35 protein-coding genes (2 of these 35 running past the window's edge) are annotated in these 57,671 nt (G+C 51.1%); 20 read left to right on the top strand and 15 right to left on the bottom strand.

Annotation, left to right across the window (positions count from 1 at the left end; translation table 11 throughout):
- The 5 genes from Pla144_RS11890 to Pla144_RS11910 all read left to right on the top strand — a co-directional run.
- A protein-coding gene (locus Pla144_RS11890) for a dihydrodipicolinate synthase family protein (RefSeq protein ID WP_197530612.1) crosses the window boundary here: on the top strand, positions 1-907 show its 3' portion. Its footprint begins 26 nt before the window's first position; 907 of the gene's 933 nt are visible here — the last part of the coding sequence; the start codon falls outside the window, past its left edge; it ends in the stop codon at positions 905-907.
- A complete protein-coding gene (locus Pla144_RS11895) occupies positions 904-4,086 on the top strand; it encodes a PSD1 and planctomycete cytochrome C domain-containing protein (RefSeq protein ID WP_146450888.1) in 3,183 nt (1,060 codons plus the stop codon). The genes Pla144_RS11890 and Pla144_RS11895 overlap by 4 nt, the downstream gene beginning before the upstream one ends.
- Before the next feature lie 78 nt (positions 4,087-4,164).
- A complete protein-coding gene (locus Pla144_RS11900; RefSeq protein WP_146450889.1) occupies positions 4,165-5,598 on the top strand; it encodes a DUF1501 domain-containing protein in 1,434 nt (477 codons plus the stop codon).
- Between the two features lie 71 nt (positions 5,599-5,669).
- Complete coding sequence (locus Pla144_RS11905; protein ID WP_146450890.1) at positions 5,670-6,713, top strand: substrate-binding domain-containing protein; 1,044 nt, start codon at positions 5,670-5,672, stop codon at positions 6,711-6,713.
- 66 nt (positions 6,714-6,779) lie between these two features.
- On the top strand, positions 6,780-9,509 hold the full coding sequence (locus Pla144_RS11910; protein WP_146450891.1) for a family 78 glycoside hydrolase catalytic domain: 2,730 nt from the start codon (positions 6,780-6,782) through the stop codon (positions 9,507-9,509).
- Positions 9,510-9,516: 7 nt separating this feature from the next.
- On the opposite strand, the gene Pla144_RS11915 is transcribed toward Pla144_RS11910, so the two are convergent.
- From Pla144_RS11915 to Pla144_RS11930, 4 genes are read right to left on the bottom strand one after another with little or no spacing between them, the layout of a single operon-like run.
- Positions 9,517-10,128 carry a 3-keto-disaccharide hydrolase gene (locus tag Pla144_RS11915; protein ID WP_146450892.1) on the bottom strand — a complete coding sequence of 204 codons (612 nt, stop codon included), beginning with the start codon at positions 10,126-10,128 and terminating at the stop codon, positions 9,517-9,519.
- A gap of 56 nt (positions 10,129-10,184) precedes the next feature.
- Positions 10,185-12,992 (bottom strand): family 78 glycoside hydrolase catalytic domain, encoded by a 2,808-nt coding sequence (locus tag Pla144_RS11920; protein ID WP_197530613.1) that lies wholly within the window; start codon positions 12,990-12,992, stop codon positions 10,185-10,187.
- 20 nt (positions 12,993-13,012) lie between these two features.
- Entirely contained in the window at positions 13,013-13,204 is a 192-nt protein-coding gene (locus Pla144_RS11925) for a hypothetical protein (protein WP_146450894.1), read from the bottom strand.
- Positions 13,201-14,700, bottom strand: a complete 1,500-nt coding sequence (locus tag Pla144_RS11930; protein WP_146450895.1) for a purine-cytosine permease family protein — start codon at positions 14,698-14,700, stop codon at positions 13,201-13,203. Before Pla144_RS11930 ends, Pla144_RS11925 begins: the two co-directional genes overlap by 4 nt.
- 124 nt (positions 14,701-14,824) lie before the next feature.
- Between Pla144_RS11930 and Pla144_RS11935 the strand changes: the two genes are divergently transcribed.
- A complete protein-coding gene (locus Pla144_RS11935; protein ID WP_146450896.1) occupies positions 14,825-16,552 on the top strand; it encodes a DUF5060 domain-containing protein in 1,728 nt (575 codons plus the stop codon).
- Between the two features lie 29 nt (positions 16,553-16,581).
- Here Pla144_RS11935 and Pla144_RS11940 read toward each other — a convergent pair whose 3' ends face one another.
- Genes Pla144_RS11940 through Pla144_RS11965 form a run of 6 tightly spaced genes read right to left on the bottom strand, consistent with a single transcriptional unit; the run spans position 16,582 to position 26,190 of the window.
- Positions 16,582-18,060 carry an FGGY-family carbohydrate kinase gene (locus Pla144_RS11940; RefSeq protein WP_146450897.1) on the bottom strand — a complete coding sequence of 493 codons (1,479 nt, stop codon included), beginning with the start codon at positions 18,058-18,060 and terminating at the stop codon, positions 16,582-16,584.
- Positions 18,057-19,073: a transketolase family protein gene (locus Pla144_RS11945; protein WP_146450898.1), complete on the bottom strand. Its 1,017-nt coding sequence runs from the start codon at positions 19,071-19,073 to the stop codon at positions 18,057-18,059. Before Pla144_RS11945 ends, Pla144_RS11940 begins: the two co-directional genes overlap by 4 nt.
- Before the next feature lie 10 nt (positions 19,074-19,083).
- The gene (locus tag Pla144_RS11950; RefSeq protein ID WP_146450899.1) at positions 19,084-19,920 is read right to left on the bottom strand and encodes a transketolase; all 837 of its coding nucleotides are present in this window, start codon (positions 19,918-19,920) and stop codon (positions 19,084-19,086) included.
- 39 nt (positions 19,921-19,959) lie between these two features.
- The gene (locus tag Pla144_RS11955; RefSeq protein ID WP_146450900.1) at positions 19,960-21,387 is read right to left on the bottom strand and encodes an L-fucose/L-arabinose isomerase family protein; all 1,428 of its coding nucleotides are present in this window, start codon (positions 21,385-21,387) and stop codon (positions 19,960-19,962) included.
- A gap of 28 nt (positions 21,388-21,415) precedes the next feature.
- Positions 21,416-23,914, bottom strand: coding sequence for an alpha-L-fucosidase (locus tag Pla144_RS11960; RefSeq protein WP_197530614.1), 2,499 nt, complete (start codon positions 23,912-23,914; stop codon positions 21,416-21,418).
- Positions 23,914-26,190 carry a pectate lyase family protein gene (locus Pla144_RS11965; RefSeq protein ID WP_146450901.1) on the bottom strand — a complete coding sequence of 759 codons (2,277 nt, stop codon included), beginning with the start codon at positions 26,188-26,190 and terminating at the stop codon, positions 23,914-23,916. Before Pla144_RS11965 ends, Pla144_RS11960 begins: the two co-directional genes overlap by 1 nt.
- Positions 26,191-26,681: 491 nt before the next feature.
- Here Pla144_RS11965 and Pla144_RS11970 point away from each other — a divergent pair, with 491 nt between their 5' ends.
- The 4 genes from Pla144_RS11970 (at position 26,682) to Pla144_RS11985 (ending at position 32,039) form a co-directional block, all read left to right on the top strand.
- Entirely contained in the window at positions 26,682-29,306 is a 2,625-nt protein-coding gene (locus Pla144_RS11970; RefSeq protein WP_146450902.1) for a hypothetical protein, read from the top strand.
- A gap of 145 nt (positions 29,307-29,451) precedes the next feature.
- Complete coding sequence (locus Pla144_RS11975) at positions 29,452-30,225, top strand: polyphosphate polymerase domain-containing protein (protein WP_146450903.1); 774 nt, start codon at positions 29,452-29,454, stop codon at positions 30,223-30,225.
- A 7-nt stretch (positions 30,226-30,232) separates the two neighbouring features.
- A complete protein-coding gene (locus tag Pla144_RS11980; RefSeq protein WP_197530615.1) occupies positions 30,233-30,931 on the top strand; it encodes a DUF4956 domain-containing protein in 699 nt (232 codons plus the stop codon).
- A gap of 112 nt (positions 30,932-31,043) precedes the next feature.
- Positions 31,044-32,039, top strand: a complete 996-nt coding sequence (locus Pla144_RS11985) for a DUF1559 domain-containing protein (protein ID WP_197530616.1) — start codon at positions 31,044-31,046, stop codon at positions 32,037-32,039.
- 142 nt (positions 32,040-32,181) lie between these two features.
- Here the strand turns inward: Pla144_RS11985 and Pla144_RS11990 are convergent, their stop codons facing one another.
- From Pla144_RS11990 to Pla144_RS12000, 3 genes are read right to left on the bottom strand one after another with little or no spacing between them, the layout of a single operon-like run.
- A complete protein-coding gene (locus tag Pla144_RS11990; RefSeq protein ID WP_197530658.1) occupies positions 32,182-33,261 on the bottom strand; it encodes a DUF1559 family PulG-like putative transporter in 1,080 nt (359 codons plus the stop codon).
- Positions 33,258-33,998: a hypothetical protein gene (locus Pla144_RS11995; protein ID WP_146450906.1), complete on the bottom strand. Its 741-nt coding sequence runs from the start codon at positions 33,996-33,998 to the stop codon at positions 33,258-33,260. The genes Pla144_RS11990 and Pla144_RS11995 overlap by 4 nt, the downstream gene beginning before the upstream one ends.
- Positions 33,940-34,671 carry an alkaline phosphatase family protein gene (locus Pla144_RS12000; protein WP_231936320.1) on the bottom strand — a complete coding sequence of 244 codons (732 nt, stop codon included), beginning with the start codon at positions 34,669-34,671 and terminating at the stop codon, positions 33,940-33,942. The genes Pla144_RS11995 and Pla144_RS12000 overlap by 59 nt, the downstream gene beginning before the upstream one ends.
- 481 nt (positions 34,672-35,152) lie before the next feature.
- On the opposite strand from Pla144_RS12000, the gene Pla144_RS12005 reads away from it, so the two are divergent.
- The 4 genes from Pla144_RS12005 (at position 35,153) to Pla144_RS12020 (ending at position 45,267) form a co-directional block, all read left to right on the top strand.
- Positions 35,153-39,412 (top strand): lamin tail domain-containing protein, encoded by a 4,260-nt coding sequence (locus Pla144_RS12005; RefSeq protein ID WP_197530618.1) that lies wholly within the window; start codon positions 35,153-35,155, stop codon positions 39,410-39,412.
- A gap of 251 nt (positions 39,413-39,663) precedes the next feature.
- Positions 39,664-41,997, top strand: a complete 2,334-nt coding sequence (locus Pla144_RS12010; protein WP_146450909.1) for a hypothetical protein — start codon at positions 39,664-39,666, stop codon at positions 41,995-41,997.
- A gap of 34 nt (positions 41,998-42,031) precedes the next feature.
- Entirely contained in the window at positions 42,032-43,216 is a 1,185-nt protein-coding gene (locus Pla144_RS12015) for a pectinesterase family protein (protein ID WP_146450910.1), read from the top strand.
- Positions 43,217-43,662: 446 nt separating this feature from the next.
- Positions 43,663-45,267, top strand: coding sequence for a glycoside hydrolase family 28 protein (locus Pla144_RS12020; protein WP_146450911.1), 1,605 nt, complete (start codon positions 43,663-43,665; stop codon positions 45,265-45,267).
- A 114-nt stretch (positions 45,268-45,381) separates the two neighbouring features.
- On the opposite strand, the gene Pla144_RS12025 is transcribed toward Pla144_RS12020, so the two are convergent.
- Both Pla144_RS12025 and Pla144_RS12030 read right to left on the bottom strand, forming a co-directional pair.
- Positions 45,382-46,011 (bottom strand): hypothetical protein, encoded by a 630-nt coding sequence (locus Pla144_RS12025; protein WP_146450912.1) that lies wholly within the window; start codon positions 46,009-46,011, stop codon positions 45,382-45,384.
- 97 nt (positions 46,012-46,108) lie between these two features.
- Positions 46,109-47,179 carry a DUF1559 domain-containing protein gene (locus Pla144_RS12030; RefSeq protein WP_261342324.1) on the bottom strand — a complete coding sequence of 357 codons (1,071 nt, stop codon included), beginning with the start codon at positions 47,177-47,179 and terminating at the stop codon, positions 46,109-46,111.
- 202 nt (positions 47,180-47,381) lie between these two features.
- On the opposite strand from Pla144_RS12030, the gene Pla144_RS12035 reads away from it, so the two are divergent.
- The 6 genes from Pla144_RS12035 to Pla144_RS12060 all read left to right on the top strand — a co-directional run.
- Positions 47,382-48,545: an AraC family transcriptional regulator gene (locus tag Pla144_RS12035; RefSeq protein WP_146450914.1), complete on the top strand. Its 1,164-nt coding sequence runs from the start codon at positions 47,382-47,384 to the stop codon at positions 48,543-48,545.
- Positions 48,546-49,207: 662 nt separating this feature from the next.
- Entirely contained in the window at positions 49,208-50,032 is an 825-nt protein-coding gene (locus Pla144_RS12040; RefSeq protein WP_146450915.1) for a PEP-CTERM sorting domain-containing protein, read from the top strand.
- A gap of 310 nt (positions 50,033-50,342) precedes the next feature.
- Positions 50,343-53,297: a beta strand repeat-containing protein gene (locus tag Pla144_RS12045; RefSeq protein WP_197530619.1), complete on the top strand. Its 2,955-nt coding sequence runs from the start codon at positions 50,343-50,345 to the stop codon at positions 53,295-53,297.
- Between the two features lie 17 nt (positions 53,298-53,314).
- A complete protein-coding gene (locus Pla144_RS12050; protein ID WP_146450917.1) occupies positions 53,315-53,809 on the top strand; it encodes a hypothetical protein in 495 nt (164 codons plus the stop codon).
- Entirely contained in the window at positions 53,806-54,726 is a 921-nt protein-coding gene (locus tag Pla144_RS12055) for a DUF1559 domain-containing protein (RefSeq protein WP_146450918.1), read from the top strand. Before Pla144_RS12050 ends, Pla144_RS12055 begins: the two co-directional genes overlap by 4 nt.
- A gap of 1,148 nt (positions 54,727-55,874) precedes the next feature.
- A protein-coding gene (locus Pla144_RS12060) for a cytochrome P460 family protein (protein ID WP_146450919.1) crosses the window boundary here: on the top strand, positions 55,875-57,671 show its 5' portion. Its footprint extends 1,113 nt past the window's final position; the window shows 1,797 of its 2,910 coding nt (coding positions 1-1,797); it begins with the start codon at positions 55,875-55,877; its stop codon lies beyond the right edge, outside the window.

The following is a 57,671-nucleotide window of genomic DNA, read 5'->3' on the forward strand; positions in this document are numbered from 1 at the left end:
TCCTCTGGTTACACCGCTCACTGACCAGTACAAAATCGATGTACCAGGACTTGAAAGACTGATCGAGCACGTCATTTCCGGTGGTGTGCATGGGCTGTTTGTCTTGGGAACAACCGGTGAGGGACCATCGCTAAAGTATGATGTGCGGCGAGAGATGATCCGTCAAACTTGTCGAATCGTCGCCGGGCGAATTCCTGTGTTTGTAGGCATCTCTGATACGGCGATAAGGGAATCGATCGCGCTGGCCCAATTCGCTGCGGATACTGGCTGCGATTTTGTAGTCGCTGTCCCTCCCTACTATTTCCCACTTGGGCAGTGCGAGCTGCTTGCGTATTTCAAACAATTGTTGTCTGAAATGCCTTTGCCGACGTTGCTCTATAACATGCCTGCTGTGACGGGGATGACGATTGGCACTGAAACGGTTCGCCAATTGCTGGATCAGGACAATTTCGTAGGTCTAAAGGATAGTTCGGGAGATCTGGAATACTTCCAAGATATCTTGTCCGTTACTTCAACTCGTCAAGATTTTTCAGTATTGGTCGGTCCGGAGCACCTACTGGCCACGACCCTTCCCATGGGTAGCGATGGTGGTGTGTCGGGAGGAGCAAACATTTGGCCCGGACTCTTTGTTGAGCTATATGAATCTGTTATCGCAGACAAAAACTTTGATGCTGCTCCCTTGGCAAAGACTATAGCGAGATTCGGTGAAATCTATAAGGTTGGCCCGCAATCTGTGACCGCAACAGTAGCACGTCTCAAGGGGGCTCTCTCCATCCTCGGCATATGCAACAACAAAACAGCCCCACCTATCGCTGGTATCGGCTCGAACGAGCAGAAGCAAATCGAAAGCATTTTGCAACAACTTGGAAGAGTACCTAGCCATCCGCAAATCCCCCAAATAGCATGAGAAACTGTCGCCGACAACGCGAGTTGATTTGCCATGCCTTGCCAGCAGCTCAGGCATACACTCATTCTCTATGCTCACGGTTTGTCCCAGCAATATCGTCGCTGATACTTTGTCTTTTTGCGAATACTTGGCTTATTGTGGGCGAATCTGCGGCTGCAAAGATCAACTTCAGCCGTGACATACGACCGATCCTTGCTGACAAATGCTTTCATTGCCATGGCCCGGATCCATCAAATCGAGAGGCGGATTTGCGACTAGATCTGTGGGAAGCTGCAGAAGAAAGCGCGGCCAGCAGTGTCATTGTCGCGGGAGATCCTGAAGCAAGTGAACTGATCAATCGGATCATCTCTGGAGACACCTCTGAGCAGATGCCTCCAGTCGAATCGGGGAAGTCGTTGCCAGACGAACAAAAGGCCCTCTTGAAGAAATGGGTTGAAGAGGGCGCCATTTACGAAAAACATTGGGCATTTGAAGCACCTACTCGTCCACAATTGCCATCAGTCCGCAACGAAGCCTGGGTAACCAATCCTATTGATTTTTTTGTGCTGGCGCGTCTTGAGTCGGAGGGCATCCAGCCCTCGCCCCAAGCCAAACCACATACACTTCTGCGCCGCTTATCACTCGATTTAATCGGTTTGCCACCAACGATCGAAGAAATTGAATACTTTCAGAAGTTGCCCGAACAGAGTGCATATAAGCGAACTATTAAGCAATTACTTGCTTCTCCACATTTTGGAGAAAAGCATGCGCGCGAGTGGCTCGATGCGGCGCGCTATGCGGACTCTGACGGATATGAAAAGGATCTGCCCCGAGAAGTGTGGATGTATCGAGACTGGGTGATCAATGCTTTTAACAATGACATGCCCTACGATCAGTTTATTGTTGAACAAATTGCCGGGGATTTACTTCCCGAATCAACTCAAAGCGAGCGAATTGCAACGGGTTTTATGCGTAACTCAATGACGAATCGAGAGGGGGGAATCGATCCTGAGCAATTTCGGATGGAAGCTATGTTCGATCGGATGGATGCTATTGGCAAGTCCGTCCTGGGGCTTACCGTGCAGTGCGCTCAGTGCCACACTCACAAGTACGATCCCCTTACGCATACCGATTACTATCGGATGTTTGCGTTGCTCAATAACTGTGACGAGGCCGAGATCTCTGTCTACACTGCTACCCAGCAAAAACAGCGTCAACATCTCTACCGCGAGATTGAAGAGATCGAATCGGACCTCAAGAGAGAAACTCCAAACTGGCAAGAGCTGATGTCAGAGTGGGAGAGTTCGCTAGTAGACCAAGAGTCCGGTTGGCAAATCGTCCGTCCTGAGGTTGATACTAGTGGTGGTCAGAAGCATTACCTCCTGGAGGATGGCTCAATCCTGGCGCAAGGGTATGCACCTCCGACATTAACTTCCAATTTCAAGGCGGAAGTCGAAGCAACATCTATCACTGCTGTACGACTCGAATTGCTCAACGACCCCAACTTGCCGCGAGGTGGACCTGGACGTTCTTCACTTGGCCTTTGCGTTTTGTCGGAGATTAAAGCAGTAGCTGCCCCCCTAAGCAATCCGCAGAAAAAGACTGAGCTTAAGTTTATTCATGCCACATCAGACGTTAACCCTAAGAAGGAAAAACAGGAAAGAACTTCGGATTATGAATCCAAACCTGACCGCTTCACTGGGCCCGTTGGATATGCTATCGACAGTGATGATACAACTGCCTGGGGAATCGACATCGGCCCCGGGCGCAGTAATGTTCCTCGCGAAGCAGTCTTTGCACTAGACAAACCCTTCGATAGCGAAGAAGCCTTTATCATCACGTTTTCCTTAGTCCAGTCTCACGGAGGCCGGCGGATTGATTCCCCCAACACCAATAACCTTGGTCGATTCCGGATCTCCATCAATTCCAATAGCACTCCAACCGCCAATCCAATTCCGAAATCCGTCCGCGAAATACTATCCATCCCCGCCGATCAAAGGACTCCCGATCAGCTGGACCAGGTCTTTAGATATTGGCGCACGACAGTACCTGCATGGAAAGACGCCAACCAGAGAATTGAAACTTTGTGGAAGAAGCATCCGCCAGGCAATTCCCAACTTGTACTTCACGAGCGGGAGCAACCCCGGACTACATGTCGACTCGACCGTGGAAGTTTTCTCAACCCCGCAGAGGAAGTTCAGCCAGGAGTACCCGGATTCTTACATTCGCTGGAAGTTGAATCGCCCAACCGCCTTGACTTTGCTCGATGGCTTACCGACCGACGCTCACCAACGACTGCACGCGCGATCGTAAATCGAATTTGGCAATCATATTTTGGAACGGGCTTGGTGGAAACTTCTGATGATTTTGGTCTGCAGGGAACTCCTCCAACTCATCCCGAACTACTGGACTGGCTGGCGGTGGAACTAATGGACAACAATTGGAGTCAAAAGCATATTCATCGTCTGATTGTTAACTCTTCAACCTACCGCCAACAATCAAAAATTACTCCAATCTTACTGGAGCGTGACCCGGAAAATAGACTTCTCACTCGCGGCCCGCGCCAGCGACTCAACGCAGAAATTGTGCGCGATGTTTCTTTGACCGCATCTGGATTGTTGGACCTCAGCCTGGGTGGCCCCAGCATTTATCCACCTGCTCCTGAGTTCTTGTTTGTACCTCCTGCCAGTTACGAACCCAAGTCATGGCCTTACGCTGCGGGAACAGATCAATACCGTCGATCTCTCTATATATTTAGGTTTCGGTCAGTACCTCATCCGGTCCTTGAGACATTCGATGCACCTAGTGGCAATGTCTCCTGTGTTCGCCGTTCCCGATCTAACACTCCTTTGCAAGCTCTGACTACACTCAATGAACCTCTCTTCTTCGATTGCGCACGCGCCTTAGCAGAAAAGACACTTGATTTGCAGGACCTGTCAGATAGAGAACGGCTTACCTATGCATTCCGCCGTTGCTTGACCCGTTCACCTCGAGAAGAAGAATTGTCAGTACTGCTAGATTTTCTCAATCTACAACAAAGTGATTTGTCGCAATCCAGAACTGGCGAAAATCAACTCGTTGTCACACACGAAGAGCAACCGAAGACACCTCGCTCCTCGGAAATCCAAGCAAAACAAGCGGCTTGGACTGCCGTCTCTCGAGTACTTTTGAATCTCGACGAAACAGTTACTAAGGAATAAATCAGTAAACTAGTTTCCCCATTGGTTTCCTTTTTGCTATGTTGGGGAGTAGTTGCACAACCAACTGGTGCTGAAACCATGAATTGTCAATCCTACTTATCTCAACACATACAACCCAAAACATTGGCTCGCCGATGGTTTCTGAAGGAGTGCGGTGTTGGTTTGGGAGCTATCGCTCTTAGTCAACTTGCCGGCATTCCAGGGGCTCATGCCAGCGCCGACCCGATTGCACCTAAGCAGCCACAATTCACACCCAGAGCCAAGAATGTCATTTTTCTATTCATGGCAGGTGCACCAAGTCATTTGGAATTATTCGACTACAAGCCAGATCTTGTAAAGTTCAACGGGACGCTCCCTCCGCCAGAATTGCTGGAAGGTTATCGAGCCGCATTCATCAAACCTAATTCCAAACTGATGGGACCGAAATTTAAATTTGGCAAGCATGGAGAATGCGGCGCCGAAATTTCGGAGTTGTTGCCCCACTTGGCTGGAGTCGCCGATGACATCACTATCATTCGATCAATGACCACCGACGCTTTCAATCATGCGCCAGCTCAATTGCAGATGAGTACGGGATCCCAACAATTCGGAAAGCCGAGCTTGGGGGCCTGGACGCTCTACGGGTTAGGGAGCGAATGTAATAATCTTCCCGGCTTTGTGGTATTTAACACCGGCAAGAAGGGCCCAAGTGCCGGTAGTGCGAATTGGGGCAGTGGATATCTTCCGCCTGTTTACCAGGGAGCTCCTTTCCGGACTGTGGGTGACCCGGTGCTCTACCTCTCAAACCCTCCCGGAGTTGACCGCGAACTTCAGCGCGAGTCGTTGGATGCCATCAACGCTCTCAATCAGCAACATTTCGCTGAGTTTGGCGATCCGCAAATCGAAGCGAGAATACGATCCTTCGAAATGGCTTATCAAATGCAGGCTACGGCTCCCGATGCAAATGATATTTCTCAAGAACCGCAACACGTCCTGGATCTCTATGGGGCAGAACCTGGAGTGCGATCTTTTGCAAATTCTTGTTTGTTGGCTCGAAGATTGGTAGAAAGGGGTGTACGCTTTGTCGAGATCTTTCACGAGTCGTGGGACCAACATGGCGATTTGGTAAAAGACATAAAACAAAACTGCCAGGATACCGATCAAGCCTCTGCGGCACTTATTGCCGATCTTAAGCAACGTGGGCTATTAGAAGATACTTTGGTAGTTTGGGGGGGCGAATTTGGCCGCACTCCGATGGTCGAAGGTGACCATAATGATGGCCGAGATCACCACCCTAATGCGTTTACGATGTGGTTGGCTGGAGGAGGAACGACAGCTGGGTTAACCTATGGTGAGACCGATAGTCTAGGATTCAATGTCGTTAGCGAACAGGTACATGTTCGTGACCTCCATGCCACGATACTTCAACTTCTTGGTTTTGATCATTCACGGCTCACCTACAAGATCCAAGGTCTCGACCAACGACTTACAGGAGTGGAAGAGGCTCGTGTGATTGAGGAAATTATCGCGTAGATGGTTCGAGTGAATGCTCAAAATCATTTTTAATTCAATCTTTTTCTTGTCTAAATGTAGAGGTGATCACGATGTCTCGTTCAAATCTTTTCTTTCTTGCCGTCGCTGTCGGTGCCATTGCCATGGCATTTTGGTATCGCCAACAGGTTTTTCAAGAGAAACCTGTACCCACCACTCCCAAATTGGCTTTTGTAACCGGTGGATCAGGCCCTTATTGGCAGCTTACCGCCGAAGGCGCGCGAGCCGCGGCAAAATCGCTGGATTGTGAACTGGATGTTGAATTGCCTCAGGATGACGAAAGCTTGGATCAGCAAATGACCATCTTGACGCGTCTTAATTTGGACAAACTTGACGGTGTTGCATTGAGCCCGCTAGATGCTGAAGGCCAAACCAACATGATCAACCGCATTCAGCAACAGACTAACGTTGTTACCTTTGACTCCGATGCTCCTCATTCGATGCGCCGTGGCCATGTAGGGACCAGCAACTATGGGGCGGGAGGAATCTGCGCTCGCCTTGTAGCCGAAGCCTTACCGGATGGTGGCGACGTGCTTGTGTTGATGGCCAATCTGACTAAAGAAAACATGATCGACCGAAAAAGCGGATTTGAAGAAACTCTCAACAAGCCACCTGCAGAAGGGGCAGAAGAGAAATCGACCCCACAATATAACATTGTTGGTTTCCTAATTGACACAGGAGACGCGACTATAAGTAAGCAGAATATTAAAGTCACTCTCAAATCTCATCCAGAGCTGGCATGCATCGTCGGTATGAACTCACAGCATGCAGCGATAATTATGGATGTCCTCAAAGAAGTGGATAAACTTGGTAAAATAAAGGTGGTCACGTTCGACGCAGAACCCGCAGCTCTAGAAGGTATTGAGGCAGGAAATATTTATGCAACCATCGCCCAAGATCCCTATAAGTATGGATTTGAAGCAACTCGTATGCTTTCAACGTTGAGCCGTAGTGGAGCTGATGAGCTTCCCATCGTCGGTGGAGGAACGGTAAACATCAACGCTGAGCCGATCCGTCAAAATGAGTTAAAGGAGTTCAAAGATAGACTTCTGGCTAGAACTACAAAGCCTGAGAAGCCAAAGGATGTTAAGAACTAGAGATTTCTAAGTTTAGTTTATCTCCCAGAGACTTTTCCGCAGTCTATTCAATCGCTCGGGCTGAGTATGCGCTCTTTATGCCTGCTGGTGGCATCGTTGGTATTCGTTCCTGTAGTCCCCCTTCAGGGTGCCACTGCATCCATTAGCTTTGAGGTTGTCGATTTAAAATGCGACTATGCGTGCGATCCACTCGGCATCGATAACGTTGAACCCCGTCTGTTTTGGCAAGTGCGCAGCACTTCCCGTGGTCAACACCAAACGGCTTACAAAATACTTATCGCCACTTCGCCAGAGCTACTGGACGAAGGCAAGGGAGATCTATGGGATACCGGGAAACAAGTCTCAGATAAAACGACTTTCATTCCTTACCAAGGCCAGCCTCTGAAGTCGTCGCAGCAGGTCTTTTGGAAGGTTCGCGCATGGGATGCCGAGGATCAACCGTCACAATGGAGTCGCACGGCCACCTGGACCATGGGCATCTTACGTGACGAAGATTGGCAAGCAAAATGGATCGTTGCTCCATGGATGTCGGAGGCCTTATTAATCCGCAAGGATTTCAGCGTTCGACGTGGCTTGCGTCGTGCCATAGTTCACATTTGCGGATTGGGGCACTTTGAGCTATCGCTCAATGGCAAAAAATCGACGGAAAATCTCCTTTCGCCAGGATGGAGTAAATACAACAAGACGTGTCTTTACGAAACGCACAACGTCACGGAGTTACTCCAAGAGGGTCCGAACGCTGTAGGTCTTGCTCTTGGCAAAGGAATGTATCACACCGAACGGCGAAATCGATTTAGCAAATTCCAAGGTAGTTTCGGTCCAATGCGAGCATTTGGCCAGATCGAATTGGAGTACGAAGATGGTTCACGTGAGGTAGTTCCAACTGACGAATCATGGCGCGTTTCACGCGGCCCCGTGACATACAATGATGTCTATGGAGGCGAGGACTATGATGCTCGTCTCCTGGAAAACAGATGGAACCGCGCCGGATTTGACGATGTACAGTGGACCTTGGCGGTCGAACTTGTACGCCCTAGCGGAAAACTTCGTGGATTCTCTGCTAGTGCACCCCCAATTCGAGAGATAGAAGCAATTGAGCCTATTTCTGTTAATGTCTTAAATGAAACAACAGATGTAGTCGATCTAGGGCAGAACGCATCCTACATGCCTCGTATCTCCGTAACTGGTCCTGAAGGGAGCACCATTCGGTTGACGCATGCCGAGGTACTCCACGAAGATGGAACCATCAACCGCAACACATGCGGAGGCAATCGTGGTCCTGCTTACTGGCAGTACACCAAAGCGACAGATGAACCGGAAAATTGGTTTCCCCAGTTTTTTTATGCCGGCTGCCGCTATCTCCAGGTGGATAAGATGCCAGCCCAGGAAGGCGGTGAATTGCCACAATTGGAACATTGCGAGGGGATCGTTGTTCACTCATCAGCCCAACCAGTCGGAGATTTCTCTTGCTCGAATGAACTACTAAATCGGATTCGCACACTAGTTCGTTGGGCGCAGAGATCGAATATGGTTTCCGTACTTACGGATTGTCCCCACCGTGAGAAATTAGGTTGGCTTGAGCAATATCATCTCAACGGACCTTCGATCCGCTATGAATTTGACGTACCGCAAATCTTTTCCAAAGGCATGCGCGACATGGCGGACTCGCAACTCGACGACGGCCTGGTTCCAAACATTGCTCCCGAGTATGTCGAGTTTCCCGGGACCTTTCGCGCAGCAGCTGAGTGGGGATCAGCAGTAATTTTGGTTCCCTGGCAACAGTACTTATTCACCGGCGATATGAAGCTGCTTGAAACCTACTATGAATCCATGCAGCGGTACATGGATTATCTCGATTCGCACGCTGCCAATCATATCGTCAGCGAAGGGCTTGGAGACTGGTATGATCTCGGACCGGCCGACCGGCCTGGTTTTGCTCAACTCACTCAACCCCCGATCACTGCCACAGCTTTCTATTATTTGGATGCAAAACTGATGTCAAAGATTGCCGGGTTATTGGGTAAAGACGGCGATTCTCAAAAATATGCTGACCTTGCCGGCGAAATACGTAAGGCCTGGGTCAACGAGTTTCGCAACGCAGATGGTACCTACGGGAAGAATTCCCAGTGTGTCAATGCGATCGGCTTAGAAATGGACCTTGTCGAAACTAATCATCGAAAGCAGGTGCTGGAAGCCTTAGTCAAAGGTGTTCGCGACAACAATAATGCAACCACGTCAGGAGATGTGGGCCATCGTTTTGTTTTACAAGCACTCGCTCATGGGGGTTTCTCCGACTTGATCTACGAGATGATCAACCAGGACGATCGACCCGGCTATGGCTATCAACTCAAAAAAGGGGCAACCAGCCTGACCGAAGCATGGGATGCGAATCACCATTCGTCTCATAACCACTTCATGTTAGGTCACATTACTGAGTGGTTTTATGGCCAATTGGTTGGCATTCAATTCGACCCGACCAGTCCAGGTTTCAAAAAAAATATCATCGCTCCTAATCCTGTAGGTGATCTTGAGTGGGCTGAAGCTACATACGAAACTCTGCACGGACCCATCAAGGTGCATTGGGAACGGGAGAAGGGAGGCTTGAGGCTCCAGGTTGGTATTCCGACGAACACCACTGCCACGGTCTACTTACCTGCAAGCGCAGATTCTACCATTTTTGAAGGTGGCAAAAAGGCAGAGGAAAGCGAGGGTGTGCAGAGCATCCGCCGAGAGAATAAGCAGGCCATCATCGAGATAGAATCCGGCGACTATGAATTCCTTACCTCTAAAGGATGAGTTCGCTCTAATCCAACTCAGCTATTCGAATATTGCGAAAGCTTATCGACATCTCATTTCCCGGATGCAACTGCAAGCCGATTGGGCCTTCTTCGACCGCAGTCTCCGAGTCATAGTTCAATACATGTTGATTGTTGAGCCAAACAGCATAATTCTTCCCCTTGGCCACAATTGTTAAAGTATTCCAGTCGTCTGGCTGGAGTAGCTTCTCAATCCCTTGGGCTTCTACCGAATACCCTTTGCCGTCAATGTATGGCGAAGCAGTCAAATCTCGTTTCAATGAACCGGAAATACCGATTTGAATCTGCTCCTTCGAATCTCGCAGAAACACTCCAGAGTCGACAACTCCGTCGCCAAATCTAAATTCACATTCGAAAATAAAATTAGCGTACTCGCGCTCAGTCCATAAGTTGGAACCGACTCGCTCGGGGTCACTCGTTGCGGTTAGAGAACCCTCCTCAACTTTCCACCAGACGTTATTCTCAGGCACCTGCCAACCGGTCAGATTCGTGCCGTTGAATGCTGAAGGTAGTTCCTGCCCGTTGGCAGAACTACCCAGTGTGGCACCAATCGCACACAATAAGATATACGTTTTGAGTGCTATTCGAGAGTTGTACATACAATTTATTCCTTTTCTGGGAGTGAATTTGAATCAAATAGTCCTCTTGCTTTGAGTTAAGAGGTACTGTTCATTTGTTGGCTTATCCGGCCGAGGAAACGATATGTTCCAGAGTCTGCTAATATAACCGTGTATTCTCCGATGCGATCAGTTATCTGCATGTACTGGCATTTCTCGAGGGTCTCGCCTTCCAGCATGATGCTTTCTGCTTCGCAAGGCAAATAGATTTTGGCTTTTGTATTCGCTGGTACGGTTACATGTAGGTTGAATGTCGTTTCAGTTCGTTCCCAACGGCTTCGGATGGTTCCATGAATGGAGTTGTAGCTCGCTCCAGCATGCTCCAGAGCACCTCCAATATAAGGCTTAATCACAAAATGTTTGAACCCTGCGATATCCGGATCTAATTCGATCCCTGCCACATGACGGTAAAGCCATTCGCAAACGGAACCGAGGGAGTAATGATTGAAGGAATTCATCTGGGGGTCAAAGAACCCTTCTTCTGCTGTCCAGCCATTCCAGCGTTCCCAGATGGTAGTGGCACCATGAAGCACGGGATAAAGCCAGGAAGGGTAATCCTCTTTGGCGAGCAATCGATAGGCCACGTCGGAATGACCAGTTGTAGTTAATACAGGATTCAAGTGACCGATTCCAATAAAGCCGGTACTCAAATGCCAGTCGAGCTGCTCAATGTTTTCGACCAGATGCTCCGCTGCACTTTCTCGCACCTTTTCCGGAAGCAGGTCGAATGCCAACGCCAATAGATAAGCGGTTTGCGTTTCTACTGAAAGTCGCCCATCCCCTTTGAGCCATTTTCCTTGAAACGCCTCGCGCACACGCTGTTGTATCGCATCGAATCGCTCGGCTTCCCGCTCCTTGCCCAGCATCCTTGCCATTTGTGCCATTTTCGCGGCATCATAGGCCCAAAAGGCGGTCGCGAGCAACGTCTTCATCTCGGACTGCGTGCGAAAGCTCGTATCTGATGGAATACACAACCAATCGCCATAATTGTTGCCAAGGTTGTTACTGCGAATTCCATCTGAGTTTTTGATTTCCAGCCAATCGAGCCAACGCACCATCGCATTCCAATGGCGTTCGACGATTCGACAGTCTCCATATACGCGCCAGAGTGTCCAGGGGATTATAATCCCAGCATCAGCCCAACCTGCTCCGCCCCCCAACCCATCAAGCCCGACGAAATTTTCTCCTTCGCGCAGTCGAGGTGCCACATCGGGAAAGATGCCATCAACATCCTGAGAATCCGTGACATCAACCATCCATTTGGTAAAGAACGCAGCGACATCCATATTGTAGGTAGCCGTGCGGAGAAAGACCTGCGCATCTCCCATCCAACCCAACCGTTCGTCGCGCTGGGGGCAATCGGTTGGAACGCTGAGGAAGTTTCCCTTCTGGCCCCACAGGGCATTTTTCCACAGCCGATTTACCAAGGGGTGAGAGCACTCGAACACGCCTGCGGGCTCCGTAGAGGACATGACAACGCAGCCACGAACACTATCAAGCGGAAGCGGCGTCTTGAGTCCTGAGATTTCTACGTACTGAAATCCATGAAATGTAAATCGCGGCTGCCAGTTCTCTTCTCCGCTACCTTTGAGAACATAGACATCGGTTGCCGTGGCTCGCCGCAGATTTTCAGTATAGAGCGACCCATCAGGGTTCAACCGCTCGCCAAAGCGAAGTTGAACACGTGTACCTAATGGGCCGGTGACTGAGATCTCAATCCAGCCTGCGATATTCTGGCCGAGATCGTAGACGAACGTATCTGCCGCGACCTGATTGACTGAAACTGGGGTGATTCTCTCGACAACTCGCACCGGCTCGCTGCGCTGGGCAACTAGGGGCAATGGCTCTGGTGTATCCGCCTGCACATTGTTAGAAAAACCAAAATGGGGGATGTGTATTGTAGGAGGCTCAACTTCCAAGACTGGCAACCATTCGGCATCGTCGAACTCGGCCCGATCCCAACCGTCATGCTCCCGACGAGCGTCATAGGTTTCCCCCATCATAAAATCACTGAAGAGAATAGGCCCCGTATTGCACAGCCAAGTCCTGTCGCTGCCGCATACCAGAATCTGGCCATCCTCTAATTCGATCTCAAGTTGCAATAGCAAGCTGTTTTCTAAGGTTCCGTATTGCCCTCGGGTCTCTTGCCACCCGATGTAGCCGCTCCACCAACCATCACCCAGCATCGCACCCAGAGCGTTTGCTCCCTGAGCAAGATGATCTGTGACATCAAATGTTCGATAGTGCAATCGCTTGTTGTAGTCGGTCCACTCTGGCACGAAGCGGTCCTGCGTGACTCGACTACCGTTAAGCGTAAAGTCAAGTAACCCTCGTGCCGTGGTGTAGAGAGTTGCGCGAAGAATTGGCCCCCGCAAATTGAATTCCTTGCGGAAAAGTGCCGGTGTGCCTGGCTGCGTTTCGGTTCCTTGGATTGCCTCTGGATCACGCTGGATAATGGCGGAGTCGTGGGTGATCCAGCGGGCTTGCCAGTCACTCAGCTTCAAGAGTCCCATGGTCCACAAAGCCGGCTTGCTGGTCGTAGTATCACCTCTTTCATCCCAGAGCGTGACTTGCCAATGGCAGGTCATGCGAGAACAGAGGTTCGCTCCTTCGTATTCAATTTGGCAAGTTTGATCGTTCTCGACGCGCCCACTATCCCACAAGTCAGCCTGTCCCGCTTCAAGCCCTTGGATGGTACTTGCAACTTGTATCCACCAGGCAATCTGTCGCGCGCCGCGTCGGCCACTTTGCATCACCCAACTCAGCCGTGGGTGAAGCTCGTCTATTCCTAAGGGATTTGTCAAATACTCGCAGCGAAGGTGCTCGACTCTCGTGGCTTCATCCATGGCAATACTCTTGATAGATATCATCCACCCAGATTGTCTGGCTTGATCCAAAGAATGGCCGTACTGAACCAGAGCAACATACCAAGGAGAAGCAGTTGGAAATATGTATCCTTAGACATCATTCCCTGGAACACCAACAGCGCCGGAACAAAAGAGATGGCCAAGCCAAAGTAGGAAATGAGTTGCAAAATTCGTTTGGCAGTACTGGTCATTGCTGCGTCTCCGTTGAAAAAGCTGTTGACGAAAATCGCTGCTGCAAAATACTACAAACCGTGTAGAGAGTTACTGCGATCACCCAGGCAGGCAACACCTGTGAGAACAAGTCCGCTTGATATTTCGCCAGCATCACAGGCAGACGGTCGTTAATCCAGCGAAAGCTTTCATAGTTGTCTTTTGCATAGAGTGCAAAGCAGATAGCAAAGGATCCGAACCAGCCCACCATCGCAGGCCAACTTACCAGGAGCCCCTCGCGTTCGGCAAAGTTGCGCACCAACCCCAAGCGCGGAAATAACCAGAAATCGATGAAGATGAATGCCCCCAACGGCATAAAGAACAGACCGTAGTAGGCCACGATACGGTCGAGGTAGTGGAGCACAGCAGGGATACAGGCGGTAATGATCATCACAACACCTGCGATCAACGTAACGATCCAGCGACGCCAGTTGGGTGTTGCAACCTGAAACGCGAGTCCCGCGCGATAGAGTGTGGGGTTGGCCGTGGTCCAACCTGCCAACACCACACAGACGATTCCGGCATAACCGGCACCAAGCATGGCGATATTGGCTGGTGTCGGGTTTGGTGCTCTTATTCCAGCGGCTATCTCTGAGTGGACAAACGCAGCACAGAGAATCCCTGAACAAATCCATGCCATGTAGTGCCCCAAAAACATACCGAATGCCGAGCAGAAACCCATTTGCCATTTCTTGGCATAACGAAAGATTGTCACATCTCCCATCCCCATGTGCTGACAGATATTGCAAAGCCAAGCCAGACCAACGCATGACCAGAAACCATATTGCATCTGTCCCTCCTGAGCGACGCCGGTCCAAATCTTTTGGTTGGCAACCTCCCAGAATTGACTCAAGTTGGTCACTCCGAGCGAGGGGAGGGATGCGATCGCACCTGCCAAAAAAACAAACGGCATCCAGGGTGCGACGACTTTGGCAAAATGGGTCAGACGCTCGAATCCCAAGACAGCCAACACGGCGATGACCGTTCCGACACCAACTGCGACCATGATCCATGGCAAGCTTGGAATGGTTTCCCCAGCAGCAAAATTTGGGCTGGGGATGCCCGCCGTCAAAGCGACCGCAGTGGTCGACACGTTGACCATTGAGCCAGCCAGCAGGCAAAGTATCAGCGCAAAAAGGCCCGAATAGAGAACCGTCAGATAAGGCCCTGCGATTTTTCGAATTTGCCAATAGACCGTGAGGCGCTCTTTAACGGCGATGGGTGCACACATCATGGCCCAACTCAACACCGCCAGTACATTTCCAAGAGCAAGCCCCACGAACACATCGAAAGCGGTGACACCATGAAGAACCAACAGCGTACCCAGCACAAACTCCGTTCCAGCGATGTGTTCGCTGGCAAACATCGCGATGAAGGTTCCCCACCCATAGAGATTGCCTTCCTTGACAGGTTCGCGGTCGAATTCATACAACGCGTCGAGTCGCTCGATCAGCGTAGGCGTATTAGTAGACTCCATCTACACACTCTCAATTAACGAACCGAACTTCCGGAAGTTCGCAACTATGAATACGAGTCACGGATTATTGATTGATACTTGCCATCGATTGGCTTATTGTTAGGGAAACCCCAGCGAGCAATCAATGTCTTATCCCAGAAAAGCCTGTTACCGATTCTTGATTCTGGCCACCCTAGTGCACCTCAGTTTTAGTGCATTGAGTACTCTTGCTGCAACACATGAGGTTGGACTTTATCGAATATTTGAAACTTGGATTGAAAATAACAACCCCTACGAGAATAAATTCAACGAAGCGGAACTTCGGTGCAAGTACACATCCCCTTCTACTCGAGATGTAGAGTTTTCTGGCTTCTTCGACGGCGACGGTAAGGGCGGCGGCGATGCAAAAACTGGCAACGTTTGGAAACTGCGGTTCCTGCCCGATGAGTTGGGCGAATGGAAATACAGCTGGTCCTGGAGTGATGAAACCCCGGGCGGGTCAGGCAGTTTCACATGTGTTTCTGCTGGAGCGGGCAAAGGCATTTTGCGGGCTTACAAAGAAAACCCTCAATGGTTTGCTTACAACGGCACCGAGCCTGTTTGGATCAAATCCTATTACGAAACGGGTCATGGTTCGATCGCTCAGCCTTTCGATTGGATCACTGAGAACGTCTACCAACCCATGGTAGACCGGGGCTACAACCATTTGCAAGTGAACTGGCTACTTTCGCTTTGTTGCTTCGGCCAATACTACCTTGACGGCCCGGAGCCCACCTCTCAGGACTTAGCGATCTATGAAGAGGGACGCGCATCGAGCACCATGCGGCTCGATGTGTGGCAAATGATGGAACGTCATCTTGGCTGGCTCAACGATCGCAACGTCGGCGTTCATATGTTCCTGGGTTTTGAAGGTCGCAAGAACGAAGGTCCGGCTTGGGACAAGCTGAGTGACGAAGAGCAGGATTTCTATGTTCGCTATGTTGTCGCCCGCGTCGCACCCTTCGCAAACGTCGCCGGCTGGAATTTTGTATGGGAAGATCCTGGTCACCGAGAAAGTCACGAGCTGGGACTTGCACGTCTCCTGGAGAAGTACGATGTGTTCAACCACTTGCGAACCTACCAGGATGAGCATCCCCGCGACAATGAATACCAGCGACCAGAGTATACGTTCGCTGCGATAGAAAATCATTTCATAGCAGCACCAGAGAAACCGCTAGATCAACTCTATCGCAAGACTCCCTGGACTCACCATCAGGCCTGTCTACTGGCATATGTGCCCGGCAAGCCGGTCTACATGTCCGAGGGCAATGCACTCTGGCGACGCTACTGGCACGAACGCACAGGAGCTACGCAAGATGACTTGCGTCAGGCGGCCTGGGGCTGCGCCACCGCAGGTGCATCCTTCTGCTGGAACGGCCATGCCAAAGAATACGAACTGGCAGTCCGCGGGCCCGAGGGGCTCCCATTCTACGGCGATGACAATCCCTTTACCGTGTCGGCCGAGTATATCGACATTCTCAGCAAAGCTATGACGGAGGAAGTCAAGTTCCATCGCATGACACCTCAGGATCATTTATTGACTCATCATGATCCATTCCGAGTCTGGTGCTTGGCGGAAGCGAGTAAGCAGTATGTCGTCTTTTCGTGTGCCGGTGAACCGTTTTGGTTGCATGTGGCCGAGGGTGACTACGCGAACAATGCGTGGATTGATGCTAAGACTGGAGAGCAGCGCCCGTTCCAGAAGTTGGCAGTAACCAAAAGTGAAGTCTCCACAGATTCCACGGATGAACGCCGTGTAGGAACTGGGGCGATAAAAGTCACTCCGCCAAATCGTGAGACTGACTGGGTCTTGATCTTACGCAGTAAAGAGTAGCTCCGGAGCAAGACGTGGGTAGCACCAGATTATAGCACCCTACGGACAGCCATCTGCCATTCGCAGTGAAGCGCGTCCGCCCTTACTTGTGACATCTGGGGAACATATTGCTCGTTCTCACGAGGTAGACCTGCTAGATCAAAAAGGGTTGAAACCTTACCTAGTCCCAGCAAACCCGCCATTGCGGCCCCCAACGCGGAGGACTCAGGTACGCTCGAAACATTCCAAGCTAGCTGAGTCATGTCGGCTGTAAACTGCATGAGAAACTTGTTCCGGGTAGGTCCTCCGTCAGCCTGCATCAGTTTGGGTTTTTTTCCAGACTCAGCACTGATCATGTCCAATACATCCCGGATCTGATAGCTTATGGACTCCAGCGCAGCTCGCGCAATATGTGCTTTCGTCGTATGCCCACTCATGCCCAGGATTGCGGCGCGTGCTTCTGCATTCCAATGAGGCGCACTCAGCCCCGCGAAGGCAGGAACCAGGTAGACTCCGCCGTTGTCCTCCACTTGATTGGCTAGCGTCTCGCTCTCTGCGGCATCCGCTATTAGTCCCAGCTGATCTTTGAGCCACGCAATCGTGGCAGATGAATAGTTGATGAGTCCTTCCAGGGCATAGGTGGGCCGTTTGTTGATGACCCAGGCCAACGCCAACACGGCACCTTGAATTGAGAGTTCCGAACGATTGCCCACATTAACCATCACCGACGTACCAGTTCCAAAAGTGGCTTTCCCCGTACCTGACTCGTAACACTGCTGGGCGAAGAGTGATGCTTGCGAGTCCCCCATCACGCCGCAAATTGGCACCTTTGAGTTGAGTACGCCATCCACATCTGTTTCGCCAAAGTGTGCATCACACTCACGCACCTCTGGCAGCGACCTCATTGGCACACCAAACATATCGCACAACATTTGGTCCCATTGCAGCTTGTGGACGTCAAAAAGCAACGTGCGGCTGGCATTGGTGTGATCGGTGGCAAACTCGCTACCTTGAGTCAGTCGATGGATGAGAAAAGCATCGATCGTGCCAATCACTGCCTCTCCAGAGTGCAGCTTGGCAGCAATCTCCGGTTTCTCGCGCATCAGCCAGGCAATCTTCGACGCTGGAAAATAGGTATCCAGTTTAAGACCGGTTCGCTCTCTAACGAACAGGTCATTTCCCTGCTGACTCAATTCTTCACAGATTCGCGCTCCCCGGCGGCATTGCCATACAATGGCATTATGCAGAGGTTTACCCGTTTGACGATCGAAAACAACAAACGTCTCCCGCTGATTAGCGATACTGAGGCCGATCAGGTCGTCAAGGATTGGACGTTTACGCTGCGCAAGTTGGTCAACGACTGCTCGGAGGTTCTTCCAGATTTCCTCGGGATCGTGTTCCACCCAACCGGCTTGGGGGTAGATCTGACGATGTTCGCAAGAGGCCTTGTCGATGAGGTGGCCTGACTCGTCGAACAGGATGGCCTTGGTCGCAGAAGTACTCTGGTCAATGGCGAGGATCAGACTCATGCAAGCGAACCTGAGTTTTCTAACAATTCGAGGGCAGTCTTCGCAAGTCCTTCCATCGAAACTCCATAGTGACGGAAAATATCGGCCTGGCTACCGGTTACCGTGTCTTCATCGGGAAATCCGACAATCCGCAGCGGCACCGCCACTCCTGCCTGCATCAAGACTCCTGCACAGGCCTCACCCAGGCCGCCATGAACTGAGTGTTCTTCAACGGTGACAACGGCCCGACACTCGCGACCTGCTTCGAGAATAGCATTTGCATCCAGAGGCTTGATGGTGTGCATGCTGACCACCTGAGATTGGATGCCTTCCTGGGACAACTTTTCTGCAGCGAGCAGGCAGTGAATCACTGTTTCGCCGGTGCCGATGAAAGCCACATCAGTTCCTTCGCGCAACTTGATTGCTTTTCCGACTTCAAACTTAGTCGCTGGAGTATGCAGATTAAACATCACCGCTTTACCAAAGCGGACATAGACTGGATGAGAAGCGGAAGCAGCCGCGCGAATTGCTTCGCGGGTTTCAAAATTGTCAGCCGGGACAAGGATCGTGATATTCGCGATTGCCCGCAATGCGGCCAAGTCGTGCAGGGAGTGGTGTGTGCTTCCCAAGGCACCATAACTCACCCCTGCGCTGATCCCAATCAAAGTGGCCGGGACATCGGAATAACAAACGTCGTTCTTGATTTGCTCCAGTGCACGAGCGGTTAAGAAACAGGCGGGAGAAACGCCAAAAGATTTCTTCTCTCCTGCGGCAAGTCCGGCCGTGATGCCAACCAGATTCTGCTCAGCTATGCCAACTTCAACGATTTGTTGCGGAAGCGCCTTGCCAAAGGGCCCCAGTTTTCCGGAACCCCGCGAATCGCTTGTCACGGCCAGAATCTGACGATCTTGTTCGGCAAGCTCCTGGAGCGTCGACGCGAATTCTTCAAGATTCGCGCGACCTTTCTTCAGGCCAAGTCGCGAAATAACATCTTGGGCAGCGGGGGAAAATAGGGAAGGAGCGGGGGCACTCATTACAACTCGCTTAATTCAATTGGCCTAAAAGGGTCGATTCCGCCTGAGTCAATTCGGCCTGGGCTATCTCGTATTGCTCTGGAGAGGGAACGCCGTGATGCCAACTGACCACATTTTCCATGAAGCTCACCCCCCTGCCCTTCACCGTGTTGGCAATCACCATGGTCGGTTTCCCGGCGGCGGGTTTGGCACTAAGAACCTCTGTGAGTGCTGCGAGATCGTGACCATCCACACTGACTACATACCAACCGAAACTGGCGAACTTTTCGTCGACCGGTTCATTACTACATACGTCATGGGTATGGCCAGTTATTTGCAGTGTATTGTGATCAAGAATCGCGGTGAGATTATCGAGCTCGTAATGAGCGGCACTCATCGCGGCTTCCCAGTTGGAACCCTCGGCTAGTTCCCCATCTCCCAGCAGAGTGAAAATTCGATGGCGTGCCCCGTCTAGTTTAGCTGCAAGTGCCAAGCCCACGCAAATCGGTAGTCCGTGCCCGAGGGCACCAGTATTCATCTCGATCCCAGGAACCTTGCGAGTCGGATGTCCGACGAAAGGCGATTGGTAGCGACAGAGCGTTTCTAGCTCCGCTTCCGGATAGAATCCTTGATCGGCCAGCACAACGTACAGGGCCTCGACCGAATGCCCCTTACTCTGGATATAGCGATCTCGGTCGGGCTGGTCAAAGTTATCCGGCGAGACATTCATTATCCGGTTGTAGAGCACATTGAGAATATCCACGCATGAGAGGCTTCCTCCTGTATGCCCTGCTCCAGCCTCAGTAATATAGCGCAAGAGCTTTTGGCGATATTGAATCGACTTGAGTTGTAATGCGTGGTCGGTCATTTTTTGCGGATATAAGTGCGTAAGTGAGTGAGCATTCAGTTAACAACCGGTGTTCTTGCCGTGCTCGTAAGTTTCCCAGCCAAGATAATTCTCGAAGGCCTCTTTCAGGACGCCTCCCGAATGCGAACCGGTCATCACCACATGGTGTTCGAATCCTTCTCGGCAAACATGTTGCAGTAGTTCTTGCAATCGGGGCACATGAGCTACGGCACGAGTGCCAAAAGTATCCAAGGGATCGTCCGTGAGTTCCCCTTCGCCAACATAGGCCCGAATTCGACCTTCGCAGTCAGCCGTGGATAGCCTCCCATACGTAAGCGGTCCCGCCGGGGTACGACCCTCCAATGCGCCGTAGGTGTTTTCGACTCCCAATGTGCTCCCCAAGATGGGCGCATTGGCGATTGTGATATCGGGCAGAAAACTCTTCGCCCAGTTGCCGCAGTGGAAGAGTGTGCATTTGTCTTCATCGTCGCCATAGTTGTTATTCCAATCGACAATCGCTGCAGGAGAATTCGCAGCGAGTTGCATGGCGTACATCGTAAGCACACCCAACACGTCAACTTCACAGGCACTGGGAAGAAAACTCTCGCTCATCATGCTCATCAAGGTGCAGACGTTGCAGCCAAGGTTCTGCTGCACTGAGGTCCAACACTGAATCGCAGTGGCGTCGATCGCGTTGGCTTCCATCCACCGTTCCAGAACCACTCCCAACTTCGCCATCTGGAGCAATTTTTCGGCGGGAACGCCTGGAGCAGGTGCATACGCCTTGATCGCGTCCAATTTCAAGCCGACAACATCTTCGTTGTCGTTGATTTGAGCCACCTGTGCGATAAACTCCGAGAGATCAACCGTTGTCACGCTAATGCCATGTCGCTCCAGGATCTTCTCGCTATAGCGGACCGTATTGAAAGCTCCCGGTCGAGCTCCTACGGCCCCGAGACGCACACCGCGCATCCCATTGACAACCCGACAGGCACCCACAAAGCGGGCAAGGTCCTTTTTGAAGTCTTCTGAACTTGGGTGCGTTACATGTTTTGTAGTTAGCGAAAACTTAATTCCCGATTGAACAAGATTATTGCACACCGAAATCTTCCCGCAAAATGCGTCTCGTCGCCGCTCGACTCCCAGCTGTCCCAGGTCATCGGGGTAAGCCTGCACCAGCACGGGTACGTTCAGCTTCGTCAGCTTGAGCACATCCGCGACTCCTTTTTCATCGCCGAAGTTGGGCAAGCAAACCAGCACTCCCTGGATATCGTCGCGATGACGGCGGAACAAATCGGCACACAGCCGAGCCTCGGCATGGGTTTCCACGCCACCGAGTTTGGTTTCTTCTGGCGACACCCAGATCAGGCGTATATTGTATTTCTCAAAAAGAGCAGTCAGATCGGCTCGCGCTTCGGTGATCAATTGATCAGGAAAGAAATCACGGTTGCCGATGATTACTCCGAGCGTGGTAGCAGTTTTTTGCATGAGAAAGACCTCGTAGAGCTCGTGAGGATCACTCTTCCGATCCAACGGGCTGATTTAACTTCAGTCCAGTGATTTTTAGGGCAACGGCATACTCTGATATCTGATCGTCGGGAAGTTCTACGGTCAAACCCCTTTTGTTCTGAGTCCACTGCGGCATCGCATCGGAACCCAAAAGCGTAACTGACTCGATCTTTCCAGCCGTTGTGGGAAGTGATTTTACGAGCAGCGAATTATTCCCTGGCCGAGCAAGAGCAATGGCATACAGAGTATCATTCTTGGTAGTGAAGCGAATATCCTCGCCACTGAAAGGTTGTCGCTTAGTATCCGCAAAAGAACCTCCCACCGCCAGCGTAGGCCCCTCACCAAATTTTTTCCAGGGTCGAGTTCCATAAATCGCCTCCCCATTCACTTGGAGCCAGTCACCGATCTTGCGAAGCATCTCCTGCTCAGGCTCAGGAATGGTGCCGTCGGCTTTCGGGCCAATGTTGAGCAGCAACGCACCATTTTTGCTGACAACATCAATCAGATCGTCGATGATGCTATCGACCTCTTTGTACTCATGGTTCGAGACGTAACCCCAAGAATTCTTGGAGACGGACGTATCTGTTTGCCAAAAGTCGGGGCGAATATCCGGGGCCAGGCCACGCTCAATGTCAAATACACCTGTTCCTTCCGGAAACGAGTGACCCTCCCATTCCTTGAAATCAATCGCCACTTGTTTGTTCCACTCCGCTCCGCGGTTGTAGTAATATGCGGCAAACCGTTGCAGATATGGCTGAAACACGGGTTGGCAAATCCACCAGTCAAAGTAAATCACTTCGGGCTGATATTTGTCGACAATTTCACAGGTACGTAACAGCCAATCATCGAGAAACTGTTTGTCCGGCATCTCGGCATGTGTCTCAGCAACACGCTTATTGTTCGCAGGCCCATAAAGGCTGCTGTTTCTGGCGTCCAAGACGTCGGAATCAATCAACATCCCTTGGTCAAAAAACCACCAATGCTCGGCACGGTGAGAGGACGCACCAAACACGATGTCCTGCTCACGTATAGCGCGGGCTAGCTCGCTGAGAATGTCCCGCTGTGGGCCTTTCTTCGCGACAGACCACTCTGTGAACTCACAATCATACATCGGAAACCCATCGTGATGCTCGGCTACGGGGATCACATACTTTACACCTGCCTCGCGAAATAGCTCGGCCCACGCTTGAGGATCGAATTGTTCGGCTTTGAATAGCGGAATAAAGTCTTTGTAGCCAAACTTAGCATGCGGACCATTCTTTTCGAGATGGTGCGCGTACTCGGGGGTCCCCTTCGAGTACATGTTGCGGGGATACCACTCGCTGCCAAATGCCGGGACTGAATATGGCCCCCAGTGGATGAAGATGCCAAACTTCCCGTCACGGAGCCAATCGGGGGTCTTAAAATCCTTTAAAGAATCCCATTTTGGCTGGAAAGGACCTTTCTGGGCAACTTCGTCGATGGCCGCGAGTCGCTTATCCGTTTCCACTTGCGGAAGCGCTGGTTCCACAGGTAGTCGCACATCATGAATCTGCTCGCTCCCTACTCGGATCAAGTATGACAACTCATCTCGTGAGATTTTGATAGCTGTACCATGTTTATGTCCTTCTGGAAATGCAACTTCTGAGTCGATGTTTGTGAATGATTTAAAATCGAGAGTTTTAACGGCCCCGTAGCTGTAATCCTGATAGGCATCGTAATAGATGACCCATTCATCACCGATTTTGAGAACCGTAGGTCCCTCGGTGAATTGTCGAGTGAAAGGTGGAGAAATATCTTCCCAAGGTCCGTGCGGGCTTTTCCCAAAAGCAACTCGCAAATTGCGTTCGGGGCGAGTGTTGTCCTTCAAAACCAACACGTAATCACTATCGTGTTTCACGATTTTACAGTCGATGACGCTGAAATCAGGATCAAGGAACAACTTGGTGGGAGAAAAAGACTTAAAGTCTTTGGTTGTGGTGTAGTACATCCTGTGGTTGTTGTCATGGTCTTCCTGGTAGTCAGGGAAACGCCCAGGAATTGTCGATGCCCAGCAGATGATGAACTGTTTATGAGATTCGTCGTAAAATAGTTCAGGGGCCCAAACGTTAACGGTGGTGGGTTCATGCTTCATGACGGGCACGAATTGCTGTGGTGCCCAATGGACAAGGTCGGCAGAACTTGAGTGCCCGAAACCCTGATCACCTTTCCAGCCGGTAGTCCAAACAAGATGGAAAGTACCATCAGGGCCACACAGGAGGCTGGGATCGCGCATTAATTTGCTGTCGCCGACGAGCGGTTTCAAGAACTTGCCGGGGACATTGGTCCACTTTAGTCCGTCAAAGCTATAGGCGAAGCGCAAACCATCCTCACCATTCCCACGAAACGTGGAAAAAAGGTAAACGTCTTCCTGTTGGTCTGCTTCTGGCTCTTCGGTTGCAATAACCGCCGATGTTGTACAAAGCAGTAGGCAGGCAATCGCCAGCAGCGATATCCGTGTCAACCTAAGAGAATAAGAAAAGATCATTATTCGCTATGGCCGTTGGTAGCCATCCACTGGAGGTATTCTTCGATATTGGTGTAACCATCGTCATTCGCGTCACCATTTGAATCCGTTAAATCGTTGGGTGGCGAGTTAGGATTGAGTCCCTGGCGCTCTTCCCACCAGTTCGGCATCCCATCACCATCGGTGTCCCAATCAGCAGAGCGATGTGTCTCAGGATAGTCTTCCCAGCCTCCAACGTCTTCTTGAGAATCTGGCAAACCCGGATACCCTGTGACACTCCCCTCGTATGTCGTCGTCCCAGAGCGAGTCTCTTCGATCACCCGTTTGTCGTGATCGTCTAGAACAGGGCGATTACAACCTACATCAGACAAGACGTCTTCAAATGTTTCTTCTGCGGAATTCGTTGACACGTACGACTCGAAGAAAGGCTCTTTGACAATCCAGTTCTCTTGCGGCTCGCCATGTCTTTCGAACACACCTGCCAACTCTTGGCTGGCATCGAATCGACCTTCCATCACGTTACCATCGACATAATACATCTGCGGTCCAAAGCTGGGTACGGCCTCACGCTCAGCCATAAGGACGTGGAAAACCTTAGTCGATGCGCCAGGCTTGTAGTAGTTGTTGACGAAGTTGACCTCGCGTGCCCCGCCATCGGTCGTTCGGTGGCTCCAGTTGTAAACAACATTGTTGCGGATATCGAGACGCCCGGCATGCCTAGTTGCCTTGTCGAGCCCTCCCGCCAGGCTCCAGTTGCGTCCAGCACAGTGTGCCAACAGATTGTGATGAAAACTGCCGATGTCGCCGCCGATGCTGGCCGCGTAGCCGTGCTGCGTCCCTTTTTTGTACTTCTTGTGACCTGCAACATTCAGAGCTTCAGAAATCAGGGTACGCTGCAACGTAATGTCCTTGGCTCCTCGGGAACTGAATGCCTCGTCTTGCGTCCAGCTAATCGAACAATGGTCGACGATGCTGTTGTCGCAGCTTGCCATTCCCATGCCGTCCAAAGTAACGCCCGCCGTATCGCCAGGGCGAACCCTTAAGAATCGCAGGATGCAATCATTTGCCCCCAACAGCCCCAGGTTGTAATTCGAGATGCAAATCCCTTTGCCAGGAGCGCTTTGACCTGCCAGAGTTAGATACGGGTCTCGAATGATAAGCCGGTCTTGAAGAATAATGCGGCCACCGACGTCAAGAACTACGGTCCGAGGTCCTTTTGCTTCGACTGCCGCACGCAGGCTGCCCGGCCCGCTATCGTCAAGATTATTGACCTTGATCACACGGCCACCACGACCGCCAATCGCGAAGCGACCGTAGCCCTCCGCTCCAGGAAACGCGAGGTGGCGAACCCGGAAATTCCAAACATCGCCGCGAGTCACTTTGCCAGCACTATCAACCGAATCTACTCGCCAGCAGTAGACTAGCTGACTGGCTTTGGGGTCGACTGTCAAGTCGTAGCCGTTGTCACTTGTGCTACCGAGCAAAAACTCAGAATTTTCCACTGCGTTTGCAATTTTCTCTGCTGCTCGGTCGGCATCTTTATCGGAAGCCACATATACCAAGTGCTTTTTGGATGATGCCGCCGGTTTCCAAGTTAGGTGAAGCTGACCGTTATCGCCGTCAGCGTGCCAATCACCATTTTCGGGTGTAGGTACTCGCGCCTTGCGCTTAGGATCTGAACCGTCAATCTCGATTCCGTTGAGAATCACACAGTTTTTGCTCCCAGATTCGACGGAGATTCTAATCACTACGGGTTGACCTGGTTTGGTTTCGAATTCCAGATAGGCGCTCTCCGCATCTTCGTTGACTGGGACACGCAACGTTGGCTTTATGCCTTGTATCACCTTTTCACCATCTATAGAGATGGAGTAAGAACCAACAGCGCCGTCAGTCACAGCGTTATGATAGGTGACGAGAGAATGGCGACCCGGATTCAAACCATCGAGTTCTAGCACGATGGTTGCAGGCTCCCCTTCTTCACTCTGGACGGCAACTCCATCGGTCGCCATCGACGCCCCGGTCGCCAAAGCAGCTTTGTACCATTGGCCTTCGATCACTTCCCCCGCGCCCGCGGGGTGCAACATGACTTGAACTTCTCCGAAGATTTTCGCTGCCACAGTTCCATTGGGAACCTGCCATTCTTCCCACCCTAGAGTCGCAGTGTCGCTGCGACCCGTGTCCATGCCTAAATCAATTCGCGAAGGGGTAACCGCGTAGGCTCTCTCACAAATGGTTGTTTCGATCAGGACTAGAACCATGATCGACCCTACCCCGCAGATTGCTTGTATGAGTTTCATTGAGACACCATTGCTCGGAATCGGGAGCTTGTAGATAAGCCGTTTCAAGAGTGGATGGCAGTCAGCTTGAATTCAAACCAATACCATAACTTAGACAGACTTATATAAAATAACGCCGATTTACCTTGCATTCAGCGAGCGTTTCTTGCAAAAAATGTCCGGCACTTTGCATTCTAGCGTTTCGAGAGATCCGGTACTTTTTCAACGGCAATCCCCTTTTGACAATTATTGCAATAGATCTACGTGGAAAGCAGATTGTGCAATTTCTAATGGAATAAGACTATCCAAGAAGGCATTGCCAAACCCTACTCGGAATACGGCACTTCGAGTTGCGTGATTTTGGTGATCTATTGCAGTTCAGTCCGCTTCAACGCAAACCACTTGATGTCTATCATTAAGTTAAGGTGCAAATCTACCTAGCCGCATTCTGAACACCTTTTTTTTGGCAAACATCTCCCATTGAATTCTTATCTTGAGAGCCTCTATATCCAATGAGATTGACTCTATCACCCGTGAATAGTCCCTTGTGTCCGGGCACGATACCTGCGCTGATTCAATTCGTCTTATCCATCCTGTTTTCGGCTCAGTATCCCTTGGCGATGGCGCAGCTACCGGCTTTCCCCGGAGCTGACGGAGCAGCAGCAAATGCCGTCGGTGGTCGAGGCGGTATCGTGTATCACGTCACAAAGCTGAATTCTGCACTCGACGATTCGGCAAAAAACGATTTCGGCACGATTCGTTACGGATTGAATAATAGTAACTTTCCTGCTGGACCCCGAACAATCGTCTTCGATGTGGGCGGTGTATTTGACCTCGGACGTGGGCCACTCTCGGCCTATCCAGAGTGGGATGCCAACGGCAATGGCTGGGATGCGCAATCGAGACTCACCATCGGAGGCTCTAACGTTACGCTCGCCGGGCAGACTGCTCCTGGTGCAGGCGTCATTTTTATGGGAGGAGGCCTCAAGCCTCAAGGGAATAATAACATCATTCGTAATATAACTGTTGCATCTGGCTATGGCATGCGGAATTGGTGGAAACCAGGCAACCCATTTCCGCAACAGCCCCCCCCGCAACCGAGCAGTCTCGGCCCTGGGATTTTCCCCGATGCCACGGTTTACGATGCGATGGACATCTCGGGGACGAATCTGATGATCGATCACGTAAGCACCCTCTACGCTACCGACGAGACGATCTCAATGAATGAAAATTCGTTCGACATCACGGTCCAATACAGCAATATTTCTCAAGGCCAGAATTACCCTCAGTGGGATGCCGAAGGTGCAGGCAGGTTCACGGGCCACGCACTTGGATCACTTTTGACGGCCGGCCCGGGTGCCGCAATCAGTTTCCATCACAACCTCTACGCACACCAGAAATCACGAGTACCTCAGACCGGGGGTAACGCTGCCTACTATGATTTTCGCAACAACGTTTTCTACAACTGGATGGGAACTGCTGGTGCCATAAACAGCCCAACACTCGCCAACCTAGTCGGCAACTTTTACCTTGCGGGCCACGGTGGCGATGATCCCATCGGAGGCCAAAACACAGGGATCACGACGGTGAACGGTGGTACGAGTGTCGTGAGTGGTAATAGTAGGATATATCGCCAAGGCAACCTACTCGACACGAACCGAGACGATGATCCCGATGACGGGACGACAGTCTCAGGCGGTGCCTCCAATCCCCTTTGGTCCGGTGGCGTATCTACTTATGTTGGAACAACCGACACTGCGCGCGATGCCTTTGATCGTGTGCTTGACTATGTGGGAGCAAATTGGTGGACTCGCGATGACGTGATCGATACACCAGATGAGCGGATCATCAATGAGGCCCGCACAGGTACTGGCAAGATCATGGCTTGGGCCGACGACCCTTGGAACAACGATCCTAATGAGGGAGTGGAGTGGCGAGCGTTGAAGAACTCTCCCCAAGTCAATCGGGCTGTCAATTGGGACACCGAAGCCAGCATTGGCTTCGGTGTAGGAGACGGGATGCCAACCTACTGGGAGTTGGAACACGGACTCGACCCGAATGCACGCGATGATACGGGCGATTTCGACAACGATGGATATACAAATCTTGAAGAATACCTCAACGACATCGCAGCCTGGCCAGCACCTAATGCGATCGTCTTCAACAATGCGAACACAGACGGTCGATATGCCCACATCCTCAATTGGGATGCCAATCCTGATCCTGGATCAGTTCATCCTTGGCAGCCATCAAGTTATGACATGGCGATCATTGACAATGGTACCGTGACAGTTGATTCAGTTGGACAACACGCGGGTAATCTTCTCCTGGCTACCCATTCTGGAGACAACGCTACGCTTAACATTACGAGCGGCTGGATCAAAGTGGAAGATGCACCTCATGGAATGAGCGATGGCATGACGGTGATCGGCGACGACAATGCAGCTACCGCCAGGCTCAATCTCTCCGGCGGCAAGCTTACCACCAAGGTATTGCTGAAAGGAGACGGTGGCACCTTCGACTTCACCGGCGGTACCCTGAGCGCAGAAACAGTTGGCTTTGATCTGGTTAACGATGGCGGCGTGATTTCACCTGGTGCGAGTGCTGGATTCACCCATGTTATGGGGGACCTGACAATCAACAGTGGCTCCTTGCAAATCGAAATCGGAGGGACGAGCTCTGGAGCATATGACCAGCTCGTAATCGACGGCATGACGACGCTTGGCGGCGCGCTGGATGTCTCGCTCATCAATGGGTTTTCATTGGGACCTGACTCAATCTTCGATATCCTGGACATCACGGGCTCTCGCACCGGTGAATTCGCTGGTCTCGGCGAAGGCTCGCTCGTTGGCAACTTCGGGCAGAACTTATTTATCACTTACAACGCCGGCGATGGCAACGACGTAGCACTTTACACCCTGGCAGTGATTGAAGACGATTTTGACCAGGATGGTGACGTCGACGGAGCCGATTTCCTCGTCTGGCAACGGAACCCCAGCGTGGGCGACCTCGCCGACTGGCAAGCCAATTATGGCATGCCGGCTTCGACTAGCGCTTTAGCAGTACCTGAGCCGTCTTCGCTGGTGTTAATTTCACTCTTAGCCTCGTGTGTTGCTCTGACCCTCAATCGAAGTTAGCGCGTTACACGTCTAAACAAACGGATAGTTTATGGTCTGTAACATGTAATTCAATTGGCATGGAAGCCATTGGTGCTTCAAGAATAGTAACAACCGGGAGTCAGGAGTGACTCCACATAGATCCACTTAAAGAATCCCGAAGAAGATGAACGGAGAGACGTTGCCCTCGTCAACACCTGACTCCAGCCCAGACGTCCTGTTAGCCTTGGATCCGATCAGCCTCGGCGAGATGGATTCTCATGCGCTGATGAATCGGATTGATACGAAGTATGTCCTGAGCGCCGGGCATCTACAAACATTGCTGGAATCTGTGGGGACTTACTACCGTGTGCTGAGTGTCGACTCGGTTCGCCTTTCAACTTACAACACTTTGTACTTTGATACGCCAGACTACGAGTGCTATCTGCAGCATCACAATGGTAAGCTGAACCGTCGCAAGATCAGAATTCGCCAGTACCAATCTTCAGGTGCGTGTTTTCTAGAGGTGAAAGCCAAAAACAACAAGGGTCGCACCAAGAAACAGCGGATTCCAATTGCAGGTTTTGAGGACTCACTTTCATCTTCATCGAAAGACTTTATCGAAATGGTTACCGGTTCCCGTTTCGACTTGACTCCCCAACTGCAAAGTTCGTTTTCCCGCATCACTTTGGTCAATCGCCAACAACCGGAACGCGTTACACTCGATCTCGGCCTGGAGTTCAGGCATCGCGACGAGCGGCGAGATATGCCGAATATTATTATCGCAGAAGTTAAACAGGAATTCGACGATCTCCGCTCGCCCATGCGAGAATACTTTCGCAGATTACACATTCGACCAATGCGACTCAGTAAATACTGCCTGGGCACGGTGCTCCTCAAGCCACATTTGAAATACAATCTCTTTAAATCTAAATTGACTGCAATTTGCAAGATTGCCTGAAATCTACATGAATACAGACATCACGTTGTTGACTGAAAGCGAAATGGGTATGGAACTCTTTGAGGTCCCGATCTTTGACGACGATGTATTCAAATTGCTCTTTCGGTATTTGGTTAATTTTGTAGTAGTGATGATTATCGTGCGATTCATTTACTACAAGAATACCAATAGCAAAGACTACCTGTTCACCTTCTTCATGATCAACACGTTGGTCTTCTTCATATGCTTTACACTTAAGAAATTTGATCTAGGTTTGGGAATGGCTTTAGGGTTGTTCGCCATCTTTGGGATTTTGAGGTATCGCACCAGTACTATCCCGATCAAAGAAATGACTTACCTCTTCATGGTCATCGGGGTGGGCGTGATTAATTCGCTTGCGAACAAGAAGATGAGTTATGCCGAGTTAGCTATCACAAATCTTTGCATCATTGGTCTGTCCGCCGCGCTAGAGAACATCTCTCTTTTCAAGCGAGAAGTACGGGAGACGATTCTTTACGAAAAAGTGGATTTGATTCGACCTGAGAAGCACGCCGATTTGGTGGCCGATCTTCAAGAGAGAACGGGATTAAAGTTGAGCCGCCTAGAACTGGGAGAGATCAACTTCTTGCGAGATACGGTTTCTATCGACCTATTCTACTACCCCCATGAACAAGCCCCGCCGCGGGAAGACTGCATCGAAGTTACAATGAGGACTCAAAGAGAATAACAAAAAGAGTTTGTGACGAGCTACGAAATTGCTGGCATGAATCAAAATCTAGATCAAGAATGTTTATATGCAGACGCGAATAAGAACTAGTAGGGTGCACGTGCAGAGTTCCTTGTCAGACCGCGAGGAACGATCTCTAGCCAGCCTGCAAGATAGAAAGGGGCACAACAGCCTCCTACAGCCCCAACAAGGTTTTACTTTAGTGGAGTTGCTCACTGTCATCGCAATTATCGGAGTCCTCATTGCTCTATTGATCCCAGCCGTTCAGGCGGCCCGGGAGTCTTCGCGGCGGACTCGTTGCACAAATAACTTGAAGCAACTCGGTATCGGTCTTGCCGCTTTCGAGTCGACAAATGCCAGATTTCCAGCGGGGCAGCGTTGGTCGGCACCTCGATCGGAGCCTGGGAGTTATGCTATTGCCTGGTCGGCGGTGCTACTGCCACAAATCGAGCAACGTGCGATCGCCGACTTAATCGACTTTCGATTCCCCCTAACCGATCCACGTAATTTTCCAGCTACTAGCCAGATCATAAGTCTCTACTTGTGTCCGAGCACGTCTCTTGTTGAGTCGCATCGTTCGGAGTCCGGTCACCTGTTTAATCTGGGTGCCATTCAGGGAGAGGGATTGGCTTGTCTCGACTATCTAGGCATCTCCGGTCCCGACAAGAATGCCAAGAATCCGTCGAATAATTTGAAATATGGACGGCAGCGTGGCATCCTGATCGGAACCAAAGGTTTTCCCGACAGCGACAAACTCACCGATCCTCCTCCCATTCGAACCAAGGACGTGACCGATGGTCTGTCATACACCACTTGGCTTACAGAATGTACTGGGCGTGGCGCTGACGAGAAAAAGGGGAATGTCGATGCGATCCACGGAGCCTGGGCCTCTGGTAACAACGTCACTCACATAGACAGCGGCATCAACGACGAAAAGCTCCCGCAGGCCTGGCACAATGAAAGAATCCGCTCCGATCATCCTGGAGGCGCCCAATTCGCCATGTGTGACGGTTCAGTTCACTTCCTATCCGACACGATCAGTAAAAAATTGATTCGCGCGCTTTGTTCCCGCAATGGTGAAGAAGTGTTTTCAGAATCTCCTTTCTAGGAGTCCCAGGAAATGACGGACTCAAAATCTTTTGCGCGTATAAGTGAATTATGCAACGGTCGCGAGGTTGCGAAATTTCCTGATTATCAGTCAGGCAATGTGACTCGACTGAACGCACTCGTGCCACCTACCTTGATCGCTGTCATAGCTCGCCGTCATTAATTGCGCCAAAGCTTGACCAGACCAAGGGATCGACGTCAAAGTTCCAAGTATCTACCGATCCATCGCATTTCGCAAGGTTCACCCCCGCCGTATGAGCGCTGCAAAATCGCTCCTTGAAAAGGGCTCCCTTTTTATCCTGCTGCCCGTTCTTAAGATCGTACTCAGTGTCACGTTTCGGCAGAGAAATGTTGTTACAGACGCGGACGCTGTCAAAATCGTAGCCGGTGTACATCGAGCCATCGTCTCCCGGATTGTCAGCGGCCATCTTGTTCGCTGCGTTATCGGCAGCGGCGTCCACAGTCACAAGATCGTAATACAATTCGTAAAGCCATTTTTCGCCGGTTAGAAAAGTGCTGAAGGTACCGTCGGTAATCTGACGCATTTGGACGCCATTGTGGTCGCCGACGATCCCATTCCAGTATTTATCCATCCAGGCTTGTTTGTTCATCCAATTGCAGTTGGGATACTTCTCGTAACAATCCGAAGTAACAAACTCAAAATCTGGAGAAGGCCACGAAACACGATTTATATGGATATTATTTCCCCCGTTGGCAGCGTAGTCAGTCTTGGCAGCCAACTGGAGTGCTTTGAAATTCCAGGCTACCAAATCCATGGCGGGATAAAACCGGGCCGGCCGCCGACTTGGGCAGTGAAACATTGGTGTCACCGACTTGCCTATCTCAGATAGCGAGGATCTCAAGTCGTCCCCTGTCTGGCCCAGGCCGATACTAGCAACCGGCTGCTGCTCCAGATATGGGAGTGACTGGTAGATCCATCCTCCCGGCTGCCTAGGACCGGTGCCAACATTGGGATCACCGATCCAAGCGGAACTCCAGCCTCCAGCAGGGAAACTCTTGTGTGCAGTTTCATAATGTAGCATTGCCATGCTAATTTGGCGAAGGTTGTTCTTGCAACGCATAATGCGTGCCGACTCGCGAGCCGCCTGGATCGCCGGTAGCAAGAGTGCGACCAAAATACCAATGATTGCAATCACGACCAGCAGTTCCACTAGTGTAAAATCTCGCTGCTGCTTCGTCGCTATTGTTCTTAGTCGTGTCATGGACAGAGATCTTTCCACTGCCAACTGTGCACCACGCATCGAATAAGACCTGTTATCATATTAAAATAGATGCTCCTGAGAAGTAAACAGTTGCTCAATCCGGCTGACCGCGCATGCACGAATTGTGGTAGCATGCAAATAAAACCTAAAGAAGCTAAAAATACGCAATCCGGCTCTGGGACTGCGGTCAGCGTGATCACTAAACTCGAACCATACTCACGCTGCCAGATTAGAAATTCTTTTCCATCGACGCTGCCATCCAGAGTTGCATCACCATTGGCAAGTGTGGCTCCGGTAGTCGTACCATATCCTGCTTTCCAAATAGTCAGATCATTCATGTCGACCATTTGGTTGGCGTCAAAGTCCGCGGAAAAAGCTGAGGCAACTAGCAAGTCTTGGCTTGCATTGATTGTCGAACCATCGACTGGTCCTAGCCCTAAAAGTTGGAGTGCCAAATTACCGGTGTCGCCATTCCGTATAGGCTGACCAATGGCGGTATAGCTAGGGCGCCCTGTGCCAGGATTCAGTCGAGAATTAGGATTCAATACATAGAGGTCAGCACTTGGCGCTACGCCTGAGCCCCATACGAGTACAGGAATAGTGTAATTTGCACGAGTTGTTGCAGTCCCGTGCCCAGTTCCCGTCCCACCATGGTCAGCAGTAAGAATGATGATCGTATCATGACTTACGTATAGGATTGACTTCGACCAGATCAAAAACATCACCCAGATAGCCATCGATTAGCTCCACCGAACTATTCCAGGATTCTGATTCCCATCCCCCACTGTGCCCGATACTATCTGGCAGAGCGTAATGCAGGAACGAATAGTTGTATTCATTCGCTGCCATATCGCTCAAATAATTGGTGTGCATTAAGCTCACCAAATTACTGTCCACTATTCCGAATTCCTCTGTTATCAGGTGGGTGCCGATTTTATCACGACCATTATCAGGACCCGTGATGTCTAGAGCACCAGTAGCCGTACTGTAACTTTGAACGTAAAGGGAAAACTTGTCTTTCGAGGCATATAGGGCAGTCGATAGTCCGTTGTCATGTACTACGTCAAAGATACTAGAGACATACGGAAGATTCGGGTTGCCTGAGTCGTGCAAAGTTGACGAATCCGAAAAAGTCCCATCGCTAGTGTAACCATGGTGTGTTGTGTTAGTAGCCCCGACGGGCTGCTCGACTGGCCGACCGGTAAGCATAGAAGTGTGGTTTGGCAAAGTATTGGTGTAGGTATAGTCGGTGCGCGCATTGAACGTAGTAGCCCCTTCATCAACAAACCGTTTGAATTTGGGGTGGTCTAAAGGCGAAGTATTGATGTTCGCTTCGAGCAGATCTACACGCAATCCATCGACACTAATGTGTATGACATGGATTACTGCGGAAGCAGAGCGCGACAACATAATCATGGAGAGACATAATAGCAATCCAATCAAAGCTCTTCGAATCGTCGACTGAATTCCAAGCACGGCATGCCTCATGGATCGCAAAGATCCATTAAAACTAGGTAACACGAGTTAGTACGATTGAGTAGAAAATAAAAACGTTAAGGCCATTATGCCAACAAAAAAGATTCAACGCACGTTTACTTTGTGTTGGGTGCCCGTATCTGCCTAGCTTGGTGTAAGCGGTCGTTTATTTATTCGGTCTCTAAAGCAGCGATCTGGGCAACATCTTGCACGCGCGAGGCTAATTAACGCAAGTCAGCTCCGAAGTTTCTTTTTAGTAGAAAGAGTGATTGGCATTTCCTTGCCGCCAATGAATTCATTGATTATAAGAAACTACTCACGGAACACATCTTTTCTGTTGCCGTCCAAGTTTGACGGCTCACTGCCCTTTCGCTGCTTCCAACGGTCAATCTACATCCTGAGAGTGCTAAATCATATGAAGTACAATCGCAAAAACCGGCGAACTAGAGACAAGTCAGCAAACGCTTGGTTATCTGGCATCTCAGGACGATCAAGGTCAAAACACTCTTCACGCCAGAGCGCCTCTTCGACGACGTTGGGTTTCGAGCAATTGGAAGAACGGCTTGCGCTAACGGTGGTGATCGACGAATTCTTGACTGAGAATAACGATGGCCATCGAGATACAGCCGGCCATCGCCACGACTGGATCGAACTGAAGAATACGGGGGTCGTTGCAGAGAACATCGCTGGATGGTATCTCACGGATAACGCACTCAATCTTACAAAGTTTCAGATCCCCGCAGCCGGGTCGCTGACGACCCTCGATCCGGGCGAGATCCTTTTGGTTTATGCTTCAGGTTCCAATGGTGAAGTCGGCCTGGTAGGGAGCGAATTGCACACAAACTTCCAGCTCTCGCAAGAACCAGGCTATCTGGCGTTAGTGCGTGCCAACGGTGCAACCATCGAGGACCAATACAACCTTTACCCTTTACAATTCCCCGACATTTCATACGGGCTGGGCGTTGGAGTGGGTTCGGCTACGACTCAAACACTGCTCAGTGCCGGGACAGCTGCGACGGGAGACGGTTCGCCTGCCCAGTTCCGACCGTTTACGGGGCCTAACGCGAGTGTCGACGACCACTGGACCGAGATCAACTATGTGGCGGTCGGCGACGGTTGGTCGAACACCACCGATGGCCTTGGTTTTGGCTACGGTAGTCCGTGGCAAGACAGTACCGTTTCCCTTTCGGAAGAGGTCAGCGCCTACGTCCGCATGCCGTTTACGGTAGCTAACAAGGCCGAACTCACCTCGATGAGTCTGGACCTGAGAGTAGACAACGGCTACATCCTGTTTCTCAATGGCAGGGAAGTGCAGCGGGAACGACTGGCAACCGATTTTAAGATTGGTAACGACTGGGAATTGAATTCCCGTCAGAATCTTAGCAATTCCACGATTACAGGCTCGCCAGCGGAAGTCGATCTCACTCCCTGGCTCGACACGATCGAGGAAGGCAACAACGTGTTGGCCATCTATGCGGCCAATCACACCAGCGACGCTAGCGACTTCCTAGTACACGCCGAACTTACTGCTAAGCGCGCGACTGGCGCCGTCGCGGTCACATCTATGGTCACGCCAACTCCTCGGACGGAAAACGGCGCAGGCTATCTAGGCATCATCGAAGACACGCACTTTTCCCACGACCGGGGCTTTTACGACGCTTCTTTCCCATTAACGATCTCCACGGTCGAGCCTGGAACGACCATCCGTTACACCACTGATGGTTCCATGCCCACCCTTGCCAACGGTACAACGTATACTGTGCCAATCACAATCGATCCGGGCAATCTCAGCTATGCAGACGCGGGTGTTGTGACGGTAAGAGCTGCAGCTTTTAAAACGGGATTCTATTCTTCCAACGTGGATACTCAAACTTATATCTTCCTCGACGATGTACTCGGGCAGAATGCTCCGCCTGCGGGGAGTTCTTCTTGGGGCTACGCTGGTCCCGATTGGGAAATGAATCAAAGTATTGTTGACGCCGTAGGGGCGGAGAATCTGAAGAACGATCTCAAGTCAATACCGACCATGTCGTTGGTGATGGATTGGGAGGAGTTGTTCGGAGATGGAACTTCCGGTGATGGCGATGGGATCTACACTCAGGCAACAAGTTGGCGTGACAAAAGCGACGAACGCGCCGCGTCTCTCGAGTATTTTACCGACGGTCTGACTGAAGAATTCCAGATCGATGCTGCGGTAGAAATCCAAGGGCACTCAAGTGCCATTCGCTGGAGAAGCGACAAACTGTCGTTCGAGGTCAAATTTATGCAGCCTTACGATACCAAACTCCAATCCGATACGTTGTTCGGCAATTCTGCCATCGACGGAGAGAATGCCGCCAATTCGTTCGACTCCCTCGTTCTCGATGCCCAGTACAATTATTCGTTTGCTGTGAACAACACGAGCTACCAAGCTCCATACGCCACTCTCATCCATGACCAAGTCGTTGCCGACCTCTCTAATCTTTCTGGCGGCCAAGCCCCTCATGGCCGATGGGTCCACCTCTACATCAATGGGATGTATTGGGGAGTCTACAACGCCCACGAAAAACCCACGGATTCTTTTGCAGAAGAATACAATGGCGGCAACAAAGACGATTTCCTAGTCGTCAAAGGCTTTGATGGGGTAAACCAGACCCATGGGGGAACGCACCCAAAGTTTATTCAAGCCGACGGTGGAATCACTGCGGAAAATGCCTATCAGAATCTGCTCAACGAAGTGGACGACGGCATGTCGAACTCTACTCAGTATCAGCAAGTAGCAGACATCCTCGACATCGATTCTTTCATTGACTACATGATAGTCACCTACTACTCCGGCAATTACGACTGGGGCAAGAATAACTGGTATGCCTCGTTCAATAGCGTGGATCCTGAGGGCCAATGGCGTTTCCACTCATGGGATCAAGAGCACGCGTTTCCAAACGATCAGAATGGACCATCAGCGAACGCCAACTACACCCAGGACTATGATCACACGCTCGCGGTTGCCAATGATTTTGGCAATCACCAAGATGCTCCTACCGGCATTCATCACTTCTTAATGGCAAGTGAGGAGTACCGCCTGCGGTTCTCCGACCGAGTCGAAGAACTCATGCAAAATGATGGTGTGTTGACTCCAACCAACGCACAGAGCGTGTGGCAGGCTCGAATCGACGAAGTCTCCGGTGCCATGAATGCCGAAACGGCACGCTGGGGCGACAACCGAGTTTCCAGTGTTAATGAGAACACCTGGTTGACCAACGTGAATTATACGACCGATCATTTCTTCTTCGCCAATGGCCCCTACCAAAGTCGCACCGATACGGTTATCGATATTTTCAACAACACCAGCGGGTCAGGCGTGGGTAAGACCGATTGGCTCGTGAATCTGGATGCTCCAGATTTCAATCAATTCGGTGGCACAATCTCCACGTCGTTCAATCTCTCGATGACCAACCCCAATGGCAGCGGCACCATCTACTACACCTTGGATGGAACTGATCCTCGCATCGCGGGTGGTGCCATTAGTTCTTCCGCTATCGTCTACACCGGTTCTATCAGCTTGACTGAGTCGACTCGTGTAAGAGCGCGGGTGCTCGACACGGCCCAAGTAGGTACAGCGAACGACTGGAGTGCCGAGGTCGACAAGACCTTTAACAAAGAAGAACCCTTATCGCTACGGATTGTTGAGTTAATGTACAATCCAGCTGTATCGGGGGAATTGGAATATATCGAGTTGCTGAACATCGGCACGTCGACCATCAATCTTAACGGCGTCCAACTCGCCGATTTTTCTACCGGTGGTTACACATTTGCCGGTGGCACACTGGCTGCCGGCGAGCGAATCGTGGTTGCGCAGAATGTGGCCGCCTTCCAGAGCCAATATCCATTGGTGACCAACGTTGAGGCGAATCCCTATTCTGGTAGCTTGAGCAATAGTGGCGAGACGGTAACGCTTAAAGATGCCTTTGGCGTTGTGATCCAATCCTTTGCTTACAGCGACAACAGCATGGCAGGTTGGCCGACCACGCCCGATGGTGGTGGTCCTTCCTTGGAATACATCGGATCGCTTGCAGGTACTGAAGATCCGCTTGCTGGATCTCCCGCCGATCCGTTCGACAATCCTGCCAACTGGAAAGCCAGCGCCCAGAACGGCGGTTCGCCGGGGGTGAGCGGTACCGTAGTAGAAGATGCCGACTTTAATAACGACACTTTCGTTTCCGGGTCAGATTTCTTGATTTGGCAACGCAACTTCGGGAAAACCTCTGGAATAAGCAACTCCACCGGCGACGCCAATGGAGACAGTCAAGTCAACGGGGCAGACCTTGCGATCTGGCAACTCCAATATGGCTCGACGATCCCCGTCGCATTAGCCTCAACTAGTAGCCTGGCAATTGCAAGCGAGCCAACTTCACCTCAATCAGAGTCTACCGGCTCACAGCTGATGGGCTTGGCTGGATTGATATATTCTCCAGGAATCAGGGACGCGGATGCCAACGAGGCTATTTTTGCGGATGAGCCTATAGAACTTCTGTTTCTGAATTCGGCTGTCGAATCGCCTGAACAGTTTATTTGGACTGAGCAGTCCGCTCAAGACGAAGCCCTATCTACATTCGGAAATCAAGGTCTCGAAGACGATCTTAAAGCAGAAGACATCCTCGTTCTACTTGCAGAAGGCGCGGTCGTACTGGCGTAATATTCTTGTTTCTAGAACAAGTATCGCTATTGCATCGGCTCCAAGGTTTGCACCTGACATCCAAGTGAGATGCGCCTACGGATCTTGCGAAAATTGAGTTAACTATTGCAACATATGTTCGTGGCTTGCCTTCAACTCTGCAGGTAAAATAGTCGAGGAGAGGGTTTTTTTGGGACTTGCCATCTCTGTCCAAATCACTCTTTTTGGCACCTGCCTCTTCCACGAGCCTATTTATCAGACTGGATCCTGGTATGAAAACAGTAAGTATCTTTTCATTGATCGCTCTCTGTTTTTCTATGGGCCATGTGTTTGCCCAGATTCCAGCGTTCTCTGGCGCGCAGGGCCCGGGTGCCAACGCTACCGGTGGCCGCGGTGGAGATGTCTATCATGTGACCACGCTTGATGCTGACAAGAATGGCGCAGTCGACGGTTCCTTGCAATACGGGATCAATAATGCACCGGCCAATGGCCGCACGATTGTGTTTGACGTCGGTGGCACAATCTATCTGGAGGGCCTCACGGCCAACGACAGGCTCCGCTACGGAAAGGCCAATATCACCATCGCAGGACAGACTGCACCTGGACCCGGCATCACCATTGCGGGTACCGGCACGAAGTGGACCGGAGACAACATCATCCTACGCAACATCACCATCAGGCCAAATACCAATGCCAATGGCACCACCCACGACGCGTTCGATCTCCAGTTGAAGAATTCGATCATGGATCATGTTACTGCAACCTGGTACACCGACGAAGGTATCTCTTCGACCGATGCCGGTGAGATGACCACAATCCAGTACGCCCAGATTAACGAAGGGCTGAACTCCGCAGGCCATTCTTACGGGTCTATTATCGCGACTGAAGTGGACGACACGCACCTCTCCTACAACCACAACCTCTATGCGCACAATGCATCGCGCATGCCGCGAATTGGTAGCGAAGTGAGTTCCCAGCATCCGCTGACGATAGGCGCCAACCTCGATTTTACCAACAATGTCATTTACAACTGGAGCAACAGCAAGGCTGGCTATTCGGGGACGGACCAGCCCAGCAACACGAATTTCATCAACAACTATTACATCAGGGGAAACAATGCCGGCAGCACGATTTTCTCTGGTGGAGACGCGAGTACACCTCTGTTTACGACCAATATTTATCAGAGTGGCAATAAATACGACAGCGACCGCGACACGGTACGCGATGGCGTGACGGTTGGATCAAGTGCATTTGCAGGGAGTTGGAAATCACATTCCAAGTTCGCGATTGATGGTGTCGCTGAACCGGACTCGGCGGATGTGGCGCTGCAAAGAGTACTCGATTACAGCGGAGCAAACTGGCAAAACCGAAATCCTATCGATGAGCGAATTGTCAACTCGGTCCGAAATCAAACAGGCTCGGTCATCAATGACCTAAGTGGTGCAACGCAAGCCGCTGAGTGGAACACGATTCTCGCTCAGCGCACTGCGGTCTCGCGCCCTGCAGGCTTTGATACCGATGGCGATGGCATGCCCGATGAGTGGGAAGTGGCCCATGATTTGGATCCTGGCATGGACGATCACAACGGCGACTTCGACAGCGACGGATACCTCAACCTCGAGGAATACTTGAACGACATCGCCGCTTGGCCGGCTCCGCGGGCGATCACCTTTTCCGCGGGCACGAACAACCGCTATGCCCAGATCACGAACTGGGACATCCAGTGGCAACCCTCGCGTTTCGACACCGCCGTCATCAATCAAGGAACTGTGACGGTCGATGCCGTGGGGCAGCACGCGGGGAATTTGCTTCTGGCCACCAACCCGGGTGACAATGCCACCCTTGACATCACTGCTGGCTGGATCAAAGTCGAAGATGCACCACACGGCCTGAGCGATGGCATCACCATGATCGGAGACAACCCGACCGCTGTCGCGGAGGTTAATCTCTCAGGCGGCAGGCTGTCCACCAAAGCGCTGCTGAAGGGCGCCGGAGGCACGTTCAATTTCACCGGCGGCACGCTCAGTGCCGAAATAGTCGGCTTCGATTTGGAGAACAACGGCGGCACGATTGCCCCGGGCGAGAGTCCCGGCAATACACATGTCATGGGCGATCTCACCATCAACAGCGGCAGCCTGCAGATCGAACTCGGTGGCACCGGCGCAGGAGAGTTTGATCAACTCACTATCGATGGGATGGCCACTCTCGGAGGGAGTCTCGATGTCTTGCTACTTGACGACTTCCAGCCCAGCTTGGGGCAGTTTTTTCAATTCGTCACCGCCTCTGGTGGCATTTTCTATGAGTTCGATTCCGTCCAGCTGCCAACACTTACTGGTGGCAATGCCCTTCGACTGGTGTACGGAGAAACAATCGTCGGCCTGGAGGTTGTGGCAGGACTTGCCGGCGACTTCGATAACGATGGCGATGTCGATGGTTCCGATTTCCTCTTCTGGCAACGCACACCCAGCGTGGGCAACCTCGCGGATTGGCAGGCGAATTACGGCATTGGCTCGCTCGCTGCAAGCTTGGCTGTGCCCGAACCGGGTTCATTCACGCTGTTCCTGTTGCTGTGTGCTGGTATCGCACTGAATCCTGTCCGTCCATGAATGAGCTTCTTTCCTCCATGCTTTTTGGTTTGCCATGAGTTCCCCTGCGACAACCCCTGCTAGTTTGATTCTCTTGCTTTGTGCCAGTAGCCAACTACTGGCCGATGTGCATCTGATCGTGGGCACACCCGAACAAGGAGGACAGTTCACATCGGTTCAGACGGCAATCAGCACAATTCCCGCTTCGAATGCTGAGCGATACGTCATCGATATTATGCCCGGCATCTATACCGAGCGCGTGTTTGTCGTGCCCGACAGGGTGACCTTACGCGGCATGGGCGCCTCGCCCAACGACACGAAGCTCACTTACTTCGAAACTGCCAACACACCGCCAAATGAGTCCACTGTTCACGCGAGTACCGTGGTCCGGGGCAAGGACTTTGTTGCCGAGAATCTTACCTTCGAAAACTCTGCCGGGCAAAACGCGGGGCAGGCCCTGGCGATCTACGCGCGGGGTGATCGCTCGATCTTCAACAATTGCCGCTTCCTCGGGTGGCAGGATACACTCCGCTCCGAATCGGGAAGGCATTATTTTTTCGATTCCTACGCCGAAGGAAGCGTCGACTTTATCTACGGCAAGGGACAAGCCTATTTCGAGAACTCTACACTGTTTGCGAAAGCGCCCGGCTATCTCACCGCCCAAGGGCGCGAGCAGGCCAACGAAACCAACGGCTACGTGTTCAAGAATTCCACGATCATGGGCTCAGCTCCCAATGGGAGCGTTTATCTGGGGCGCCCTTGGCAGGCCTACTCCCGAGCGATCTTTATCGATACGAAAATGAGTTCGATCATCAACTCCGCCGGTTGGCAAACCTGGTCGGGGAATAACCATCTCACCTCCTACTTTGCTGAATACAACAGTATGGACCTGGCGGGGAACCCGCTGGATGTGAGTGCCCGGGCTAACTGGTCTCACCAGCTAACTGACCTGGAGGCCGCTGCATTCAGCAAGGAAGTCTGGCTTGCCGGGAGCGATGGTTGGAATCCTATTGCCGAGATCCTCCCCGATCCCTCCGCCGACTTCGACGGGGACGGCGACCGCGATGGTCGAGATTTCCTAGTGTGGCAACGAGATCCGGGCATTGGCAACCTCGCCGACTGGCAAGCCAATTACGGCGTGCCTGCCTTGACCAATGCGTTTGCCGTGCCGGAGCCGGCTTCATGTGTCTTGATTATTGCCTTGCTCAGTTCGAGCAGCTCGCTCTGGCGTTGCAGGTGATTGATTATCCTTTAGAATTCTTCAAATGGATAAGTGCGAACTTCTTCAATGCGTTCCCTCCAAGCCATACTTGCAAGCCTCCACTTGCTGTTCTTGTGCAGTCCGTCTTTGTTCGCGGATGTACACCTCGTCGTCGGCAATCCTGAGCAAAGAGGCCAGTTCGCGTCCTTTCAGGCCGCAGTCGACTCTTTCCCGAATGGGAACACGACGCGGTACGTTATCGACATCAAGCCGGGCGCCAATCCCAGAGCCTCCAGCCGAGTTTCTATTCTGTGTGGGGTCACTATTGATGCGAAGCCTACGTGTTAGACCCTTTTATCTTAGCAATTGATGACATTGTAAATCGGTCGATCCTCCTGCTGAAATCTAGGGTGAATGCATACTTTCTTCAAAGCAGCGCCCAATCCAGGACGCGTGAAGCGACAAGTTGAAAAGGGAATATTCTGATGAGCTGGATAGTCTTCATTGTATGGCCCATGATCGCTAGTGAGATTTTCCTGGTCGGCTCTCAGGAAATGCCAATGCCGACGCCCGCAACCGTGGGACCTGGCGCCATGCCAGGTGAAATCGCCAGGCTCAATCCTCCGTTTGAGATGCCCCAACTCACCCGCCATGACTTTCACCCGCGATCACTTGACATCAGTCAACAAGGTGCCGAGCCCGGCCGGAAAGGACTTGTTACAAAGGTCATTCAAGATTGCATCGATCAAGTTGCTGCGGCCGGTGGTGGCACCGTGAATGTTCCTGCAGGCCAATGGCTCAGCGGCAGGATCATCCTGAAAACTGGCGTCAATTTACATCTGGCCGAAGGTGCAGAACTCCACTTTTCAAGTCGCATTGAAGACTATTTGCCCGTAGTTTTCTCCCGCTATGAAGGTCTCGAAATCATGGGACTCGGCGGTTTGATCTACGCCCACCAACAGACAAACATCGCAGTTACGGGACAAGGAATTCTCGTTGGTCCCGCAGCGGGACCAGTAAGGGAAGCGCTCCCAGGGCTCTCTGATAAAATGGTAAACCAAGACCTTCCCGTCGAAGAACGAATTCTTGATGGCCGCGAAGGTCGACATTACTTTCGACCCTATTTTATCACTCTCATCGATTGCCAAAATGTGCTTATTGAAGGAGTAACTCTGCGAAATGGACCGATGTGGAATATTGTGCCTATTTACTGCGATCACGTGATCATTCGCGGTGTGACCGTGGATAGTCGCGGGGTTGTGAATGGCGATGGCGTGAACATCGAATCGAGCGGCAACGTGTTGGTCGAATATTGCAGTGTCTCGACGGGGGACGATTGTTTTGCCCTGAAGGCAGGTCGAAATCTAGACGGCCTACGTACTGGTCGCGCGGTTGAGAACGTCGTCATGCGTCACAACCACGCCTTAGGAGGGTTTGGCGGGATAACTTGTGGGAGCGAAACCGCAGGGGAAATTCGAAACATCCATGTGCATGACTGTCTCTTCGAAAATGTTCTCCATGCCGTTTATCTCAAGACGCGACGCCCTCGTGGTGGAGGTGGAGAACACTTCCTGGCTGAGCGAATTGTGTTCTCAGCGACCAAACATGCGATCTTCTTCGACATGCTGGGGGCACCTATGTATGTAGGGGAACTTGCCAATCGGCTCCCTGAACGTCCCTTAACGGAATTGACTCCTTTTTACCGCGATATTACTTTGCGCCAGTTCCGTGGTCGCTGTGAAGGTGACGCTATTAAAATAAAGGGCATCCCGGAGAGTCCAGCCTCTCACGTAACACTGGATCAATGCAACATCCAGAGCAACGGGTTAATTAATCTTGCCGACGTTGCCAAAGTCAAGATAAGGAACTCGCAATTTCAAGCAAAAGAGCCTGAGATCCTGCTGCTTGACGCGGACCAAGTGAGCTTCGAACGGGTAGAATTCAAGACACCTAAATCACGCCTACTCGTGCAGGCCAGCGGTACAGGGACGAAGGATATTACCTTCGACGATTGTGAACCCCGCTTTGAGCTAATCAAGATCGAGACCAGCAATGGCACAGAAAATGACGAAGTACGAAAGTTGCGCTGAAGAGCCATTTGTCATTGCAGTTTGCCGTCGTCTCGCCTGCCAAAGGACCGGTCCTCTATTTCGCCAGAGATACTTGTCGTCTGAGAAACCTAGCGATTGGCAGCTTTACGAAGCTCAACGCCGCCGCTTGCTTTTTCCAAGTTCGATTTCGATAAGATAATTCTCTTCGATCGGCCGGTCAGTACAGAATTCGACTCCAAGTTGAGATTGTTCATTGTATTCCTTGGGTATCCTCTCTTTCCCACCGACTTCTAAAGAAACTTTCACTCGATAATATCCCATGTTCATCCCGGGAAGCTCACGAGAGATTTTCGGGGAGCACCTCCCAACATCGTCTGTTCTAGTTTGTTTTGTTTCCAACCAATCAGTCAGGAAAGGCTCTGGCTCAAAAGTAACTATGGCATTTGGTACGATTCGTCCATTAAATCGCACCTCCAGTTCCGGACATACGAGTCTCTCTATCGACTCATTCCAGGTTTGGATTCTTGTCGATAGTTCTTCAGCAGATAGGGCCCCGTTTGAATCAGTATCAGCGCGTGATTTACCTTCAGCCAATCCAGGCGCGAGCTTGAGTTCTTCGTCTGTAAGCAGATTATCTGAATTCTTGTCGAACAATTCAAAGGCTTTAGCTGAAGAAGCCTCGGGGTCGATGTCGGGTTTCTTGATCGCTCCTGTGTCTCCACATGAAAGCAAAGGAGCAACCAGTAGGAGAATCAATAGATATCTATTGCACAAAGCTGACAAGGGTTAATCCAATGCGTGAGGAGTCTTGACACATTGCAACAAACATAAAGCCTAACTAACTGTTTAGGTAACACAGTATTTCGACAACAAAAAGAAGTTATTCGATTCTACCATCGTCTCGAGCCGACAAATTGCCCCAAGTCTGTGCATCAATATCATAGACAATTCCATGCACGGATCCATCAACGTAGGCAACATTCAAGGCACTAGGGTGAGCACTCCCCATCGGCTTCCAGTGACTCCCTATGTTGTCTGAATCTCGGAGTGGTAATTCACCCGATGTATCTCCGGTAACGGGGTCCCTGCTGCCACTAGGAAAACGCACCGTATCCCAGTCATAGCCTTCCCAACAAGAATTGTTGTCGCCAGGATTGTCACTTCCCTTTTTACTTGGATCTAAAAGAGTCGTAGTATTGTAGAATTTAGGAGCTTGCCATTTCTCACCGGCCATAATCGTATTCGCTGTACCATCGGTAACTTGCCTTAACTTTGCACCGGTCCGAAGGGTTACAATTCCCCTAAAAGTATTGTCGATTGTTGCCTGAGAGGTCCAATCGCCAGTTACCGAACCGCAGTCAGGATAGCCTTCATAGCAGTCGTTAAAATCTGCGTTTGCGAGAGGACCGGGTTGTGTTTCCACGCTCGCTGGCCCCCCGTTGGCAGCATAGTCGGTCTTTGCATCCACATCCGGCAAGTCCGAATTGACGGATGGTTCGATTGCAGGCAATGCGACGGCTGCCCTTCGGCTCGGACAATAGAACAGGGGAACAACGACCGCCCGTTGCTGGGCCAATGCAGCCTTAAGTGCGCTTCCTTTGAGTCCTGCCCCAAGCAGGGTAACGTTGCCTTGTTCTAGTAGTGGAGCGACCTGGTAGAGCCATCCCCCAGGCTGGCCAGGTCCCACGCCGCGATCGGGCACCCCCATCCATTTGAACCCCCAACCACCGGATGGAAACTCCTTATGGGTGCTCTCATAGTTCAACATGCCGATGGCAATCTGCCGGAGACTGTTCTTACACTGAGAGTTCCGTGCCGCTTCACGTGCCGCTTGGATCGCGGGCAGCAACAACGCTACCAAAACTCCGATGATGGCAATCACCACCAGTAGTTCGACCAATGTAAAACCTCGATACACACGAATCGAATCTCGACGTGAGAATATGCTCATGCGAATACACTCCAATGAAAAGAGAAAACATTTTTGAAAAGGCTCTTGCAACCGCCTCTCAATCATCGTACAAGACAAGCGGATTGCACCCCAGTGTCTGTTTTTGCAATAATGAATCCAAAAGACGCAATCCAACCTTGAATCTTATCATCTTTTGTAGTTTTAATCAAAGCTATTCCCATTCTAAAAGCGGCTTTTCTCAATGACCCAACCTCAAGACATCGCTCTGGCTTTCCCGCGTGGCGGGCACCTTGAACTTTTGATCGAAGGCGTACTCAGCTATGTCAGCGAAAAGCAGCTCAGCTGGTGTTACATCACTGCCTTGGAGTCGCATGGGATGAGTATCCTCGACCTGGTTAATTGGCCGGGCGATGGTATTCTCGCAGCCATCAACACCGAGGAAGAAGCCGCTTGTGCTAAAGCTTCGAAGGTCCCAGTTGTCAATATCTCGAGCGCTTTGCCGCACTTGCCCGTTACGAGTTGTATCATCGACAACCATGCGATGGGAGTCCTTGCTGCCGATCACCTAATCAGTAAGGGGTTTCGCTCGTTTGCCTACTGTGGTCTCAAGGACGTTGAATATTCTCGACAACGACAAGCAGGCTTCGAGGAGAAACTCAATTCCGTCGATTTCCACTCTCAAGAGTTTTTGTCACATCCCACTTATTTCCATCAGACCGGTGATTGGATTACGCAGAATCACGAACTGGCAAAATGGCTGGATGAATTGCCCAAGCCACTCGGTCTGTTCGCCGTTTCCGACTATCGAGCCCGACAAGTTCTAGACGCCTGTCTTAATTCAGGGCTACGCGTCCCCGAAGAGGTGGCCATCTTAGGAACAGGAAACGAAGACTTGGTTTGCGGTCATGTCAGGCCTACTTTAACCAGTGTGGCACGAAACAATTTTCTGCAAGGATACCGCTCTGCAGAGATCCTAGACCATCTGATGCAAGGCTTGGAAGTACAGGGCGAACTCCTTCCTATTCCCCCACTGGAAATCGTTGAGAGAGACTCCACCAGAACCTTTGCCGTATCAGATTCTCGTCTGCGCGATGCACTTGAGTACATGCACGAACATTTGCATCAACCGTTATTCTCGATCGACGATATCACCCGGCAGGCTAGTGTCTCTCGTCGATGGCTAGAATATGCCTTTCGTGATGCATTAGGTGAAACTCCCTATCAATACTTGCGCCGCCAACGACTGGCTCGTGCAAAACGCCTTCTAGTCGAAGAGCCAAAAACGAAGATCTATAAGATTGCCCAGAGCAGTGGTTTTTCGTCGGCAAAGCAACTTGCAATGACGTTCCAGCAGGACTTTGGCATGAGCCCTCGCGAGTACCGGCGCGTGTCTAAGTCATCGTGAAGCTAAGCAAAGGCATATTCTCTTGCCTCGAGGGAATTCTGGTCGTCCATCTCGAAATCGAATTCTGATTTCTCTTTCCGGCTGCAATTGCCTCATTCGGGAGTCAGGATTTCCGCAAAATCCATCGATTTGTTAGTTGGAATTGCACTCCCCGGTTACAATCGGACCAGGGGCATTTAATTGTCCGCTTAGCTGCTTGTTTGAAGCCACCATGCTTTTCATCGGTACCTATGCAGTTCTATAGTTATTGTTTTTTTGCTTGTTGAGAGAGCGATGTTCGCAATATCGCATTGCCTAAATTGGGCCTTTGGACGCACTGCGTTAAATAGGAACTATATTGCAAAAACTCCTGATTTACGGAAAGTCCTTGGTGGTTAGGATGGGTTATGTCACTTGAGCTTATTGCAAGATCAGGTGGCGAGAAGACATTGCATTTTGGGCAACGTCGAAAAGTGCGGCTATTAGCAATCTTATCGCCACTAACTTTTCATTAATTATTTCGAGTCGTTGGTATTTGCTTCTTGAGAGTACTTCAGCGCTAACGTTCAACCTTGGGAGGGGTGCTTATTTCAAATACTTGCTTATCACTTTTTTGAGTACTTTTTTGGCTGGCAACTTCGTAACTGGCCAGTCTCACACACCTTGATTTGGAGAAAGATCTAATGAAGAAAGCAATTATCTTAGCCTTCGCAATCGGTGCTCTCGTTGTGAGTTCCGTATCAACCCAAGCGGGTCTTTTTGACACGTTTACCAATTACACCGATGTCTCGGTCTATGAACATTACTCTGCCTCAGACCCAATTAACAATATTTTTGTTCCTACGCCGCTCGGCCCCAACGCTGTGAACAACACGTTTGCTGACGCGGCTGGTACGACCAATATCAATGCCTATGCCACAGACGGGGACACTGCAACCTTTGGCCCCGGGTTCCGTTGGCTTGATGTGGTTGGTAATCCGGGTGGAGGCTCCGATCGCGCGTATAACGGAAACCTCTACTTCTATCGAAGTGATTACTCTCCGAACGGGAGCCCTGACGGCTACACGCGAATCGGTGGCTTGCAACCAGGCAAAGAATACCAAGTCGGTATGTGGTCGATTCAGGGGGGGACAAAAGATACCGTCTCCACCAGTCTTGATTTGGGTGCGACATGGAGTACGCCAATCGACACGCCCGTGATTGACGCTGCTATACTTGCGGGAACGGCCGACTGGCTTGCACACTCCACCGCCGATGCCTATGGTACCCCTGGGGTGAAAGATGGTGACACTCGCTTCCGGATCCTTCTAGACGGCACCCAAGTAGCCAACGGCGCCGGGGAGGTCATTGTGGGCTTCCGCGATCCGAACCTGCGATCCACAGGAGGCACAAGTGATCGAGGCAGAATCGATGGCTTTGCGGTTCGATGTGTGCCAGAGCCAACCACACTTGCCCTCGCCGGGTTGAGCGTAGTTGGCTTGTTGATCCGTCGTAGGAACAGAGGCTAGAAGCCCTTTGTAAGGTAAAGATTAGGAACTACCCCTTTGTGGACTTTCCACAAAGGGGTTTTCCTGAATTATTTGGAATTTCTAGTCTTAACGACACACTTTTTTAGTATTGATGTTCACTCGCATATTATGGGGCAGCGATTTCGGGAAGTCCCGAAATCTTTTCAGGAATGGCGTTAAGATAGCAACGAACCAACTGCAGCACATCGTGAAATCCTATAGCCAACATTGCTTCAAAGGGCGTTCGCGATTTCATTCATCAGTAATTCAGTAGACCTTTCAATCAATGTTTATTTACGGAGTAGGGGAAATGTTCAGATTTAAAGTAGTTTCACTTTTTGCTGTTAGTATGTTGCTTTCTGCATGGATCTCGCCTGCTGAAGCGCAGCTTACTGAGTTTCTGTGGAATGGCTCTACCGGTGCACAGAACTGGCAGCAAAATGGCAATTGGGACATGGCAAACTTCCCCAACGACCCGCAACATGTCGCTAATCTCTCCGTCGGGCTCGGCAGCAATCTGACAATTGACATCGGTACCACCGGCAACGACGTGACAATCGCAGGGCTCAACATAGGTGGTACTGCCGGCTCGGTGACCACGGATTTAGTGAGTTCCGGAGCTACGCTGCGGTTCCACAATGGCTTTTCGCCGGATTTGGCAGACGCCGATTTCAATAACAACAAAACCGTCGATGGAGCCGACTTTTTGATTTGGCAGCGCAACTACGGAACGAATGTGTTGAATAAATTTTTCGGTGATGCTAATGGTGATTTCTTTGTCGACGGGGCTGATCTTCAAATCTGGAAGGACAACTACGGCTTAGACTCGCTCGGACTCAATAGTGGTGCCCCCATCATCACTACGAAAGGTGCAGTGGGCACGATCAATCGCATTAGCTCCAATGTGCATATCGTGGGCGAGCAACTCCAGGTTGGAGGAGGGGCTAATTTGACGATTGCTGGGAACATATCCTTCCAGAACGACACGCCCGAAGACGGTGGAATTCTCTCGTCAATCAGTAATACTAACTCTGGCATTACGACCACGATCAATGGAGATATCAATCTCGTAAATCAGTTTGATGGAATGGGGGGCGCTTTCGGGCTGAATACGCATGAATATGCCCAAGGTACCCTCATCGTAAACGGTGTGATCGACGATGGTGCTGTAAGTACAAGGCTTTGGGTCGGTCCGGGCGTAAGTGCGGTAGTGATGCCCCTCAATACGGTTCGGCTCAATAGTGCCAACACTCATAGCGGCGGTGTGACGCTGCGTCGAGTTAATCTCGAACTGGCCGATGATGCAGCCTTGGGGACTGGTTCGTTGGCACAACAGGGGCCGAACAACCAATATGGCTTTAATATCATTCCTGTTAATGGTGATCGTACGCTCGCAAATGACATAGTCGTTCAGCACAATACTACCTTCAAGGGAAGTCAAAATCTGACACTTACGGGAGCTATCACCCAACAAAACAATAAAAGTTTTGTCAACTTGCTCGACGCCGGCAAGACACTTACGCTTACTGGCAGGTTAGATATTTGGAATGACGATGAACAATCGGATAGAGTTTTTGTTTTCGATGGGACTGGCAGTACTATGGTAACAGGCTTGATCCGCGATGACCCACTAGATTCCGGCCAATTTCGGGCGATAGAAAAATCAGGGACTGGAGTACTGAAGATTGATGTGGCTGCAGGAGGCAATCAGCATACTTCCCGCACACTGATTAAGATGGGAAATATGCACTACGCTGATAACGGCTCATTGAATACGGGAGCGGGCTTGATCTTGTCCCTCGGTGGGGCGGTCGGTGTTGACTCACATCCGGTTGGTCAAAATCTGGGGACGAACGCGACATTCTTAGGTAAGATCGACCCTACAAGCACAGGTGGCCTGATGCTGGCTTCCACGGACACAAGCACTGCTCTTAACTTTACCGCAGGTGACCTGGCCGTCTTTGCATCTAAAATGAGTGTAGCAGCGCCAGAAACGGGCATAAGCTATACCGGGACGATTACTCCCGCAGGGAACACCTATAAGCTCGGTGGAGGAGTCGGGACTCTCACCTTGCCAAACGCTCAATTATCGGGCGGGAACTCCCTCATCGTCAAAAACGGCGGCACCGTTCAACTGCTTGGCGACAATACCTTCACAGGTTCGACCACCATCCTCACAAAATACTCTTCAACTCGCCAAGAACAGGCTGCTGCAGATACCGATAGTACAAACGTCGCCAAGGCGGTCTTTTACGATCGTTTTGTCTCTCCGACCTTGGTGGTAGACCATCTTGCAAATGGAAACTCCCCGAGTAGCATTGGCTCGGCTTCAAACGTCGCGTCCAATCTACTCATTCAAGGTTCGACACTTAAATATGTCGGAAATGGTGATACAACCGATCGCTTGTTTACTATCGGCACCGGAGGTGCGACGATTAATGCCTCAGGTACCGGGGCCGTCGTTTTCTCGAATACTGGTGCGTTGGGCCGTGCCGATGCGGCGAGCCGTACAGGCTCGCTGATTAGCACCTTTCCAACTTCTATTCTTGGTGTTGTAGAGGTAACTGACATTGTAGCCGGCATGCCAGTCAGCGACCCAAGTCCTGGTGGAATTGTCATTGATCCTCAATGTAACCCTGACGGTTCTAACTGTATTCCAGCAGGCACCGTGGTCACGGGCGTCAGCGATGATGGCAAACAGATTACATTGAGCAATGGAATTGCAACCACATTCAAACCAAACACAACAATCGTGTTTGGTACGACACCAAGAACACTGACACTTGACGGTCTCAACTCAGGAAACAATACCATTGCCTCAGTGATAAGTAACTCGGCCGCAGGTGGCATCGTGGGCATTACTAAGAAGGGTACCGGAAAATGGTTGCTCACCGGTGCCAATACCTACACCGGTGATACGAGCGTGGAGGCTGGTATCCTGAGTATGAACAACGCTTTTTTGGCCGATAGCTCGGCAGTCCGCATCTCAACAGGCGGCATCCTCGATCTTAATTTTGGTGGATCGGACATTGTCGGCAGTTTGTTCTTAAATGGTGCCGCTCAAGCTAACGGCCTTTGGGGCAGCCTCGCTTCTTCCGCCACTTTCAAGAGTCCCTTATTCACTGGCAATGGTTTACTAAACGTAGGGGGAACCCCTTTGGGGGCCTTGGCCGCTGTACCTGAGCCGAATGCATTAATCCTGGCTGCGATGGCGACCCTCGGGTTGGCAGGCTTTAGAAGGAGATCCCCGCTCGCCTTGTGCTAGGCATCGAGTCAGCATTCATGGTTCGCCACATACTGTTGTGTCTGTTTTCATGCTGTTGTCTGGGTGGGTTAATCTCCGGTTGTGATCGTCGGCCAATCATCGTCGAGACGGACCTCCCTGAGTCGCAGCTGCGGCTGATGAAAATCAATGCGGCTTACAATAGTTTTGTCGACCGCTTCGGCCGCGTGCCAAGCGGCGAGAAAGAATTGTTGCCGTTGTTGGCCGCTGAAAACTCGAAGGAAGATACTCCAGAGAAGCTGCTAACTTCGAGCACAGGTCAACCATTTGTGATTTGTTACGGGCTTGATCCAACAGCGGATTTGACGTGGGCCAAGTCAACGCCTGTGCTGGCTTACGAACAAATATCGAGCGGTCAAGACGGTGAAGGAAAAAGGTGGGTTTTGACCGCAATGGGATCAATCCTTCGAATGCCAGACGCCGAATTTCGCAGGGCTAGTTTCCCGCCTGGACATGAGCCGATGTTCGAGAACAATGCGGGGAATGCCCTTTGAGACGACGATCTATCAATCGTGGTTTTACTTTGGTCGAACTGCTGGTAGTGATTGCGATCATCGGTGTATTGGTTGCCCTATTGTTACCTGCAGTGCAGGCAAGTCGTGAAGCCGCGCGACGGACTCATTGCATGAACAATCTGAAGCAGATTGGTGTGGGGATGCACAATTTTTTGCTTGTGCATAAAACTTTTCCGACCGGTGGCGCCAGTCATGGATGGCCGCGACGGAAGAAAAATGGCGAAATTGTCGGCTACAAAGACCAAGACTGGTCTTGGGCGTACCAATTGTTGCCCTTCATTGAAAAGCAAGCGATGTATGAGCATCCAGACGATGACTTGGTGGCAGGGACGCCGATCTCAACGTACTTTTGTCCTTCGCGGCGGCCGCCGGTGGCATTGTCGGGCGGGATTTGGCAAAGCCATCAAAGACCTCGGGCGATGAACGATTACGCTGGCAACGCGGGCACATCAACAGAGGGTGGCAGTAAGACAGGCGCGCGACTGGGTATGGGCGAGGACGGCATGTTCGCCTACAAGCGTCATGGGATTTTCGCACCCGAGTCGGTGGACGATGGCATGAGCAACACACTGCTTGTTGCCGAAAAGCGGTTGAACTCACGGTTTGTGACCACCGAATGCCAACCTAGCGACAACGATGGTTATGTAGGGGGATTTTCTGACGACGTGGTCCGTTGGGGCGTGGTGCCGCCGGCGCTTGACTTCGATTCAGAGCACCTGAGTCACTCGAACCTCTATCCGGCTAACTATCAGTTTGGTGGTCCACACCCTGGAACTATGATCGGGGTACTCTGCGACTGCTCTGTCCAGACGATCAGTTACTCGGTCGACGCAGAAGTGTTTCGCCGACTGTCGGTTCGAAACGATGGCAAGTCATTTGCGCATGATGCGCTATAGTACCCACCAGTGTCGTTTGCTCCTGCTACGCAATAGGAGAGGCAATCAGATATGAGACCACAGCCGTGGCACCGCATGCGCCGTTGCTACTCGACGTATCGAGCCTGCAACTCATCCTGTGTGCGCTCCTGAGTGGAAGGTTCCTTCTCGCACTCCATTTCATTGTCTGGAGGGTACTCTGGCATCTGAAAGCCTCATTGGGTAACGAGTGCCGAGTAGCATGCTCCCTGCAGACAGCCCAAGGGGGCGAAGGAGTTTTGGGGCTCCTCTTCTGAGTCAATTCCATAGCTTGCAAGTACCGCGGGGAGAATCTCAGCTATGGAACAGTAGTCTGAGTTGGCCATTTGTGAAGAGTCTGAAGAGATAACGTACATGGTCGGGTCCTCAGTGTGAGTGAAGAATGGTTGCCATGACGCCATTATAGCAAAAAATGAACGCATGTACAGTATCTGGGCTCAGGATTTTTCTCTTGGCCGCGTTACCATGTCGTTAGAGGGCTGAGTTCAGCAAGGTAACAACGGGGCGGTTTGGTTCATATTGTCAAAGAATTCTCCGATAGAAAGAACGTTCAAATACTTCTTTCGACACTGCGATAATCCGGAGATCAGGTGATTCTGCTGCTGAGTCGTTCGTAACAATCGACATCGATTCGGCAGTGCCAGCAACTGGTAGAGAGCACCGAAAAACTCGCCAACAAGATCGCCTGAAATCGTGTCATGCCCATGAGTCAAAGTCCGAGATTCCTGTCTGCTACAAGTGATTTTAGATTGCACGATATGGATGAAAGATATTGAACAAGAGGACGCGGAGAAAACAGAGAATGTTATTGAATGCCATAAGAATCACAAAAAGACAGGAGAAGAAGAATTGACGTTGCTTAGAATTCCTAACAATTTTGGTGTCTCTAAGTGTTTTTCGTGGCTATCCAGCACTTAAATGATAGGCGACTCTGAACAAGAAACTCTGTTTCCTCCGCGTCCTCCTGTTCAAATCTTCTGAAGTTCACCGATGCTGATTATTCCAGCCTCAGGAATATCCGCAAGACAGCTGTTCTACTTTCGGGCGTCAGTTTGCTATTATACTGGCTCAATATTGCGGCTCATGAACCATACTGGCTCAGCTGTTGCTGTTCTCTGGAGAGTACTTCGATGCGACATTTTTGGATCCTTCTTCTCACCTGGCAGCTTTTTTGTAGTGGACTGATAGCAGGGGAGACAGCCGCCATTCCACCAGCCTCGTTTGGGCAGCTAAGTCCCCTGCCCTTGCCCGGCTCCCTAAGTGTTGCCGAGTACGAAAAGCAGCTTTTCGATTTTCTCAATAAACGAGAGTACAAAGCACTCGGTTGGGTCAACGATAAGCGCGTGCGAGATACCGGTCCGTATCTTAATGGAAAGTACTATGGCACCCACCCGGCGGTGTCGATCTATTATTCGCCCGAAATCATGCGTTGGTTGCTGGCTGGCAAACAGGATGCAATTCCCGATGGGACAATGATTATCAAGGAGCAGTACGAACCACCAGCCGCCCGCTACGAGGGGCTGGACGATGATGAGCTGTTTGCGCACCTCTCAAGCTGGACCGTGATGGTGAAAGATTCCCAAAGTTCACATGATGGCTGGTTCTGGAGCAATCCTGCCAAGGATCAGCAGGTGGTAGACAATCATCAATATCCGTTCGATCACCCGATCTCCGGTTTCGGCATTTACTGCGTTCGCTGCCATGCCTCTGCTCAAACGAAAGGAGCAACGAACGAATACACATTTGCATCTCTGCGGAACATCAAAGGATTCCTGGGCGAACCGCTCCTGTTTCGGATCGATGATTCCTGGCGCAAGGTGACTGACCATGAAGAACCAGTGGGTGCCGAGACGCCGGAGGACGAAAGCAATGCAGGTCTACTGATCGGCTTGGAGAAGTTAGCAGCTGATACGTCACATCCAAGGTGTAGCAACTCGCCGCATCCTGAGCTGTGCCAGCCCACGCTAAGCCAAGAGTTCCTCAAACTGTTTCCCAGCATTCCGACTCGCCAGCGTGATCAGGTCTTGCATTTCCCGCCCGAGACACACGATTGGGTAGTTCGCCGACAGGCAGCAGCACAAGACACGCAGCCCTTTGTCACGTCCAATCAATGCATGAGTTGTCATGCGGGGCTGATGGAGCCCTTTGGGCCGACGATGTTTGTTCCTACCGGCGAGAGTGCCGAATACGGTTCGGAGGGAGTACACCTTTCACCCTATGGAGAATGGCGCTGGACGCCGATGGGTTTGGCAGGCCGCGATCCAATATTTCATGCCCAGCTCGAGAGTGAGATCGAGTTAATGCGAAGTGACTTTGCTGACGATCCTGAACAGGCCAAGGAGCACGTCGACAATCTGGTCGAAACCTGTCTCACCTGCCACGGGGCAATGGGAAAGCACCAGTTCACGCTCGATCAAGGCAAATCGGCAGGGCATTTTGGCATCGAACATGTGATGCTGAAGTCGACTGATCCTGAAGCCAAAAACGCAAAGGATTGGCACTATGGCTCGCTTGCCCGCGATGGCATAAGCTGCACGATCTGCCATCAAATGCAGCCTCGTGAGCAACCAGCCGACGACCATCGGCACTACCTGGAGTTCTTCTTGGAAACGTCGATCACTGGCAATATTCACGTCGGCAACGCCAACGAATTGCACGGCCCGTTTGAGGACAAGGAGATCTCTCCTTACTCAATGGAACATGCGTTGGGCTTCAAGCCAAAATTCAATCCGTACATCAAACAATCGCAAATGTGCGGTGCGTGCCATGTCGTGAATCTGCCGATTGTCGATAAGCCGCTGGCTGAAGGCGAAGAGCCGAATGAACTGGTAGTTGCCGAGCAGAACCAACTGTTTAAGAAGTATAACCATCATGTGGAGCAGGCGACCTATCTGGAATGGCTCAACAGTGAGTATGAGAACGAATTC

Source organism: Bythopirellula polymerisocia (assembly GCF_007860015.1).
Taxonomy (GTDB): Bacteria; Planctomycetota; Planctomycetia; order Pirellulales; family Lacipirellulaceae; genus Bythopirellula; species Bythopirellula polymerisocia.

Coding starts and splice junctions, on each gene's coding strand:
- Pla144_RS11975 (WP_146450903.1), top strand. CDS start 29,452: ATGAACGGAGAGACGTTGCCCTCGTCAACACCTGACTCCAGCCCAGAC.
- Pla144_RS11920 (WP_197530613.1), bottom strand. CDS start 12,992: ATGGATGAAGCCACGAGAGTCGAGCACCTTCGCTGCGAGTATTTGACA.
- Pla144_RS11990 (WP_197530658.1), bottom strand. CDS start 33,261: ATGACACGACTAAGAACAATAGCGACGAAGCAGCAGCGAGATTTTACA.
- Pla144_RS11940 (WP_146450897.1), bottom strand. CDS start 18,060: ATGAGTCTGATCCTCGCCATTGACCAGAGTACTTCTGCGACCAAGGCC.
- Pla144_RS11970 (WP_146450902.1), top strand. CDS start 26,682: ATGAGATTGACTCTATCACCCGTGAATAGTCCCTTGTGTCCGGGCACG.
- Pla144_RS12020 (WP_146450911.1), top strand. CDS start 43,663: ATGAGCTGGATAGTCTTCATTGTATGGCCCATGATCGCTAGTGAGATT.
- Pla144_RS11995 (WP_146450906.1), bottom strand. CDS start 33,998: ATGGCTATCTGGGTGATGTTTTTGATCTGGTCGAAGTCAATCCTATAC.
- Pla144_RS11900 (WP_146450889.1), top strand. CDS start 4,165: ATGAATTGTCAATCCTACTTATCTCAACACATACAACCCAAAACATTG.
- Pla144_RS11960 (WP_197530614.1), bottom strand. CDS start 23,914: ATGATCTTTTCTTATTCTCTTAGGTTGACACGGATATCGCTGCTGGCG.
- Pla144_RS12040 (WP_146450915.1), top strand. CDS start 49,208: ATGAAGAAAGCAATTATCTTAGCCTTCGCAATCGGTGCTCTCGTTGTG.
- Pla144_RS12035 (WP_146450914.1), top strand. CDS start 47,382: ATGACCCAACCTCAAGACATCGCTCTGGCTTTCCCGCGTGGCGGGCAC.
- Pla144_RS12005 (WP_197530618.1), top strand. CDS start 35,153: ATGAAGTACAATCGCAAAAACCGGCGAACTAGAGACAAGTCAGCAAAC.
- Pla144_RS12050 (WP_146450917.1), top strand. CDS start 53,315: ATGGTTCGCCACATACTGTTGTGTCTGTTTTCATGCTGTTGTCTGGGT.
- Pla144_RS11950 (WP_146450899.1), bottom strand. CDS start 19,920: ATGACCGACCACGCATTACAACTCAAGTCGATTCAATATCGCCAAAAG.
- Pla144_RS12010 (WP_146450909.1), top strand. CDS start 39,664: ATGAAAACAGTAAGTATCTTTTCATTGATCGCTCTCTGTTTTTCTATG.
- Pla144_RS12045 (WP_197530619.1), top strand. CDS start 50,343: ATGTTCAGATTTAAAGTAGTTTCACTTTTTGCTGTTAGTATGTTGCTT.
- Pla144_RS11905 (WP_146450890.1), top strand. CDS start 5,670: ATGTCTCGTTCAAATCTTTTCTTTCTTGCCGTCGCTGTCGGTGCCATT.
- Pla144_RS11945 (WP_146450898.1), bottom strand. CDS start 19,073: ATGAGTGCCCCCGCTCCTTCCCTATTTTCCCCCGCTGCCCAAGATGTT.
- Pla144_RS11930 (WP_146450895.1), bottom strand. CDS start 14,700: ATGGAGTCTACTAATACGCCTACGCTGATCGAGCGACTCGACGCGTTG.
- Pla144_RS12015 (WP_146450910.1), top strand. CDS start 42,032: ATGAGTTCCCCTGCGACAACCCCTGCTAGTTTGATTCTCTTGCTTTGT.
- Pla144_RS11895 (WP_146450888.1), top strand. CDS start 904: ATGAGAAACTGTCGCCGACAACGCGAGTTGATTTGCCATGCCTTGCCA.
- Pla144_RS11965 (WP_146450901.1), bottom strand. CDS start 26,190: ATGAAACTCATACAAGCAATCTGCGGGGTAGGGTCGATCATGGTTCTA.
- Pla144_RS11980 (WP_197530615.1), top strand. CDS start 30,233: ATGAATACAGACATCACGTTGTTGACTGAAAGCGAAATGGGTATGGAA.
- Pla144_RS11915 (WP_146450892.1), bottom strand. CDS start 10,128: ATGTACAACTCTCGAATAGCACTCAAAACGTATATCTTATTGTGTGCG.
- Pla144_RS11925 (WP_146450894.1), bottom strand. CDS start 13,204: ATGACCAGTACTGCCAAACGAATTTTGCAACTCATTTCCTACTTTGGC.
- Pla144_RS11910 (WP_146450891.1), top strand. CDS start 6,780: ATGCGCTCTTTATGCCTGCTGGTGGCATCGTTGGTATTCGTTCCTGTA.
- Pla144_RS11935 (WP_146450896.1), top strand. CDS start 14,825: ATGTCTTATCCCAGAAAAGCCTGTTACCGATTCTTGATTCTGGCCACC.
- Pla144_RS11955 (WP_146450900.1), bottom strand. CDS start 21,387: ATGCAAAAAACTGCTACCACGCTCGGAGTAATCATCGGCAACCGTGAT.
- Pla144_RS12030 (WP_261342324.1), bottom strand. CDS start 47,179: ATGAGCATATTCTCACGTCGAGATTCGATTCGTGTGTATCGAGGTTTT.
- Pla144_RS12000 (WP_231936320.1), bottom strand. CDS start 34,671: ATGTTGTCGCGCTCTGCTTCCGCAGTAATCCATGTCATACACATTAGT.